Annotated in this window: 45 protein-coding genes and 4 tRNA genes (1 of these 49 running past the window's edge); 21 read left to right on the top strand and 28 right to left on the bottom strand. The window is 69.1% G+C overall.

Features of this window, described 5'->3' with window-relative positions:
* The 4 genes in view from ENSA7_RS03320 to ENSA7_RS03305 are tightly spaced (at most 55 nt apart) and all read right to left on the bottom strand, a layout consistent with a single transcriptional unit that may run on beyond the window.
* Nucleotides 1-545 carry the 5' end (the start) of a serine/threonine-protein kinase gene (locus ENSA7_RS03320; protein ID WP_106087732.1) on the bottom strand. Its footprint begins 1387 nt before the window's first position, so the window shows 545 of its 1932 coding nt (coding positions 1-545); its start codon is at nucleotides 543-545; its stop codon lies beyond the left edge, outside the window.
* A 38-nt stretch (nucleotides 546-583) separates the two neighbouring features.
* Nucleotides 584-2701 (bottom strand): S9 family peptidase, encoded by a 2118-nt coding sequence (locus tag ENSA7_RS03315; protein ID WP_106087731.1) that lies wholly within the window; start codon nucleotides 2699-2701, stop codon nucleotides 584-586.
* Nucleotides 2702-2756: 55 nt separating this feature from the next.
* Complete coding sequence (locus ENSA7_RS03310; protein WP_106087730.1) at nucleotides 2757-3188, bottom strand: helix-turn-helix domain-containing protein; 432 nt, start codon at nucleotides 3186-3188, stop codon at nucleotides 2757-2759.
* Nucleotides 3189-4085 (bottom strand): hypothetical protein, encoded by an 897-nt coding sequence (locus ENSA7_RS03305; RefSeq protein ID WP_106087729.1) that lies wholly within the window; start codon nucleotides 4083-4085, stop codon nucleotides 3189-3191.
* A gap of 706 nt (nucleotides 4086-4791) precedes the next feature.
* Here ENSA7_RS03305 and ENSA7_RS03300 point away from each other — a divergent pair.
* From ENSA7_RS03300 to ENSA7_RS03290, 3 genes are all read left to right on the top strand, one after another.
* Nucleotides 4792-4864: transfer RNA gene (locus tag ENSA7_RS03300), tRNA-Phe, on the top strand.
* Nucleotides 4865-4953: 89 nt separating this feature from the next.
* On the top strand, nucleotides 4954-5898 hold the full coding sequence (locus ENSA7_RS03295) for a bestrophin family protein (RefSeq protein WP_106087728.1): 945 nt from the start codon (nucleotides 4954-4956) through the stop codon (nucleotides 5896-5898).
* A 92-nt stretch (nucleotides 5899-5990) separates the two neighbouring features.
* Nucleotides 5991-7928 (top strand): S8 family peptidase, encoded by a 1938-nt coding sequence (locus ENSA7_RS03290; protein ID WP_106087727.1) that lies wholly within the window; start codon nucleotides 5991-5993, stop codon nucleotides 7926-7928.
* Between the two features lie 338 nt (nucleotides 7929-8266).
* Here ENSA7_RS03290 and ENSA7_RS03285 read toward each other — a convergent pair whose 3' ends face one another.
* The 3 genes from ENSA7_RS03285 to ENSA7_RS03275 form a co-directional block, all read right to left on the bottom strand.
* Nucleotides 8267-11680 (bottom strand): serine/threonine-protein kinase, encoded by a 3414-nt coding sequence (locus ENSA7_RS03285; RefSeq protein ID WP_181233048.1) that lies wholly within the window; start codon nucleotides 11678-11680, stop codon nucleotides 8267-8269.
* Between the two features lie 542 nt (nucleotides 11681-12222).
* Complete coding sequence (locus tag ENSA7_RS03280; protein WP_106087725.1) at nucleotides 12223-13062, bottom strand: enoyl-CoA hydratase/isomerase family protein; 840 nt, start codon at nucleotides 13060-13062, stop codon at nucleotides 12223-12225.
* Between the two features lie 15 nt (nucleotides 13063-13077).
* A complete protein-coding gene (locus tag ENSA7_RS03275; RefSeq protein WP_106087724.1) occupies nucleotides 13078-19152 on the bottom strand; it encodes a protein kinase domain-containing protein in 6075 nt (2024 codons plus the stop codon).
* Nucleotides 19153-19336: 184 nt separating this feature from the next.
* On the opposite strand from ENSA7_RS03275, the gene ENSA7_RS03270 reads away from it, so the two are divergent.
* A complete protein-coding gene (locus ENSA7_RS03270) occupies nucleotides 19337-20386 on the top strand; it encodes an NAD-dependent epimerase/dehydratase family protein (RefSeq protein WP_181233046.1) in 1050 nt (349 codons plus the stop codon).
* Between the two features lie 139 nt (nucleotides 20387-20525).
* On the opposite strand, the gene ENSA7_RS03265 is transcribed toward ENSA7_RS03270, so the two are convergent.
* Complete coding sequence (locus ENSA7_RS03265; RefSeq protein WP_106087723.1) at nucleotides 20526-22034, bottom strand: hypothetical protein; 1509 nt, start codon at nucleotides 22032-22034, stop codon at nucleotides 20526-20528.
* Between the two features lie 176 nt (nucleotides 22035-22210).
* Between ENSA7_RS03265 and ENSA7_RS03260 the strand changes: the two genes are divergently transcribed.
* The gene (locus tag ENSA7_RS03260; RefSeq protein WP_106087722.1) at nucleotides 22211-22738 is read left to right on the top strand and encodes a hypothetical protein; all 528 of its coding nucleotides are present in this window, start codon (nucleotides 22211-22213) and stop codon (nucleotides 22736-22738) included.
* Here the strand turns inward: ENSA7_RS03260 and ENSA7_RS03255 are convergent.
* Entirely contained in the window at nucleotides 22735-23682 is a 948-nt protein-coding gene (locus ENSA7_RS03255; RefSeq protein WP_181233044.1) for an alpha/beta hydrolase family protein, read from the bottom strand. The two genes, ENSA7_RS03260 and ENSA7_RS03255, sit on opposite strands and share 4 nt — an antisense overlap.
* A 109-nt stretch (nucleotides 23683-23791) precedes the next feature.
* Here ENSA7_RS03255 and typA point away from each other — a divergent pair, with 109 nt between their 5' ends.
* The 3 genes from typA (at nucleotide 23792) to ENSA7_RS03240 (ending at nucleotide 27359) form a co-directional block, all read left to right on the top strand.
* Nucleotides 23792-25708 (top strand): translational GTPase TypA, encoded by a 1917-nt coding sequence (typA, locus tag ENSA7_RS03250; protein WP_106087720.1) that lies wholly within the window; start codon nucleotides 23792-23794, stop codon nucleotides 25706-25708.
* Nucleotides 25709-26102: 394 nt separating this feature from the next.
* A complete protein-coding gene (locus ENSA7_RS43100) occupies nucleotides 26103-26252 on the top strand; it encodes a hypothetical protein (RefSeq protein ID WP_181233043.1) in 150 nt (49 codons plus the stop codon).
* Nucleotides 26253-26393: 141 nt separating this feature from the next.
* Nucleotides 26394-27359: a YndJ family transporter gene (locus ENSA7_RS03240; protein WP_106087718.1), complete on the top strand. Its 966-nt coding sequence runs from the start codon at nucleotides 26394-26396 to the stop codon at nucleotides 27357-27359.
* A gap of 44 nt (nucleotides 27360-27403) precedes the next feature.
* On the opposite strand, the gene ENSA7_RS03235 is transcribed toward ENSA7_RS03240, so the two are convergent.
* Complete coding sequence (locus tag ENSA7_RS03235; RefSeq protein ID WP_106087717.1) at nucleotides 27404-28285, bottom strand: PHP domain-containing protein; 882 nt, start codon at nucleotides 28283-28285, stop codon at nucleotides 27404-27406.
* A gap of 149 nt (nucleotides 28286-28434) precedes the next feature.
* On the opposite strand from ENSA7_RS03235, the gene ENSA7_RS03230 reads away from it, so the two are divergent.
* Nucleotides 28435-29136 (top strand): hypothetical protein, encoded by a 702-nt coding sequence (locus tag ENSA7_RS03230; RefSeq protein WP_106087716.1) that lies wholly within the window; start codon nucleotides 28435-28437, stop codon nucleotides 29134-29136.
* A gap of 162 nt (nucleotides 29137-29298) precedes the next feature.
* On the opposite strand, the gene rimO is transcribed toward ENSA7_RS03230, so the two are convergent.
* From rimO to ENSA7_RS03210, 4 genes are read right to left on the bottom strand one after another with little or no spacing between them, the layout of a single operon-like run.
* Entirely contained in the window at nucleotides 29299-30747 is a 1449-nt protein-coding gene (gene rimO, locus ENSA7_RS03225; RefSeq protein ID WP_146157277.1) for a 30S ribosomal protein S12 methylthiotransferase RimO, read from the bottom strand.
* A 48-nt stretch (nucleotides 30748-30795) separates the two neighbouring features.
* Nucleotides 30796-31845, bottom strand: a complete 1050-nt coding sequence (locus ENSA7_RS03220) for a polyamine ABC transporter substrate-binding protein (RefSeq protein ID WP_106087714.1) — start codon at nucleotides 31843-31845, stop codon at nucleotides 30796-30798.
* Nucleotides 31842-32831 (bottom strand): ABC transporter ATP-binding protein, encoded by a 990-nt coding sequence (locus ENSA7_RS03215; RefSeq protein WP_106087713.1) that lies wholly within the window; start codon nucleotides 32829-32831, stop codon nucleotides 31842-31844. The genes ENSA7_RS03220 and ENSA7_RS03215 overlap by 4 nt, the downstream gene beginning before the upstream one ends.
* Nucleotides 32828-34285, bottom strand: a complete 1458-nt coding sequence (locus ENSA7_RS03210) for an ABC transporter permease subunit (RefSeq protein WP_146157276.1) — start codon at nucleotides 34283-34285, stop codon at nucleotides 32828-32830. The genes ENSA7_RS03215 and ENSA7_RS03210 overlap by 4 nt, the downstream gene beginning before the upstream one ends.
* Before the next feature lie 64 nt (nucleotides 34286-34349).
* On the opposite strand from ENSA7_RS03210, the gene ENSA7_RS03205 reads away from it, so the two are divergent.
* Genes ENSA7_RS03205 through ENSA7_RS03195 form a run of 3 tightly spaced genes read left to right on the top strand, consistent with a single transcriptional unit; the run spans nucleotide 34350 to nucleotide 36152 of the window.
* Nucleotides 34350-34850 (top strand): hypothetical protein, encoded by a 501-nt coding sequence (locus tag ENSA7_RS03205; protein WP_106087711.1) that lies wholly within the window; start codon nucleotides 34350-34352, stop codon nucleotides 34848-34850.
* A gap of 39 nt (nucleotides 34851-34889) precedes the next feature.
* Nucleotides 34890-35063, top strand: coding sequence for a hypothetical protein (locus ENSA7_RS43095; RefSeq protein ID WP_181233041.1), 174 nt, complete (start codon nucleotides 34890-34892; stop codon nucleotides 35061-35063).
* A gap of 21 nt (nucleotides 35064-35084) precedes the next feature.
* Entirely contained in the window at nucleotides 35085-36152 is a 1068-nt protein-coding gene (locus tag ENSA7_RS03195; protein WP_106087709.1) for a potassium channel family protein, read from the top strand.
* Here ENSA7_RS03195 and ENSA7_RS03190 read toward each other — a convergent pair.
* Complete coding sequence (locus ENSA7_RS03190; RefSeq protein WP_181233039.1) at nucleotides 36131-37399, bottom strand: 2-hydroxychromene-2-carboxylate isomerase; 1269 nt, start codon at nucleotides 37397-37399, stop codon at nucleotides 36131-36133. The genes ENSA7_RS03195 and ENSA7_RS03190 overlap by 22 nt on opposite strands.
* Before the next feature lie 370 nt (nucleotides 37400-37769).
* On the opposite strand from ENSA7_RS03190, the gene ENSA7_RS03185 reads away from it, so the two are divergent.
* Nucleotides 37770-38765, top strand: coding sequence for a hypothetical protein (locus ENSA7_RS03185; protein WP_106087707.1), 996 nt, complete (start codon nucleotides 37770-37772; stop codon nucleotides 38763-38765).
* A 116-nt stretch (nucleotides 38766-38881) separates the two neighbouring features.
* Here the strand turns inward: ENSA7_RS03185 and ENSA7_RS03180 are convergent, their stop codons facing one another.
* From ENSA7_RS03180 to ENSA7_RS03165, 4 genes are all read right to left on the bottom strand, one after another.
* The gene (locus ENSA7_RS03180) at nucleotides 38882-39865 is read right to left on the bottom strand and encodes a hypothetical protein (RefSeq protein ID WP_106087706.1); all 984 of its coding nucleotides are present in this window, start codon (nucleotides 39863-39865) and stop codon (nucleotides 38882-38884) included.
* Nucleotides 39862-40392 carry a tRNA adenosine(34) deaminase TadA gene (gene tadA, locus ENSA7_RS03175; protein WP_342352808.1) on the bottom strand — a complete coding sequence of 177 codons (531 nt, stop codon included), beginning with the start codon at nucleotides 40390-40392 and terminating at the stop codon, nucleotides 39862-39864. The genes ENSA7_RS03180 and tadA overlap by 4 nt, the downstream gene beginning before the upstream one ends.
* Before the next feature lie 90 nt (nucleotides 40393-40482).
* Nucleotides 40483-40556, bottom strand: a tRNA-Arg gene (locus ENSA7_RS03170).
* A gap of 75 nt (nucleotides 40557-40631) precedes the next feature.
* Nucleotides 40632-41444, bottom strand: a complete 813-nt coding sequence (locus ENSA7_RS03165; protein ID WP_106087705.1) for a CPBP family intramembrane glutamic endopeptidase — start codon at nucleotides 41442-41444, stop codon at nucleotides 40632-40634.
* A 99-nt stretch (nucleotides 41445-41543) separates the two neighbouring features.
* On the opposite strand from ENSA7_RS03165, the gene ENSA7_RS03160 reads away from it, so the two are divergent.
* Nucleotides 41544-41630, top strand: a tRNA-Ser gene (locus ENSA7_RS03160).
* Between the two features lie 273 nt (nucleotides 41631-41903).
* Here ENSA7_RS03160 and ENSA7_RS43090 read toward each other — a convergent pair.
* Nucleotides 41904-43025, bottom strand: coding sequence for a hypothetical protein (locus ENSA7_RS43090; protein ID WP_181233037.1), 1122 nt, complete (start codon nucleotides 43023-43025; stop codon nucleotides 41904-41906).
* Nucleotides 43026-43145: 120 nt separating this feature from the next.
* On the opposite strand from ENSA7_RS43090, the gene ENSA7_RS03150 reads away from it, so the two are divergent.
* The gene (locus ENSA7_RS03150) at nucleotides 43146-43622 is read left to right on the top strand and encodes a hypothetical protein (RefSeq protein ID WP_106087704.1); all 477 of its coding nucleotides are present in this window, start codon (nucleotides 43146-43148) and stop codon (nucleotides 43620-43622) included.
* Here ENSA7_RS03150 and ENSA7_RS03145 read toward each other — a convergent pair.
* Nucleotides 43616-44758 (bottom strand): PstS family phosphate ABC transporter substrate-binding protein, encoded by a 1143-nt coding sequence (locus tag ENSA7_RS03145; protein ID WP_181233035.1) that lies wholly within the window; start codon nucleotides 44756-44758, stop codon nucleotides 43616-43618. The genes ENSA7_RS03150 and ENSA7_RS03145 overlap by 7 nt on opposite strands.
* A 491-nt stretch (nucleotides 44759-45249) precedes the next feature.
* Nucleotides 45250-46770, bottom strand: a complete 1521-nt coding sequence (locus ENSA7_RS03140) for an Rne/Rng family ribonuclease (RefSeq protein WP_106087702.1) — start codon at nucleotides 46768-46770, stop codon at nucleotides 45250-45252.
* Between the two features lie 254 nt (nucleotides 46771-47024).
* Between ENSA7_RS03140 and ENSA7_RS03135 the strand changes: the two genes are divergently transcribed.
* Nucleotides 47025-48212, top strand: coding sequence for a UTP--glucose-1-phosphate uridylyltransferase (locus ENSA7_RS03135; RefSeq protein WP_106087701.1), 1188 nt, complete (start codon nucleotides 47025-47027; stop codon nucleotides 48210-48212).
* Between the two features lie 29 nt (nucleotides 48213-48241).
* Here the strand turns inward: ENSA7_RS03135 and ENSA7_RS03130 are convergent, their stop codons facing one another.
* Together ENSA7_RS03130 and pntA are read right to left on the bottom strand one after the other, a co-directional pair.
* A complete protein-coding gene (locus ENSA7_RS03130; protein WP_219907898.1) occupies nucleotides 48242-49693 on the bottom strand; it encodes an NAD(P)(+) transhydrogenase (Re/Si-specific) subunit beta in 1452 nt (483 codons plus the stop codon).
* A gap of 12 nt (nucleotides 49694-49705) precedes the next feature.
* The gene (pntA, locus tag ENSA7_RS03125; RefSeq protein WP_106087700.1) at nucleotides 49706-51316 is read right to left on the bottom strand and encodes a Re/Si-specific NAD(P)(+) transhydrogenase subunit alpha; all 1611 of its coding nucleotides are present in this window, start codon (nucleotides 51314-51316) and stop codon (nucleotides 49706-49708) included.
* Between the two features lie 305 nt (nucleotides 51317-51621).
* On the opposite strand from pntA, the gene moaC reads away from it, so the two are divergent.
* The 3 genes from moaC (at nucleotide 51622) to ENSA7_RS03110 (ending at nucleotide 52986) form a co-directional block, all read left to right on the top strand.
* On the top strand, nucleotides 51622-52122 hold the full coding sequence (moaC, locus tag ENSA7_RS03120) for a cyclic pyranopterin monophosphate synthase MoaC (protein ID WP_106087699.1): 501 nt from the start codon (nucleotides 51622-51624) through the stop codon (nucleotides 52120-52122).
* A gap of 192 nt (nucleotides 52123-52314) precedes the next feature.
* Nucleotides 52315-52719 (top strand): hypothetical protein, encoded by a 405-nt coding sequence (locus ENSA7_RS03115; RefSeq protein ID WP_146157275.1) that lies wholly within the window; start codon nucleotides 52315-52317, stop codon nucleotides 52717-52719.
* A gap of 15 nt (nucleotides 52720-52734) precedes the next feature.
* On the top strand, nucleotides 52735-52986 hold the full coding sequence (locus ENSA7_RS03110) for a BolA family protein (protein WP_106087697.1): 252 nt from the start codon (nucleotides 52735-52737) through the stop codon (nucleotides 52984-52986).
* A gap of 14 nt (nucleotides 52987-53000) precedes the next feature.
* On the opposite strand, the gene ENSA7_RS03105 is transcribed toward ENSA7_RS03110, so the two are convergent.
* From ENSA7_RS03105 to ENSA7_RS03095, 3 genes are all read right to left on the bottom strand, one after another.
* Nucleotides 53001-53073: transfer RNA gene (locus ENSA7_RS03105), tRNA-Val, on the bottom strand.
* A gap of 30 nt (nucleotides 53074-53103) precedes the next feature.
* Nucleotides 53104-54612: a beta-Ala-His dipeptidase gene (gene pepD / locus ENSA7_RS03100; protein ID WP_106087696.1), complete on the bottom strand. Its 1509-nt coding sequence runs from the start codon at nucleotides 54610-54612 to the stop codon at nucleotides 53104-53106.
* Between the two features lie 132 nt (nucleotides 54613-54744).
* Nucleotides 54745-54996 carry a hypothetical protein gene (locus ENSA7_RS03095; RefSeq protein ID WP_146157274.1) on the bottom strand — a complete coding sequence of 84 codons (252 nt, stop codon included), beginning with the start codon at nucleotides 54994-54996 and terminating at the stop codon, nucleotides 54745-54747.
* Between the two features lie 106 nt (nucleotides 54997-55102).
* Between ENSA7_RS03095 and ENSA7_RS03090 the strand changes: the two genes are divergently transcribed.
* Nucleotides 55103-56023, top strand: a complete 921-nt coding sequence (locus tag ENSA7_RS03090) for a serine O-acetyltransferase (protein ID WP_244923696.1) — start codon at nucleotides 55103-55105, stop codon at nucleotides 56021-56023.
* The gene (locus ENSA7_RS03085; RefSeq protein ID WP_106087694.1) at nucleotides 56020-56538 is read left to right on the top strand and encodes a hypothetical protein; all 519 of its coding nucleotides are present in this window, start codon (nucleotides 56020-56022) and stop codon (nucleotides 56536-56538) included. The genes ENSA7_RS03090 and ENSA7_RS03085 overlap by 4 nt, the downstream gene beginning before the upstream one ends.
* Nucleotides 56539-56542: 4 nt before the next feature.
* On the opposite strand, the gene ENSA7_RS03080 is transcribed toward ENSA7_RS03085, so the two are convergent.
* The coding region (locus tag ENSA7_RS03080; RefSeq protein WP_146157272.1) for a L,D-transpeptidase at nucleotides 56543-57671 on the bottom strand (1129 nt) is incomplete at its 5' end.

The raw sequence follows: 57671 nt of genomic DNA, 5'->3' as shown, positions 1-57671 counted from the left end.
TGGGTCAGCGCGGCGCAGACCTGGGTGGCGATCGCGACGACTCGCTCTGGATCCAGGGCCCCGTGCTCGCGGACCAGCTCGCCGAGCGTGGGTCCGCTCAGGAACTCCATCGCCATGAACAAGGTGCCGTCGTCGAGCTCGCCCCAGTTGAAGATCTGGACGATGTGCGGGCTCTCGAGACTGGCGGCCGCCTTGGCTTCGTTGCGGAACCGGGCGACGTGATCGTCGAGGTCGCGGCCGCGGGTCTGGGCGTGGACGATCTTGATCGCCACCTGGCGGCCGATCGCGGGCTGATCCGCGAGATAGACCTCGCCCATGCCACCCTCGCCGAGCTTGCGACGGATCACGTACTGGCCGATCACGTCGCGGCCGATCATCGACGGCCCGCGAAACTCGCGGGTGCCGCCGTCGACTTCACTGGCCGCGAGGGTGGGTGCCCCGCTCGCGGTGTCGGCCCCGACCGCTCGACTGATGCTGGCCCCACAGTGCCAGCACTCGACGGCGTCGCCGTCGATCATCGCGCTGCAGCTGGGGCAGGTCGGCACGGCCGAATCGTACTATTTTTACCCCCACAGGCATCCGCTCAGCGCGGAAGCTCGAGGTGGTCGATCAAGAACGCGTACTCCAGGGCGAGCTCGTGCAGGTACTCGAACCGGCCCGACGGCCCCGCGTGGCCCGCGTCCATGTTGGTCCACAGCAGGATCTGGTGGTCGTCGGTCTTGCGATCTCGCAGCCGCGCGACCCACTTGGCCGACTCCCAGTAGCCCACGCGTGGATCGTTCCAGCCGGCGAGCACGAACATCGCGGGGTAGGCCTGGGCGCGGACGTTCTCGTAGGGGGCGTAGGCGTGGATCCAGGCGAAGCCCTCGGGCGTGGTCGGGTCGCCCCACTCGTCGCGCTCGACCAGGCTCAGCGGCAAGCTTGGATCCAGCATCGTGTTGAGCACGTCGACGAAAGGCACGTCCGCGAGGATCGCCGTGAACAGCTCGGGTCGGGCGTTGGCGACCGCGCCAACGAGCAAGCCGCCCGCGCTGCCGCCGGTCGCGACCAGCTGCGCGGGCGTGGTCCAGGCTTGGTCGATCAAGTGCTCGGCGCAGGCGATGAAGTCGTCGAAGCTGTTGTGCTTGTCGGCGAGCTTGCCGGCGTCGTACCAGCGGCGGCCGAGCTCACCACCGCCGCGCACGTGCGCGATCGCCCAGATCACGCCGCGGTCCAGCAAGCTCAGGCGCGCGCTCGAGAAGCTGGGATCCATGGTCAGGCCGTAGGCACCGTAGCCCTCGAGCACCGTCGGTCGCGGAGATCGGGCCGCGTCGCCAGGCGCTGGTTCGGTCGGCGGCCGCCAGACCAGCGAGATCGGCACCCGCTCGCCGTCGCCCGTGTGCGCCCAGATTCGAGCGCTGCGATAACAATTTGGATCGTGGCCCCCGACCACCTGTTCGCGCTTGCGCAGGGCTCGGTCGCGGGTCAGCAAGTCGTAGTCGTAGATCGACGCCGGGGTGGTCAGCGAGGTGTAGCCAAACCGCAGCGTGGTCGCCTCGAACTCGGGGTTCGAGTCGCCCCACACGCAGTAGGTTGGATCCGGAAACTCGATCAGGTGCTCGCCGGGCGCGGGCGCGTCGTCGTCTCCGGCGCGCGCAGGCATGGGGTCGAGGGGCACCACGCGGATCCGCTGCAGGCCCTCGTGGCGCTCCCAGATCACCAGGTGGCCCGCGAACACGTCGATGTCCTCGAGCAACACCTGGTCGCGATGCGCGACGAGGACCCGTGACTCACCGTCGTGACCCGGCAGCGCGCGCAGCTCGATCGCAAAGTTGTGCGCGCCCTCGTTGCTGAGCACGAACAGCTGATCCCCGCGATGCGCGAGCCCGTACTCGACGCCCTCACGTCGCGCCGCGACCAGCTGCGCCGCCGCGGTCGGCGTCGACGTCGGGATCAGCCACATCTCGGAGGTCACCTGCGAGTCGAGGCTGATCGCCACGTAGGCGTCCGAGCGGGTTCGGTAGACCGACGCGAAGAACTTGGGGTCGAGCTCCTCGTGCACGCAGACGTCGTCCGCCTGAGAAGCGCCGAGCGCGTGACGCCACACCTGAAACGGCCGGTGCGCGGAGTCGAGGCGGGTGTAGAACAGCACGCCGTCGTCGCCCCAGGCGAGCGCGCGGCCGCAGCCGACCAGCGTGTCGGGCAGCGCAGCGCCAGCGTCTAGATCCTGGATCTGGACCGTGTAGATCTCATCGCCGTCGAGGTCGACGATATACGCACACAGCCGGTGTGAGGGGCTGATCGCGAGGGCCGCGAGATCGAAGTAGTCGTGATCCTCGGCCAGCGCGTTCTCGTCGAGGTAGACCTGCTCGTGCGGTTCTACCTGGTCGAGGCTGACGTTGGGCTCGTGCGGGCGTCGACAGTGACGCGGATACTCGTCGCCGAGCTCGGTCCGCGAGTAGTACAGCCACGGACCATCCTTGGCTGGGACCGAGCGCTCGTCTTCCTTGATGCGCCCGCGCAGCTCGCGATAGAGGCGCGCCCGCAGATCTCCCGTGCGGCGGTCGAGCACCGCCTCGGCGTGGTCGCGCTCGGCCTCGAGGTGGGCCCGCACCGCCGGATCGTCGCGGTCGCGCAGCCACGCGTAGTCATCGACGAGGGTCTGCCCGAACAGCTCGCGGGACGTGGGGCGGCAGGGCGGGACCGGAGGCGCGCTAACCATGAACCGGTGCTTGTAGCCGCGCCGGGCTCCCGGCGCGAGCCCAGCAGCCCGAGGCTCAGCGAGCGTCGTCGTCTTCGCTCGCGGGCGTCGGCTCCGCGTCGACCTTGCTCGGCGCGGGCTCCCGGCGGGCGACGCCGCCGAGCTGCAGCGCCTCGCGCAGCAGCGCCTCGCGGGTCTTGGCGCCGGTCTTGGTGAAGATGTTGTGCATGTGCCACTTGACGGTGGCCTTGCTGATCTCCAGCTCATCGCCGATCTCGGCGTTTCCGCAGCCTTGCAGCACGCGATCGAGGATCGAGACCTCGCGGTCGGTCAGCTGCGCCGAGCTGGCCAGGCGTGTCACCGCCCAGCGCAGGCGCGTCTGCGGCGAGTCCTGATCGATCTCGCGGATCGCTTCGTAGCCGAGCGCCTCGAGCAGCGCGGTGATCTTGTTGGCCTGCTCGTCACCCTCGACGAGGAACCGGACGCGAATTTTCTCTACCTTTGTCATCTATGTCACCGATCCTTGGTCGAGCTCACCGAGCGCGCCGGGCTCATCGATCTGGGCGCAGCGGTGGTGCCCGCGGCCATGCAGCTCGCGCTCGATCAGCCCGACCGCGGCCGGGCTGTAGACGTGGCTGATCACCGTGCGGTCGTGCCCGCGGGCCTTGTTGAGAAACGCCCGCGAGTGGGCGCGGCTGCCCTTGAGGCCGAGGTTGGCGATCAGCGTGCCGACCCGCATGGGCGTCATGCCGCACCAGCGCTCGGCGATCTGCGTGGGCGTCGACCACCCGTGGGCGAGCACCTCCTGGTAGTCCTCGAGCATCCCGCCCAGCGCGAGCTCGCTGGCCACGACCCGGTGAGCCGCGAGCAGCTCGGCGTCGACGAAGCTCGACTGCTCGAGGCCGTCGAGCAGCCGCTCGAGCACCGCGGCCTCGAAGCAGCGCCGCTCGAACTCGAGTCGGTTCGCGGCGATCGTGGCCGCGTCGACCGAGAGGATCGGCTGCTCGAGCGCGCGCGTGGCTCGGTCCCAGGCGTGAAACTCCGGGACGATCTGATCGCGCAGGTGAGCCCGCAGCCGCCGCGCGACCGCGCTGTCAAAGCACGCGCACAGCTCGTCGACCGCGACCGGGCCGAGCAGCGTGATCGGCTTGCGGAGGCTCGCGCTGGCCAGGACCACGTGGGCGCGGTCGAGCTTGTCGAGCAGATCCCGGCGGTCGCCCGCGTCGAGCGAGACCATCGCGTGCTCGGGGCACGACTCGTGCCAGCGCTCGGCCAAGGCGGCGAGCAGCCGGGCCGGCTGCTCGACGCCGAGCACGTTGGCGAGCTCGGTCAGCAGCCAGAACGGTCGGTGGTCGCAGGCGACGGTGATCAGGCTCCAGCCCTCGAACGCGCCGACGAACTGCACGGCGATCGCTCGCTCGGCCTCGGGCCGGTCGGCGGGACCGGCACAGCTGTCAGGATCAGGGGGTGGGAGCGCACGCGGGGAGCCGGCGGACCCCGGGATATCCGCCCCCCCGAGGCCGTCTGGGGTGGTGGCGGGCTCCGGGCAGCGGATGCCCGCGGCGATGAGCGCTCGACTTGCGGGGTCTGGTAATCGCAACAGCATGGGAACGTGACCTCGATGCCTGCTCAATATGGACCCTCGACCCCGTGACGGTCATTGACCCCACTGTCACGCGAGGATCACCGACGCGAACCGATGTCACCGTTCGTCACCGTTCGTCACCGTCAGTCACCGATTACCTGTAATTCGGCCGATTCCCGGCGCCTATGGCGATCGGTGCGGACCGACCCAGACCGACAGATGGGGGTCTGCTGGGCTTCACGCGACCGATCCGGGCAGCTTTGCGCGGCCAGTGAATATATCAATTGGGCGGATTCAGTGGCTGCAATTTGAGCACAGATTCGGGTCCAGGTTGGCTGGATTATGTTGACACCCTTGCCGGTCGGTGACGCGGTCGGTGACACCCGCCCGGATCCTGTCTGACGGGGGCCATCCTCGAGGCGAGACTGTGCGTGGTACCCGCGTGATCGGTCGATCACGAAGGCCGCGTCCCCGGTCCTTGACGGGTGTTCGCCAACAGGTTAACCCTACGCCCCCTCAGCCGAGCGCCCAGGTAGCTCAGTCGGTAGAGCAGGGGACTGAAAATCCCCGTGTCGGCGGTTCGATTCCGTCCCTGGGCACCCCCAAGACCCCGAGTTCACCGCTCGGGGTCTTTTCATTTTCGAGCTCGGCCCGACCGCGAGGCCAGGCTGTATAAAAGTCGGCGTCCATGTTCGTCGATTTTCGAGGGTCGATCTGGGGTCTGCTGCGCTGGCAGTGGAAGGCCTCGCTGGTGTTTGCGCTCGCGTCGTCGCTGATCGTCGGGTTCGAGCACGTCTTCGCGGACCACGCTCACCACATCTTCTTGCCGGTTGCCCCGGTCGCGGTGGTCGGCGGGGCGATCGGCATCTTCGTCAGCTTTCGGACCAACTCGGCCTACGCTCGGTGGTGGGAGGGTCGGCAGCTGTGGGGTCGAATGATCAACAGCTCACGCCACTTTTGCACGCAGGTCCTCAGCTACCTGCCCAACCCCGAGCACGGCGCGGATCAGCAGCCGCCGGTCCCCAGCGAGCTACAGCGCGCGCTGATCCGTCGGCACATCGCCTACGTGCACGCGCTGCGGGTGCTGCTGCGCAACGAGTCGCTCGTCGACGACACCGACTTCAACGCGTTCTTGCCGGGCAAGGAGGCCGAGCGCACGATCGCCGAGTCCAACCCGACCCACGCGCTGCTCCACACCCAGATGCGCCTGCTGGTCGCCGAGAGCGACGCTGGGCGACTCGATCCGCTCCGCCTGCAGTCCTTCGACGAGACGATCCGCGCGCTGCTCGACATCCAGGGCGGCTGCGAGCGGATCCAGAAGACTCCGTTCCCGCGCAGCTACGGGTTCATCGCGGATCGACTGATCATGGCCTACGGGATCCTGCTGCCGCTCGGCCTGGTCGGGCAGATCAGCAATGACTGGATCGCGATCCCGCTGACGCTGCTCGTGTGTCTGAGCTTCGCGCTGATCAACGAGGTGGGCCGGGTGCTCGAAGATCCGTTCACGACCTTCTGGCCGTCGCTGCCGCTGTCGGCGCTGGCGAAGACGATCGAGATCAACCTGCGTCAGCGGCTCGGCGACGCGAACCTGCCAGAGTCACCCAAGCAGGACGCCCGCGGGATCTTGATGTGAGCGGCGGCCAACCGCGAGCGGGGCTAAACTCGTGCACCAGCGGCTCGACGCCCCTATAATTCCGCGGCCCGTGCCAGGCGGGCAAAACGCTCATGCAACACAACAACTCCGTCCATGCCTCGCCTCGCCTCGCCCTCGCTGCATCCGCGCTGTTTGGGCTCAGCTGTCTGCTCGCCTGGCAGCACGCGGAGGTCGACGGCGGACTGAGCGCAGAGCAGGTCGAGCAAGCGACGATCGAGCAGGAGCTCGCCGAGGGTCAAGATGGCCGACAGCTGCTGCTCGACCTGGTCGAGCCCGAGGACGGCGAGGGCGGCTCCGAGGCCGAGCTCGACCAGCTGATCCGCTCGCTCGGACTGCACGCCGAGCCCGCCGGGTTCTACTCGGAGACCGAGCACCTGTGGCGGGTGTTTGGCACGCCCGAGCAGCTCGCCGCGCTGCAGCGTGACCGGGCCGGGGATCCGCTGATCGAGGGCATCGAGGCCGACGTCACCTACTCGCTGCCCAGCGCCGCGCTCGGCGGGTGGAGCACGCTCGACCGCGGCGACGACGATGACGACAGGCAAGACGGCGCCGAGATCACCAAGCCCGGCCGGCCTCGGTTCGCGCCCAACGATCCGATGTACCCGCTGCAGTGGCACCTCGACGCCGTCAACTCGCCCGAGGCGTGGATGCACACCCGCGGTCGCGCGGCGACGGTCGCGGTCATCGACACCGGGGTCGCCTACAAAGATCTGGATCACCGGGGCGTCCACGCCAAGGCCGTGCCGGATCTCGCTGGCGTCGAGATGGTCCACGGCAAGAGCTTCGCCAGCGGCCTGCCCGACGGCCTCGACGACCACGCCCACGGCACCCACGTGACCGGCACGATCGCCCAGGCCACGGACAACAACGTCGGCGTCGCGGGCATCGCCCACCGCGCCAAGATCATGCCGCTGAAGGTGCTGGCCGCGAACGGCGGCGGCTCGGTCGCCGATATCTCCAACGCGATCCGCTACGCCGCCGACAACGGGGCCGACGTGATCAACATGAGCCTGGGTGGCCCGCTGCCCTCGCGCGTGATGGCCAAGGCCGTCGAGTACGCCCACAACAAGGGCGTGACCGTGATCTGCGCCGCCGGCAACGAGCAGCGCTCGCGGGTCTCGTATCCGGCCGCCTACGAGGGCTCGGTCGCCGTCGCGGCCACGGACTTCGAGGGCAAGCGCAGCTTCTACTCCAACTGGGGCAAGCAGCTCGACATCTCCGCGCCCGGCGGTGACACCCGCAGCGACAAGAACCGCGACGGTCACCCCGACGGCGTCTTGCAGAACACCATCGCGATCGGGGATCCCTCGCGCAACGATTACATGTGGTTTCAGGGCACCTCGATGGCGGCCCCCCACGCAGCCGGTGTCGCCGGCCTGATCGTCTCGCAGGGCGTCAACAACCCGAAGGAGGTCGAGCGGATCCTCAAGCAGACGGCCGTGCACCCCAACGGCAAGGAGTGGGACCAGGAGTACGGCGCGGGGATCATCGACGCCGAGGCGGCCGCGATCGCGGCCCGCTCGAGCTACCGCGGCGAGCGGCTCGGGTTCGCCGGCCTGCTCGGCCTGCTCGGCCTCGGCGGCCTCGGCTTCGCGGGCCTCGGCGCCCAGGCGATGACCGGAAGCACCCGTCGGCGCCAGCTCACCGCGGGCGTCGGCGTGCTCGCGGGCGTCGGCCTGGCCGCCGGCGCGCTGACCATGCCCGCCGCGTACATGCTCGGCACCGTGACGACCGGCGCGATCGGGATCGGCTCCGGCCTGTTCCTGTCCGCGCTGCTGCCCGTGCTGCTGACCTTGTTGCTGATGCAGCGCAAGTCACTGCGAGGGTTCCTGACCGGCGTGAGCCTGGGCTGGTCCGCCCTGCTCCTGCACGGCGCCGTGGTGCTGCCCACCCTGCTCGACGGCATCCCCGGCGGCGCCGGCTGGGACCGCGCCTGGCTCGCTGCCAACGCCGTCCTCTGCCTCTGGCTCGCTCGCCGCGTCGGCCGGGCCGGCTCCCAGCCCGAGTAGGCCGCCGAGAAGTCCGAGAACCCCAGCCGCAGGTGCCACGGTGCCTGCTGGGATGACGCGAGCCGCAGTGCACCGTGGCCTGTGGCCGCAGTGCATCGTGCCTGTGGCCGCAGTGCACCGTGCCTGTGGCCGCAGTGCACCGTGCCTGTGGCCGCAGTACATCGTGCCTGTGGCCGCAGTACCGCAGTGCCCGCGGCACGCGACCGAGCCCCCTTCTAGGGGGCCACACATGCGCTAGCGAACAAACGTCCCCGAGGAGCGAAGCGACCAGACGCGCCAGCGGCTGCATTCGGCAAAGTGCGAAAATCTCTGTGGGGGTCAAAAACCCCCCGGGGTCTTTAACCAATCGGCCGGGTGCGGACGGTGTCTTCGTCGGGCGCGCTGGCGACCTCGGGGATGCTGGCGGACTCGATGAAGTTGGTGCCGATGTCCCGCTCGATCCGCGCGAGCGCGTCCTGGGCCCAGTGCACGAAGCTGATCTCGTTGGTCGAGTGAAAGTCGGCGAGCATCTCTTCGAGCTCACGACGGGCGCGCGGCGTCTGACCCATCATGTGGGCGACCTCGGCGTCGAGCAGGCGCAGCTGCTGCAAGGTGACCTGATCGCCGGAGCCCTGCTGCATGCTGCGGCGCGCGGCCGTGAGCTTCACGGCGCCCTCTTCGACCTTGCCCAGGCGCGCGAGGGTGTAGCCCAAGAACCCGCGGTTGAGGTGCACGGCCTGGTCCAGGCCGAACAGCGCGGCGATGTCGATCGCTTCGTTGAAGGCCAGCGCGGCCGGCTCGAGCTGGCCCGCGCGCAGGTACAGATCGCCCAGGTTGTGCAGCGGCGTGTGCAACAGGCGTGGGACCCGGGCGGCGCGGACCTGATCGATCGCCTGCAGAGTCTCGGGGATCGCCCGGTCTGGGTCGCCGCCGAGCACGGCCAAGAACGCGATGCCCGACAGGTAGCTCTGGCGCTGGACCACGGGCACCCGCGCGGCGATCGGCTTGCCCATCTCGTGGAGCCGGCGAGCCTCACCGAGCTGGCCCGAGAGCGACAGACACCGCAGGCGCACGCCGATGATGTGACACACGTCGACGTCGTTGGCGTCGTCGAGGTCGAGGATCTCCATGGCCTTGCGCGAGTACGAGCCGGCCTGCTCGATCTCGCCTGCCGAGAGCAAGACCTCGGCGCGGCGGTTGGAGATCCGCAGCTCGAGGACCCGATCGCGGGCCCGCTGGGCGGCCGCGGCAGCGCGCGAGAGCCGAAACAAGGTCAGCTCCATGTCGTCGTCGACCTCGGCCGTGGCCCGGTCGGCGAGGCCCAGCCAAAACAGCGACTGCGCCCGGAAGTCGCGCATCAGCTCGGCGAGCAAGATCCCAGCTTCGTAGTGGGCGATCTCGCGGCGTGGATCGTCGAGGGCGCCGCTGCCCTGGTTGAGCAGCAGCAGCTTGGCCTCGAGCAGACGCGGGATCGCGGCGGTGCCACCGTGCATGCGCAGCCGTCGGATCAAGCGCTCGAGCACGTTCGCGCCGAGCTGGGCCTGACCGACCGCGAACAACCCGGCCGCGGCTTCCTCGAGCGCGTCGACAGCCTCGAGCCCCTCGGCGGCGTCGTCGAGCAGCCGGACCTTGAGGAACACGAAGTTGCTGTCGATGACCTCGAGGTCGTCGATGCGGGTCGCGAGGTCGAGCCGGGTCTCGTCGAGCGAGTCGGCGTAGCGGCGCCGGACCGCCTCGCGCACCGACTCGTGCGCGAGCGTGATGTGGCTGGTCGCCGAGGTCGTGCTGCGAACGATCAGGCCCTCGCCCTCGAGCCGGTCGATCGCGCGGCGGAACCGACTCTTGCGCAGGTCACTCAGCTGCGCGAGCTGGGTCTCTTCGATCGGCGCCTCGATCAGATACAGGATGCTGGCGATCTCCCACGCGCTGACGCCCTGCGAGTCGAGCCGGGCCTCGGACCGCTGCGCGAGGGTCTGGTGCAGGTTCTGGGCGGCCGGCGAGTTCGAGCGGAACACCCAGTCGTCGGCGTCGCGGGCCAAGATGCCCTCTTCGATCAGCACCCGCAGGGTCTCGCGGAAGCTGAGTGGGTGACCACCGGTGAGGTTGTCGAGCGCCTTGACCAGCTCGCGGATCGCCGGGGTCTCGCCGAGCACACCCTGCAGCACGAAGTGCATCTCGCGGCGCGTGAACGGGCGCAGGCTCCAGTTCTCGGCGAGCTGGTCGCGCGCGAGCGTGGCCAGCAGGGGTCCGAGCTTGGTGTGGGGGATCGAGCTGCCGCACAGCAGCAGCGGCGCGGCGTTGTGATCGATCGCGCGGGCGAGCTGCTCGAACCGCACGAACTCGCTCAGGCCCTTCGAGAGCTCCGACAGATGCAGGCAGTAGGGCCGCTCGCGACACGCCGCGATCAGGAACTCCATCAGCCGGCCGGCGGCGCTCTCGTCGGTCCCGCGATCGCGGGCGAGCTGCAGCAGCTCGGCGTAGTCGGCGATCACCTTCGAGCGCTCACCGAGCGCCGTCGCGAGCTGCAGGACCACAGGCCCGAACGCCCCGAGCGCCGTGCGCTCGGTCGTCCAGCACGAGCTCTCGACGAACAGGCCGCCGCCGATCTGGATCTCGCGACGCAGCTCGCCGAGCAGCCGGCTCTTGCCCATGCCCTCGGGGGCTTCGATGATCACCGCGCGGATCAGCCGGTTGTTGCCGTGGCTGCGGCTGCTCTCGGCCGAGAGCTCGGGCAGCAGCACGTCGGTCGCCCGGGTCAACAGCAGGTCGAGGTAGCTCTGGCGATCCGCGAACGGCAGGTGCTCGACGAACACCCGGGCGAACTCGGCCCGATCTTCCTGGTTGTCCTGGCGATCCCGAATGTGCGAGGGCTCGCGGCGCAGCAGCTCGAGCACGATGCTGCGGGCGCTCTGCGGTCGGCGCTCGGGGTCGGGGTTGAGCATCCGCCCGATCAGCTCGGCGACGACGGGGCCCGCTTGCTTGAGCAGCGCGCCCGCGAGCTCGGGCCGCCAGTCTTTTTGGGCGCGCAGGGCCTCCTCGAAGTCGCGCGAGGGAAACGGCTTGCTGCCGCGGATCGCCGCGTACATGGTGGCCGCCAGCGAGTAGATGTCGGACCGGCTGTCGGTCTTCTCCCCGCGGATCTTTTCGGGCGCCGAGAACCCCGGCGTCCCGTGCACGATGTCGTTGTCTTCGTCTTCGCCGGTCTCGCCCTCGGGGCCGTTCCGCAGCACCCGCGCCAGGCCAAAGTCGATCAGCTTGGCCTGCGCCTGGCCGCTGTGGTTGGTGACCAACACGTTGGTCGGCTTGATGTCCTCGTGGACCATGCCGAGCGCGTGGATGTAGTCGAGCGCGCGCGCGAGCTGGACGAACACGTCGACGATGAGCTCGCGCGACTTCGCCTCCAGGAACTCGCTGAGGTACACGCCCTCGACCAGCTCCTGCGTGAAGTAGACCCCGTCAAACTCGTCGCAGCGCCCAAACTCGTAGACCGTGGCGAGGTTCGGGTGATGCAGCCGCGTGAGCAGCAGGAACTCGTCTTTGAACGCTTCGGTGACGTCGTCGGTCGGCGCCGGCGAGGGATTGGACGTGAAGTTCTTGCGGTTGGTCCGCGAGCCCGCGCGGCTGTACCGGCCAAATCGCGAGCGGGACGACGAGTGGCTCGAGGAGCCCTCGAGCGAGCGCGAGCGGGTTCCCCGCGGGTCCGTGGACGCATCAGTCCGAATGACCTTGAGCGCGACTTCACGATCTTCGAGTTCGTCCTCGGCGCGGTACACCGCACCGAAGCCCCCTTTCCCAAGGAGCTCCTTTATGTGGTAGCGCCCCGCGATTTTTTTCGGGATATCGGTCATCGACGCGAATCTGCGCTGGCCGCGGCTGAACTGTATCTACCGCGATTGCCTGGCACAACAGTGCGCGCAAACGGCAGATGATGAAAGGACTGTTCTGCGGTGTCTCGGTTTACCTTTATTACATCAATATATTTTCGTGGCTAGCAGAGCGGGCGTGCAGTGAGTGGGCGGAGCGCCCGCACTGGTCGAAAGAACGACTGGTGATCTCGAGCCTGAGAGAATTAGTAGCTTGGCAAATCCAGGCTCCGGGCCCGCAGCGATTCCGTGTGGCCATTCGTGATCAACATGACGCTTTGAACAACCACGCCCCACCATGGCAAATCGCGCCAGGCTCGACCATGACGCACGGCCCGTCGGCCTGACCACGGGGCGCGAAACCCGATCAGGCCCGAGGGTCGCGCAAGGTGTCGGTGCCCTAGCGGATCCAACTTGACCCTTGGATCGTGCGACTCGCGATAACGCGCCGTTCAGCGCAGCTGGTGTTTGCCCCACGCGGGCGTCTTGCCCTCGCGAATCGCAGCAAAGCTCCCACGACCGATCGCAGCTTCACCGAGATCGACGCAGCGCTCATACGCCGCCTCCTCGAGCTCGATGCGCTCGGGCTCACTGCGACCGAGGCCGTCGAGCAGCGCGGCCTTGAAGCTGGCGACCGCGAGCGGCGAGCGGCGACGCAGCTGCTCGGCGAGCGCGTGAACGCGGCCGAGCCCGGCGTCGACGTCGGCCGCGAGCTCCTGGACCAGGCCGATCCGCAGCGCCTCGCTCGCGTCGATCGACTCGCCGCTGCAGCCCAGCCGCAGCGCCTGCGCGGGACCGACAAGGCTCGCGAGCTCCGCGGTCCCGCGGGCGCCCGGAATGATCCCGAGCCCGGTCTCGGGCAGCGCAAAGCTGGCCGCCGCGGTCGCGATCGAATAGTCGGCGGTCAGCATGTACTCGGTGCCCCAGCCGAGCGTCACGCCGCTGCTCAAGGCGATGTTGAACAGCGGCAGCCGTCGCAGCCGCTGCATCAGCTTGCGCTGGCGGATCACGTGGGCCTTGACCCGGGCGTCGTCCCAGTCGACGCGCTCGGTGACGTTGGCGCCAGCGATGAAGATCGGCTTGCCGCTGCGGCTGACCCGGCGACTCGTCGTGCACAGGCAGGTGATCGGCTGGTCGCGATCGGGGGCCTCGATCAGCGCGCACAGCGACTCGAACGCGGCCAGCTGCTCGCTGCCGATCTCGTTGGCCTTGCCGTGCTCGAGCTCGAGGACCAGCAGCTGCCTGTCGGCGTCGAGGCGAGGGTGGAACGCGGAGATCGAGGACAGATCCATGCGCGTGGTTGTACTCTATGAGAGCTTTAAACTTCGGCGCAGCTCGAGGTAGGGCGTCGAGACCGAGAACGCGATCAAGCCCTTGATCAGCTCCCGGCCGTCCGCCGAGCCGCTGCCGCCCCCTTGCAGGATCACCCGCGCGGACACGTCGAGGCTGTCGCTGACCAAGAACCCAGCGCGGGCGCTGGCGTGCTCGCAGCCGCGCAGCCACGACTTGGTGTCGGCGCCGCCGCGCTCGATCACCTTGCTGACGGCCTTGCGCAGATCGTCGAGCCGCGACGGGGGCAGCATCTTTTTGATCGCCTCGGCCCAGCCGCGAGCCGGCTCGCGCAGCTCCTTGGGGATCGCAACCTGCGGGTGAGTGAGGCCGACGGCGCCGTAGATCGCGTTGCGCAGGCTCGACACCGAGGGCATGACCGAGGCGCCGATCAAGTGCGGGTGCGTGGACGCGACGGCGCGGCCGGCTCGGAACGCGAGCGCGGCGTCGGGCTGGCGACCGAGGGCGTCGTCGCCGGCGAGCAAGCTTGGGTACACGCCCTTGGGATCACCGAGCGCGGTGACCCGAAACCCGCCGAGCTCGCCCTTGCGCAGGTACAGATCCGGCGCCGGGATGTCGATGATCTGGGCCATGTAGGCGATCCAGCGGGTCACGCCGCTGGCCTGCATGGTCACGGTCTCACGCTGGCTGCGCTCGACGTTGGCCGAGGCGTGGGTCAACCCCTCGCGCGCAGCCATCACCGGCCACAGCAAACCGTAGAGGTCCGAGAGCCGCGAGCTCGGGTGGTTGGGCAGCACCACGTCACGCCACTGCTTGCGGGAGATCGTGCCCCGCGGTGGCTGGTAGTTGTCCCCGAGCTCGGCGGCGAGCTCGAGCTCGGCCTCGTCGGCCTGCTTGAGGAACCGAAGCGTGCGCGAGACGGCGATCGAGGCGTCGCGCTGCTTGGCGGCCAGGTACAGCTCGACGAGGCGATGGTAGCTGTCGTAGTCGAGCGGGTTGTCGCGGATCAGCGCCTGAACCTGCTCGATGCCCTTGTCGAGGGCGTCGTCGCCAAGCTGGACCGACAGCGAGATGACCTTGTTGCGGCGGTTGGTCTGGCGCTCGTCGTCGTCGCTGGCGCCGAGTGACTTGGTCAGGGTGATCGCCTGCTCATAGGCGATCATCGCGGTCCGCTTGTCGTCGAGGTGCTTGTCGTAGATCGCGGCGATGCTGTCGAGCAGCTCGATGCGGAGCTCGGGCTGATCCTCGGGGGTGATCTTGAGCCGCGAGCGCAGGACCTTGCTCAGCTCGCGCCACTCGCCGCTCGACTCGAGGTTGTCGCGGACCGCCTTGAACGCCTTGTCGTGGAGCGGGTCGGCCTCGAGCACGCCGAGCAGGCGCGCGCGCACGACCACCCCGGTGGTGTCGAGGTTGTGCGCGCGCATCAGCGACGCGGCGGCGTAGCGATACTTCGCGCGGATCGGCCCCTGATCCTGCAAGGTCGCGAGCCGATCGAGCACGCCGACGGCCTCGGCCCACTGCTCGGCGTTGCTGAACAGATCGAGCGAGCGGTGCAGCAGCGAGATGTCGTTGGGTCGGCGCGCGAGCACGGCCCGCAGCAGGACCACGGCCTCGTCGGGGCGGTTGAGCTGATCCGCGAGGGTGGTCGCGAGCTCGAGGCGCAGGTCGAGCAGCTCCTGGTCCTTGGCCTCGCGGCGATCGTCGTGCTCCTCGAAGCTGGCCAGCTCGGCCTCGAGCACGGTCAGCAACCGCTGGCTGGCCTCGACCTTGCGGACCGGGCTGTCGGCCAGCGAGACCAGGTAGCGCCCGGCGTCGACGTAGGCCGGGTCGAGGTCGAGCGCGCGCTCGATCATCTGCAGCGCCTTGCCGGGCTCGCCCATGCCCTGCCGGGCCTGACCCATGCGCAGGTACAGCTCCGCCTGGGCGCGCGGATCTTCGTTGTCGCCGGTCTGGATCGCGAGCCCCTGGTAGGCCCGCAGCGCCGCGTCCCAGCTCTCGGACTCGAGCTCGAGATCGGCCAGCGCGCGGCCGACGTCGCGGTTGCGCGGGTCGAATTGCTTGGCGTCGCGGAGCAGCTCGCGGGCCTCGTCGTTGTTGCCGACCGCGAGCGCGCAGCGGCCCGCGAGCGCGTGGACGCGGGCGTTGAGCTCGCGATCTTCGGGGCTGCCCGCGCGGGTCTGCGCGACCCAGCGCTCGGCGTGCGGCCAGGCTTCTTTGAGCTCGCCGCGCTCGACGAGCCGCTCGACCAGCATCCCGGTCGCGCCTGGGTGGTGCGGATCGAGCTGGACGATCTCGCGGATCAGCGGCAGCGCGCGCTCGGGCTTGTTGAGGGTCTCGGCCCAGGTCTTGGCGGCGGCGAACAGCTCGCGGACCTTGACGCGGGGATCGTCGCTGGTCTGCGCGGCCCGGATCTGGGCCTCGAGCGCCTCGAGCGGCCGGTCGCGCTGCTCGAGGATCTCGCGCAGCAGCGCCCACGCGCGAGTCGCCGAGTCGTCGAGCTCGAGCGCCTCCCGAACCCGGGTCTCGGCCTCCTCGAGCTCGCCCGCCCGCTCGCGCATGCGCGCGACGGTGACCAGCATCGAGGCTCGATCCGCGGGGCTGTCGGCGTCGGCGATGCGCTGACGCAGCAGCTGCTCGGCCAGCTCTTGCTCGCCCGCGTCGCGCAGGCGCTCGATCAAGAGATCGCGCCAGCGACCCTCGCCGGGATCGAGCTCGACGAGGCCCTCGAGCGCGACCCGCTCGCGCGCGGGATCGTCGAGCGGACCAGCCGCGAGCTCCTGCAATTGTTTATAGGCGCTGACCCGCAGCTCGAGCTCGAGCACGCTCAGCTTGGCGCGGCGCTCGAGCAGCTCGGCGAGCGGCTCGTGGGCGTCCTGGCTCTGGTAGAAGCGGATCAGCCCCTCGACGGCTTCGAGCACCAGCGCGTGGTCGACGGGCATGGTCTCGACGATCCGCTCGCGGCAGTCTGCCGCTCGCTCGCCGCCGTCGGGCTCACGATCGAGCAGCGTGGCCGCCTCGGCGAGCAGCTCGGCCCGGCGACCGGTGTCCTCGGTGATCTCGGTCAGCACGCTCAGCGCGTCGATCAAGCCCTCGCGGGCGCTGGCGGCCTCGCCCGAGTCGCCGCTGGTCTTGGGCCGCAGCAGGCCGAGCAGCGCCTCGGCGGTGGCCTTGTCGGTCCGGTCGCGCTCGATGATCTGCCGGTACATCTTGATCGCGCCAGCCTGGTCTTGCAGGTGCTCGAGCATGATCTCCGCGGCCTCCTTGCGCAGCGCGGTGGCGTCGGCGTCGTCGAGGTTGCCCGCGGCCTGGGCCGGCAGCACCTGGGCGAGCAGGTCCCAGCGGTCGAGCTCCCGCGCCCACCGCTCGCTGGCCTCGAGCGCGCGGTGGTTGTCTGGATCTTCGGCGCGCACGTGCTCGGCGGCCTCGAGCGCGCCGTCGTACTCGCCGAGATCACCGAGGATCTGCGCGGCTTCGATCAGCGCTTCATGACGGGCGGGGCCGGACTCGAGCTCGGCGATCGTGAGCAGCCCGGTCGCGAGCTCGGCCGGACGGTCGGCCTTGCGGTAGGCGACCAGCGCGGCGCGCTGCAGGTCGAGGTTCTCGGGCTCGAGGTCGAGCGCATCTTCATAGACCGCGATCGCGCGGCCGAGATCGCCGACTTGCTCGACGTAGATCAGCGCCGCGCGGCTCGAGATCCGCAGCTGATCCGCTGCCGCCGGGACCCGCCGTCCCACGGCGTGGAGCTTCTCGGCGACCGCGGCCCAGCGCCCGGTGATCTCGGCGAGCCGCAGCAGATCGTCGACGAGCGGGACCTGGGCGTTGACGGAGATCGTGTCGATCAGCTGCAGCAGGGCGTCGAGCGCCGAGCCGGGCGCGTCGAGCCGCTGCTCGCTGATCTCGGCGAGCTCGCGCAGCAGCACGATCTTCTCGCTCTCGGCCTGGCTCGAGCGCGCGCGGATGTCGAGCACCTCGGCCACGCGATCCCAGCGCTGGGCGGCCCGGGCCTCGCGCTCGATCCGACTGATCGCCTCGCGGGCGGGCAGGTGCGACGACTTTTGCTCGAGGATCCACTTCCAGGCGTCGAGGTCGTCGGGGTCCTCGGGCTCGACGAGCTTGACCGGACCCGTCGGCTTGGCGGGGGCCGCGGGCGTCGCCGGCTCGTCCGGCGCGGCGGCGACTTGGTCGAACTTGTGGGGGGTGGTCAGGATCGTCGCGACCTCGGTCCGCAGCGCCTTGGGATCGAGCCGCTGCTCGGGGTCGGGGTGCATGGCCTTGGCCAGCAGCGCGTCGACCCGCATGTCGATCCCGGTGACCAGACGCGAGGGCGCTGGGACCGAGCCGAGCGGCAGCTTGCCCGTGATGCAGCGATACAGCATCGCCGCGAGGGCGTAGGTGTCGCTGGCCGGGCTCGGGGCGGCGCCCGCGAACAGCTCGGGCGCGGCGTAGCCATGGTTCTCACGCACGATCGCCGGGCGCGACCACGAGACCAGCGGCAAGAACCCAAACCCGCGCAGCTTCGCGCCGTCCTGGGTGATCAGCACGTGGCGTGGGTGCAAGTTGCGGTGGACGAGCTCCTTGGCGTGGGCCAGGCCGACCACCTCCATGAGCGGGCCGATCAATTCAAAGGCTTTGTCGAGCGCGAGCGGCTCGGCGGTCTGCTCGAGCAAGCGCGCGAGCGGGACGCCCTGCTCGGGCTGCATGATCACACCAAACACGCGGCCTTCGGCCACGCCCTCGCGGACCCGGACCAGCGCGGGGTGATCGATCTCGGCGAGGATCTCGACCTGCTCGATGAACCGACGGCGCTCGTCGGGGCTGACCGGGCGCCCGAGCGTGCCCACCTCGATCGCGACCAGCTCGTTGTCCGACGCGCGGTCGTGACACTCGAGCCAGATCCGCGAGCCCACGCGCCCGCGCACGGTCACCAACGCGAACCGCGGTGAGACCAGCGCGAGGTTGCGATCTTGCTCGGCCGCGGCCTCGAGCCCGGTTCGCGCGGCCTCTTCGTCGCCCTCGACCAGGGCCAGCAGCGCGAGGTTGAAGCGAGCGACCCGCATGTCGCGGGCGTCGTCATCGAGCGCGATGACCTGCACAAACGCCTTGCGGGCCCGCTTGTGCCAGCGACTCTGGGTCTTGCCAGACACGCGCGCATGGGCCAGCCACACGCTGCCGAGCCGCAGCAGATCTTTGCCCGGCAGCGACTCGATGCCACCCGGCAGCGCCTCGACGAGCAGATCGACCTCGTGGGGATCGACGGCGAAGGCCGCGTCGACGCCGACGTCGACCCGCAGCGGCACCGGTCGCAGCACACGGCTGAGCTCGAGCGCGGCGAGTCGCTCACTCGCGCGCGACTCGGTGCGTTCATCGCCGACCGCCGAGGTGATCTGCTCGAGCAGGCCTGCGATCCCGCCGTCCGGCAGCGCGCAGACCGAGAGCCCGCTGCGCTCGCGCAGCTGCTCGGCCTCGATCACGCCAATCTCGGGCAAGAACAAGTAGTGGGGTCCGCCGGTCGCGGGGATCCTGCGCAAGATCGCGAGGATCTGACGCAGATCGGGATCGCCGAGCTCGAAGCCGAGCAGCACCAGGGTCGAGGTCCGCACGACCTCCTCGACGAGCTCGCGCAGATCGTGATCACGACGGAGATCCCGGCTCAGCGAGGTGTGCAGCACGTGGTCGCTGGGCATGCCCTTGCTGGCGTCACGGCTGACCCGCGGTCGGTCGTGACCCTCGACCTGGCGCGCGCGCGCGAGCAGATCCGGGTACACGGTCGCCAGGCAGCCCCGCCAGCGCAGCTGACCGAGCGCGGTCAGGCTCGGTGGCAGCTGGGTGTCATCCTCGATCTTGGCCCCGAGCGCGGCCTCGAGCGCGTCGCTTTGATGACGCCGCAACCAATCGAGCACCGTCAGGCGATCCCCGCGAGCCAGCAACCCCTCGAGCTCGACCTTTGGGTCTGGCTCGGCGCTCGCCGCCAGCTCGGCGAGCAACGCCGCCCAGCTCGGACGCTCGATGAGGGCCCCAATCCCCGCGCCAGTCCACAGCACACAGTCTCCGGCCTGGATCGCGGCCACTAGATCAATGGGAATCTCTTGCATGACGGTTCGGGAGCTCAGCACAGGAGCGGCCGAGCAATCCCTGGCAAATACTCGCACTGCGGTGGGCTTTGATCGTTCGGCCACATGTGAGAAGTCGCGCAAAGCGGTGATCCGCTGCACAGGCAGTCAGGATCGCGGCCCCGAGCACCCCGCTGGTGGCCTGGGCCTGGTAGATCGTGCCGCCATGGGCGACCCAGCGTACCGACCGTTTCGCGGCAAGACCCTCGTGACTGGCGGTAGCGGCCACTTCGGGGCCAATTTGGTGCGTCGCTTGCTCACCGAGGGGCACGAAGTTCGCGCGCTGGTTCAGGCCAGCGCGAACAACGGGGCGCTCGACGGGCTGGAGCTCGAGCGCTTCGCCGGCGATGTTCGGGATCCGGCGCAGATGCGCGAGGCCTGCCGCGGCGTGGGCCAGGTGTTCCACGCGGCGGCCAAGGTCTCGACCCGCGCGCCGACCCCCGCGCAAGAGCGAGAGATCTGGGAGATCAACGTGGTCGGGACCCGCAACATGGTCCGCGCGAGCCTCGAGGAGGGCGTCGATCGGCTGTGCCTGACTGGCTCGTTCTCGGGCATCGGCATCGACCCCGACGCGCCCTCGCGCCCGGTTCACGAGGGCATGCCGTTCTATCCCTTCATCGACTGGCTGCCCTACGCGCGCAGCAAGACCCTGGCCGAGCACGAGCTGCTCAAGGGCGTGGCCGACGGGCTCGACGCCGTGATCGCGGTCTCGACCGGGATCATCGGGCCGCACGACTTCTTGCCTTCGCGCACGGGCAAGGTGTTGGTCGACTTCGCAAACGGCGACCTGCGCGGCTACATGCCCGGCGGCTCGGAGTTCGTGCGCGCCGCGGACCTGGTCGAGGGTCACCTGTTGGCCATGGCCAAGGGCAAGCCGGGTCGTCGCTACCTGCTGTCGACCGAGTTCTTGACCCTCGATGATCTGCTGGATCTGTACGTCGAGCTGATCGGCCGGCCCAAGCCGCGCCTGCGCATGCCCGTGCCCGTGATGAAGATGATCTCGCGGGCGTACGCGGCGACGGTTCGGCGGATCGTCCCCGACGCGCCGCAGCGGCTGACGCCCGGGGCGATCGAGATCCTCGCGATGGAGCGCCACGCGGATCTCTCGCTGGCCCGCGAGGAGCTCGGATATCAGCCAACGACGATCCGCGAGGCCGTGCGCGAGGCGTATGCATGCTTCTGCGAGCGCGGCATGATCACGGGCCGCGCGGCCTGACCCCGCCTCGATGAAATCCGGCTCGCCGCCCAGGTCCACGGCAGCGTGTGGATCGCGGCTCAAAACGCGTCGATGAACGATCGACTGCTGAGCTTTGGCGCCCCGATGGCGCCGCCCTGAGCGAGCCGCGGCCGGGTGATCAGCGGCGTCGCTTCGGCTTTCGGCCGAGTCGCAGGCCTGTGCCCGTGCCTGTGCCTGTGCCTGGACCGCTGCCGCTGCGCTCGGGTGCGGAGCCGGTTCGGTAGCTGCCGGTCCCCGTCACGTCGCGGGGGCTCGAGTCGTCGGGCGGTCGCTTGGGCCGTCCCGCTTGGCGCAGGCTGCCGCGCTTGGTCGCTGAACCGGCCCCGCGCTGGCCGCTGGCCTGGCCCGCTCGATCGTCCCACGGGGACTCGTCGGCGCGCTCGCGCTGGGCTCGCTCGAGGTCGAGACGACCCGCCGCGGTCCGCTCGCGGCTGGCTTCGCGGCTGGCTTCGCGGCTGTCTTCGCGCTTGGGCTCGCGACCTGCGGGCGGGTCGTCCCACACGGCGTCCTCGGCCGGGGTGGTCTCGGCCCGGCGGGTGAACGGCTGGGTCGGCAGCTGATCTTGCCGACGCGGGATGTCCGGTGCGTCGAGATCCCCGCTGAGGTCGCGGCCGAGATCGTCGCCGTAGTCCCTGCGGAGGCCGCCGCCGTGGTCGCGGCTGGGTCGAGCTCGCGGCCGATCATCGCCGCGGGCGTCCTGGTAGCTGCTGCCGTACTCGGGCGGCGGCTGTCGGGCCCAGTCATGGCTGCCGGTGTCGCCTCGACGATCGTAGTCGTCGGCGTGCCGCGGTGCGTGCTCGCGGGGGTAGTCGTCGCGCGCGTAGTCGTCGCGCGCGTAGTCGTTGGCCCGGGCCTGTGGCTTTTGTCGGTCCTCCACGACGTACCCACGGCCTGGACGCTCGCGCGCCGCGTCGACCCGCTCGCGAGCTCCCTGCTCGAGCCCCTGCTCGAGCCCCTGCTCCAAGTAGTTCAGCTCGCGGTCACCAGTGTCCGGCACATAGGCCGGGGCGCGCTCGAAGGTGTCGCTGAATTGGCGCGGCGGCTCGTCGAGGAACAGATCATCTCGATCGTCCTCCCGGCGAGCCTCGTCCCGATGAACCTCGGCGAGCCACGGCGCGGCCGACAGGCTCGGGTCCCGGCTCGCGGCCACGGCGTCGATGATCTCGCTGGCCAGCCCGATCCCCGGCGGACGCCAGCCAGCCTCCATCCGCGTCTGCATCAGCTCTTGGATCTGCCGCAGCAGCGCGAAGTACTCCTTGCGCGTGCGCTTCTCGTTGAGCACGTAAAACTCGGCGCCAGTCAGCCCCACGCACGCCAGGCAGTGCACGCAGTCGGTGCAGGCCACACACAGCGTCAGGTAGCGCGAGCTCTTGCAGTCGCGCGAGTCGTCGCAGTAGCTGACCTTCTCGCAGTTGACGCAGCGCTTGCATTGCGTGCCGCTCGTGCAGTCCAGGCACTCGTCGCAGTAGGTGCAGTCTTCGCAGCTGTCACACCCGATACAGAACCGACAGTGGTTGCAGGCGCGACAGTCCTCGCAGCTGAAGTTCCCCACGCCAGGCTCATCGTCGCTGCTCTCCCGATCTTCGATCAGGTTCTCGAGCGCGCTCAGGAAGTCGTCGAGGGTCATCTTGAGTCAAACGAGGGTACGCGGCTCGGGGAGATAGATCCAAGCGATGTGCGAAACCCAGACGCCGGCAACGACGATCATGCCATCGCGCACAGACTGCCCAAGCCGAGGATACCCGGGGGTCATCGCAGGCGCTGGACTGAAGCTCGGCCGCGCGACTACACTCCGCCCGCAACATGTCCGTCCCACGACCCACGCATGCGCTAGCGCTGGTTGCGCTGGCCTTCGCAGCGCTCGGCTGTCAGCCACGGGTCGGCGACAAGTGCAGGCGCGCGACCGACTGCGGGCTCAACGTGATCCGCCAGTGCGACGTGTCGCAGCGCGACGCCAAGGGCCAGGGCGAGTGCATCGTCGAAAATTGCAGCTTTGGCGTGTGCCCCAAAGAGGCCGTGTGCGTGAAGGTATACGCGAGCGAGTTTCTGTCGATCACCTGTGATCCAGATCTCGAAGACATCCCGATGTCGAGCGACGGAGAGATCCTCCGCGACGACTGCCTGCCCAACGAGGTGTGCCTGCCAGAAGGTTTGTGCGCCGACGAGCTCCGCGCGCGCACGAGTTGCCGGCTCGAGTGCACGTCCGACAAGCAGTGCCGCGACGGCTACAAGTGCGTCGGGACTGGCGTCGGCGGGCTGTATGTCGCGCCCGACCCCGCGGATCCGATCGCGGAGAATTTCGCGAAGATCTGCGTGCCGATCGACGACTAGCGCGGCGGCTGGTCGCGCTGCGTCAACACCAAGAACGCCGCGAGCGCGGGCTGCAGCGACGCCATGTGATCGCCCGCGACGACGACCCGCTCGAACGGCTTGCCCAGCTCCCACGCCCTGCGCTCGAGCTCGGCCGCGTTGTCGACAAACCATGGATCGTCAGCGCCGACGTAGGCGATGTGGCGGTGGACCATCCACGCGAGGTTGGGCCCGAGCGTGCGCAGCTCGGTCTCCTCGGCGTCCTCGGCGTCGAAGCGCACGAGCTCGGCGTTGCGCCCGGATGCGGCCCAGCGCGCGAAGGTCTCGGGCATGTAGATCCCCCCGCAGCTAGCTGACATCCGCAGCGGCAAGCTCGGGTACAGGCTCAACATCGCGGCCACGCCGCCGCCGATGCTGTGGCCGAACGCGTAGATCCGGTGGCGATCCACCATGGGCTGGCTGGCGATCCACTCGATCGCCGCGCGGGCGTCGTCGACCTCACCCCACAGCAATTCGAAGTCGCCCGGGTTGCCGTTCTCGCCCCGGAGCATCGGCGTCATCACGACGTAGCCCGCGTCCACGAACGGACGCACGGACTCGAAGTCGTCGGGGCCGAACGCGAAGTCACCGTGAAAGTAGACGAGCGCGGGCGCGCGATTCGAGCCGCTCGCGCCCAGCGGGGTCGCGTACCAGGCCACCAGCGAGAGATCGCCCGAGGGATAGGTCACGGCCGAGACCCCACGGGCAGGTCGGTACTCCTCGTACTTGCCCGGCGACGGTCCACGGACCCGCAGCTCGGTGTCGTGAGCGTGACGGCGGGCCAGGTAGGGTTTGGTCGGAGCCCGCGTAGCGGTGGCCTCGGGCGGTTCTGGCGGGGTTTTGCGACATCCGGCGGGACCGACGCTCACCGCCAGCGCCAGCGCGGTGACGGTCGGGATCGCTTGAAAAAACCGCGGCCCAGGCATGGCGCGAGTGTGCGGTGTGTGGCGACCAAGGTCCATCCTGGCCGATCGAGCGCTTCACGCCGCGCGCGGCCACACATGCGCACGCTTGCACACGCTCGCACGCCCGTGCATGTTCCGCGGCCTAGTGACCACCGGCGAACATACCCGCGACGACATCCGCAACCTGGCGATCATCGCCCACGTCGATCACGGCAAGACCACGCTCGTCGATGCCCTGCTGACCGAGGCCGGGGCGTTCGAGCGCACCGAAGTCGGGACCGAGCGGGCCATGGACAGCGGCGATCTCGAGCGTGAGCGCGGGATCACGATCACGTCCAAGCCCACGGCCCTGTCGTGGAAAGACCATCGGATCAACCTGGTCGACACCCCCGGCCACGCCGACTTTGGCGGCGAGGTCGAGCGCGTGCTCAACATGGTCGACGCCGTGCTCCTGGTCGTCGACGCGTTCGAAGGCCCGATGCCCCAGACCCGCTTCGTGACCGAGAAGGCCGTCGAGATGGGCCTGAAGATCCTGCTGGTCGTCAACAAGATCGATCGGCCGGGCTGCAATCCGCACGCGGCCGTCGACGGGACCTTCGACCTGCTCGCCGGGCTCGACGCCAGCGATGAGCAGCTCGACTTCCCTGTCGTGTTCTGCTCGGCGCGCGAGCGCTACGTCGTGATCGAGCCCGACGACGAGGACGGCGCGCGGCTGCCGATCTCGGTGATCCTCGATCTAATTATTGATCGGGCCCCGGCGCCCAAGGTTCAGCTCGACGCCCCGCCCGCGATGTGGGTGTCGACGCTGCACCACGACAACTACCTGGGCTACCTGGCGATCGGCCGGATCGACAGCGGCACGATCGAGGCGGGCAAGCGGCTCGCCCAGATCCGCCCGACCCCCGGCACCACGCCCGACCCCGTGCGCGACTGCACGGAGGTGTTCCGCGTGGCCAAGCTGCTCGCGTTTCGCGGGCTCGGCCGGTTCGACGTCGCCTCGGCCAGCGCCGGTGACATCGTCGCGATCGCGGGCATGAGCTCGCTGCAGGTCGGCGACACGCTCAGCGACCCCGAGGTCGAGCGCCGCCGCATGTTCCCGGCCCTCTCGGTCGACCCGCCCACGCTCGCGGTTCGGTTTCGCGTCAACGACGGCCCGTTCGCCGGGACCGAGGGCAAGTGGGTGACCTCGCGCAAGCTGTCCGAGCGACTGTTTCGGGAGCTGCGCTCCAACGTCGCGCTGCACGTCGAGAACACCGAGTCCGCCGACGAGTTCGAGGTCTCGGGCCGCGGCGAGCTGCATCTGTCGGTGTTGATGGAGACCATGCGCCGCGAGGGCTACGAGTTCTGCGTCTCGCGCCCGCGCGTGATCCTGCGCGAGAACGCCGAGGGCAAGCTCGAGGAGCCCTACGAGAACCTGGTCGTGCAGTGCGACACCGAGTACGCGGGCGCCGTGATCGACAAGCTCGGCCGCCGCACGGGCGAGATGACCACCATGGAAGAGCTCGGCAACGGGCGGACCAAGATGGGCTTCAAGATCCCCGCGCGCGGCCTGATCGGCTACCGCTCGGAGTTCATGACCGACACCCGCGGGACCGGGATCATGGCCTCGATCTTCGCCGGCTACGGCCCGCACCTCGGGGTTACGCGCAACCGCCCGCGCGGGGTCCTGATCGTGCTCGAGGCGGGCGAGAGCATGACCTACTCGCTCGCGCGTCTGCAGGAGCGCGGGGTCCTGTTCGTGGGTCCGCAGGTCCGCACCTACGCGGGCATGATCGTCGGCGAGCACGCCCGCGAGAACGACCTGATCGTCAACCCCAACGTGAACAAGAAGTTCACCAACGTGCGCTCGAGCGGCGCCGACGAGAAGGTGTTCTTGACCCCGCCGCGCGAGCTGAGCCTCGAGGACGCGCTGTCGTTCATCGAAGAGGACGAGCTGATCGAGGTCACCCCCAGCAACCTGCGACTGCGCAAGCGCTGGCTCGACCACAACGTCCGCAAGCGGATGCTCAAGGCCTCGGCTGCCGTGGTCGCGGCCGCCACCGCCTGACGTCCGCGGTCGCACGCTCGAGAGAAGGGACCCTCGCGGTCCCTTCTTTTTTGGTTATTCCAGCAATGGCCACACGACTGGCCGGGTTCCCGCACGACCGCCGTCGTTGCGCCGCCGATCATCGTCACGAACAGTAGAGATCTTCGTTGTTCGAGGGGCGCGACGCCGTCACCTCAAACCTCGAAAAAAAGCCAGTCGAGACTGAAACCGACCACCCACCCCACGTTGTCTGATTGACACCACCGCCCCGGCTCTCATCGCCAGACTGCGAGCAGTCCCCAGGCAGATGGAGCGGCCGAATCGAGCGGAGGAGCACGCCTTCGCGCGCGCAGATTGCCAACGTATTGACCCGGGCCCCGCAATGAGGGCGCCCGCAACGAGAGAGTGCGCCGACATGACCAAGACCAAGACCACCTTCACCGCTCTACTTCTCCTCGCCGTCGCCACGCTGCTCCCGGCTTGCGAGCTCAATCGGGAGTGCAACCCCCAGGTCGAGCTGTGCGTGTACTCGGGCCACCCCGGCGGCCTCGCGCCCAGGTCCTGAGTTCGCAGCGTTCCCACAGTTCACAGATTTCAATTTCAAGGCACGGGCCAGGTTTGCGGCCCGCTCGCCGGCTCTGGCAGCGACCGGGCCAGCGGATCGGGGGATCCGCTGGCCCGGTTTTTTTTGTAGACTGCCCTCGAGTTGGAGCCGCGTCGGATCAACCGCCACAGCGCCGTCGCTGGGACCATCATCTGGATCGTCTGGCAGCTGCTGTCGAGCAACTTCGCGCCGTTGGTCCTGTTCGTGCTCTCGCCGCTGGTGCTGGTCCCGCTGCTGCTCGCGGCGGTCGTCGACGCCCACGAAGACGGCCCCGTGATGCGGGCGCTGAGCTGGGCCCAGCTGCCGTGCGCGCTGTTGCTGCCGCTGGGTCTGAGCCTCGAGCCAGGGGCGTTCGCGCTGCTCGCCTGCCTGCCGTGGGCGGGGTGGACGGCGCTGGCCGCGTTCGAGGGGCTGCGGCGGATGTGGGCGATGTGGCGTCATGGTGGGCGTCATGGTGGGGTCCGCGGGCTGTACGACGCCGAGCTCGCGATCGCGGCGGGCCTGAGCTTCCCGGTGATCGGCAGCGGCTGGTTGCTGTGCGATCGCCTGGCGATCGAGCCGCTCGGGTTCTCGCCGCTGATCGTGCTGCTGACAGCCGTCCACTTTCACCACGCCGGATTCACCCTGCCCGTGTCGGCGGGTCTGCTCGGTCGCGCGATGCCCCAGCGCGAGCCGTGGCGGGCGGCGGCGGTCGGGGTGGTCGTCGCGGTCCCGCTCGTCGCGATCGGGATCACCGTCTCGCCGCTGATCGAGGTCGGGGCGTCGCTGCTCACGGCGACCGCGGCGAGCATCGTCGGGATCGGGATGCTGCGGCGCGCCACGATCTTGCCGCGCGCGCCGATCTTGCCGGCCGTGCTCTCGGCGCTCGCGGGCGCGTGCCTGCTGGCGGCCATGGTGTTCGCCAGCAGCTACGCGATCGGCGAGTACACGGGCACGCCGTGGCCCGACATCGGCTCGATGATCCAGCTGCACGGGGCCGTCAACGCCCTCGGGTTTGGGTTGCTCGGTGCGTGGGCATGGCACCTATCGCCGCCAGCGAGCCCGGCCAAGCTGGTCGCGACTGACTGAGGGTCCGCGAAGCCCAAGCGACCACGGCTGGTCTCGCGCCTGAATCAGCTGCGCGCAGTCGGCTCGATCGACGCCACGTCGGCTAGCCACTCGCGCAGCCGCACCGCGTAGGCCAGCGGGATCTCGATGCCCGGGCGCTTGATGTCCGCGAGCGCGGCCCCGTGAAAGTCGCTGCCTGCGGTCGGGACCAGGTCGAGCTCACGAGCGAGGCGCAGCCACGGCTCGGCGCGGGTCGGGCTGACCTGCCCATAGAACGCCTCGATCCCCTCGAGACCTCGATCCCGGAATTCGATGAACAGCTCGCGGACGACGGCGTAGTGACGCAGCGTGTGCGGGTGGGCCAGGCTCATGCGGGCCCCCGCGGCGCGTCCGAGCGCGAGCGCTTCGCCGAGCTCGAGGCTCGCGATCGGGACGTCGGCCGGGCCGTTGTCGCGCAGGTACTTGTCGAACGCGGCGCGCATCGAGCTGCAGTGCCCCGCTTCGACGAGCGCCCTGGCGACGTCGGGCCGACCCGGGGTCCGACCGACCGCGGCCGCGAGGATCGGCTCGGGGTCGAGCGCGATCCCGAGCCCGGCGAAGCGATCGCAGATCGCCACGATCCGCTCGCGCCGTCGCTGAAGCTGGACCGCCAGCCGATGCTCGAGCCGATCGCGGCCCGGCCCGTCTGCGACGCCCCAGATCAGCAGGTGGATCGTGCGCCCGGCGTGCTTGCTGCTGAGCTCGAGCCCGCGCAGCACCCGAGGTGCTGGCCCCGTCCCCGTCGCGGTGCGAGTCAGTTCAGCCGCGAGTCGGTCGCAGCCGACCGTGGTGTCGTGATCGGTGAGGCACGCCAGCTCGACGCCAAACTCCGAGAGCGCCTGCGCGAGTTGCTCGGGTTCGAGGCTGCCATCGGAGCAGGTCGAGTGGCAGTGCAGTTCCAGACGCACGAGCGCGCAGTATAGCGCTCACTCGTCCGCTCGGTCATGCAGCACACCGAGATGACAGTTGTCAGCGCGGGACAGACAGCGCGCACACCTCAATGCTTGCGACGCGCGGGGCTGGCTCTTGTAAGCTGTGCAGAGGGATCGCTTCGCGCATGAGTGACGCACCGCAAGCCAAGCCCCACGATCCAGCGACGAGCGGGTTCTGGTGGATGCCTGGAGGACTGCTGGCGGCCGCGGGCGCGGCGATCGTGCTGTGGTGGGTGTGGCCACCCAATGACGAGGTCCGCGAGTTCGGTGCCGAGCTCGCGGCGGCGACCCCCACCGCGGACGCGGGCGCCGAGTCCACGCTCGACCTCGGCAGCGGCGACAGCGAGACCGGCGCCCCGCCCCCACCGAGCAACCCGCTGTCGAGCTACGTCCTGGAGACCGACGGCGGACTCGAGCTGGCCGGCGGTGACGCCACCAGCGGCTCCGAGACCAGCGACGCGGACCGTGCAGAGGCGGGCCGGCATCACTACCACCGCGACACCGCCTTCGAGTGGGTGCTGCGACCGAGCCACAGCTTGGGTCCGGTCGCCGACGTCGGCGTGCGTGCGTTCGCGTTCGTCGACGGCGGCAGCGCTGGGCTGCCGCTCGCCGTCGACCCGCTCGTGCAGATCTCCGAGTCCGGCACGATCGAGCTCAGCGGCGACATCGGCCAGCTGGGTCTCGAGCCGGGGCGCTACACGATCTCGCTGGCTGTCGGTCGCGTGGATGCGCTGCCCGTGCAGGCGGACGAGGTGTTTGCTCACCGAGCGGATGATCCTCCGCAGGCGTGGGTGGTCCGCCGCGTCGAGCTCGTGATCGCCGAGTGAGGGTCCTGCGACTCGGGGCAGCGCGTAGGACCCGAACTCAGCTCGCTGCCAACGACCGGTCCAGTACGCAGTGGCGCCCGCAAGCGGGCCAGAAGCCTGGCCCGAGCTGATAGAAGCCCCGCGAACGACGCCCGAACCCGGACGGACTTTGGAAGAATTAGCTCAGTCGTCGTCGTCGGGGTCGCGGTCGAGATCCAGCGTGGCGATGAGGTCGTGGGCGGTGGTCTGCATGACCCGGGCTTGGACGAAGTCGCCGGGCTCGGCGGTGCCGTCGAGCAGGATCACCTTGCCGTCGATCTCGGGGGCCTGGCCCTCGTGGCGGCCGTCGAGCAGTAGCTCGCTCTCGTCGGAGATCCCGTCGACGAGTACCTCGATCAGCTCGCCGCGCATGGCCGCGAACTTTTGCTCGCGGATGCCCGCTTGCAGCTCCATCAGCTCGCTCGCGCGGGCGTTGGCGAGGGCATCGTCGACGCGCTCGGGGTGCATCGCGGAGGTCGTGCCGTCTTCGCGTGACCAGGGGAACACGCCCAGGTGGTCGATCTCGCCTTCGGCGATGAACGCCCGCAGGCGCTGGTAGGCGGCCTCGTCCTCGCCGGGGTGACCGACGAGCATGGTCGTGCGCAGCCAGATCTTGGCTGATTGGGCCCGGATCCGCTCGACCAGCTCGCGCACGGTCCGCTCGGTGTAGCCGCGGCGCATCTTCTTGAGCACGCCCGTGTCGACGTGCTGGATCGGCACGTCGAGGTAGGTTGCAACCTTGGGGTGGGTGGCGATGCGCTCGATCAAGCCGTCGGTCACGGCGGTGGGGTAGGCGTAGTGCAGGCGGATCCAGCGAAGCTCGGAGATCTCGCCGAGCGCGTCGAGCAGACCCTCGAGGTTCGACGGCGCCAGCCCGCGCTCGCCGAGATCGGTTCCGTAGGTGGTCAGATCCTGGGCGACCAGGCAGATCTCGCGGGTGCCCTGGCCGACCAGATCGTGGACCTCCTGGACGATGTCGAACACCGGGCGGGAGCGCTGCGGGCCCCGTAGCTTGGGGATGATGCAGAACCCACACGGGCGATCGCAGCCCTCGCCGATCTTCACGTAGTTGGTGTGCCCGGCACCGTAGGTCTGGCGCGGCGTGCTGTGGTCGTACAGCCATGAGCGGCGATCCAGCGGGCTGACGCCCATCCGCTGGGCCGCGCCGCCGAGCACGTTTTGGAGGCCCAGCATGTCGGCGCTGCCCAGGAAGTGATCGACCTCGGGCATCTCGTTGGCGAGCTCGGTCGGGTAGCGCTGGCTCAGGCAGCCCGCGACGACCAGGCGCTTGGGATCGATCCCGGCCTCGGCGGCGCCAGCCTTGACCCGCGCGAGCTCGAGGATCGTCTCGATCGACTCTTCCTTGGCGGCGTCGATGAACCCGCAGGTGTTGACGACCAGCGTGTCTGCGAGCTCTGGGTCGTCGACCAGCGTGTGACCGCCCGCGCGCACGACCCCGAGCATGACCTCGGTGTCGACCTGGTTCTTCGGGCAGCCGAGGCTCACGAAGTAGACCTTCTGAGGCGTCTGCGGTGGGCGGACGTGAGGACCGGCCGGCTCGCGCTCACCGACGATAGGCAGGCTGATAGGCATCGTCCGCACGTGTAGCCCGGAGTCGCCGCGCCGCAAAGACCCGCGGCCTCAAGATGATCGCAGCTCGAGCCACAGCTCATCGACCAGGTCCTTGGTCCCGCCGTCCCAGTTCTCGCTGGTGAACAAGCGCTGACGCACATCGGCGGGGGGATACAGCTGGGGATCCCCGGCGTCGGTGATCGACCCCTGCGTGAGCGCGGTCGCGTTGGGCGTGGCGAAGCGCAGCGTGTTGGCGTTGAGCGCGGCGATCTCGGGATCGAGCAGGAACTCGATGAAGGCCAGCGCCAGCTCGGGGTTGGCGGCCTTGGCCGGGATCGCCAGGTAGTCGATCCACAGCGCCGCGCCCTCGTCGGGGATCACATAGCGCAGGCTGGGGCGCTGGCTCTGGGCGCGAAACAGGTCGCCGCTGTCGATCTGCGCGATCCAGGTGTCGCCCGTGATCAGCGCCGCCGCGGGGTTGCTGTCGTAGGCCCGCAGCAGCCGCTTTTGCTCACGCAGGCGCGGCCACACCTGCTCGCGGATCGCCGGCTTGTCGGTCGAGTTGATGCCGAGGCCGCTGGCGAGCAGGGCCTGATCCATGACGTCGCCCTTGCTGTCGATCACCGAGATCCGCCCGGCGTAGCGCGGATCAAACAGCGCGTTCCAGCTGGTCGGTGGGTCGACCCGGTCGGCGTCGTAGCCGATCCCCGTCGTGCCCCACAGGTACGGCACCGCGTACGCTCCGCCGCCTCGCTCGTCCCTGGCGTGCCAGACCGGAAACGCCGGGTCGAGGTGCTCGACGCCCCGCGGCGCTGCGCTCAGCTCCCGCAGCACACCGTCGCGCTGCAGCGACGAGAGCAGGTAGTCGATCGGGATGACCAGATCATAGCGAGCGCCAGCGCGGAGCTTCGCGTCCATCTCGGCCTCGGACAGGTAGAAGTCCTGAGTCACCCGCGTGCCCGCGTGGGCCTTGACGAACCGCTCGATCACCTCGGCGGCCAGGTAGTCGCCCCAGTTGTAGACGCTGAGCCCACGACTTCGCGAGCAGCTTGCAAGCCCGAGCCCCAGACAGGCCAAGCCCGCGAGCAAGCTTCGGCGAGACAGATCGGCGGAGGTCATTCTTTCAGCTCCAGTACGTCGTCGTCGTTCCAGTCGAGCGCGCAGGCTTCGGGGCCGTCCCACGCGAGCGGGCTCGCGACCAGGATCGGGGTCGCGTGGCCTTCGAGCGCGAGCTCATGTTCCCACAGCGGACCCACGCAACTGCGTGCCAACAGCCGCGCGCCGACCCGGCCCCCGTCGGCGGGCACGATCCGCAGCTGCTCGGGCCGCAAGAAGCCAGCGCGCGCGCGATCTGGCACCACGCTGAGCTCGCCGAGCAGGTGCGCGGTCTCGAGGTCTGGCGGGCGGCGGTAGAGTTGCTCGGGCGCGGCGCTGGCGAGCACGCGGCCGGAGCTCATGATCACCAGGGTGTCGGCGAGCGCGAGCGCGTCGGCGGCATCGTGGGTCACGTGCAGCATGCCGACACCCTGGTCGCGCCGAATCCTGGCCAGCGCCCGTCGCAGCGCGGCGCGGCGTGGTCGATCCAGAGCAGACAGCGGCTCGTCGAGCAGCAGCCACGGCGGCGCCCGATACAGCGCCCGCGCCAAGGCCACGCGCTGGCGCTCGCCACCCGACAGCGCGTCGATGTGGCGCGAACCAAACTCCGCGGGGTCGAGCCCGAGCCGGGCGAGCAAGTCCGGGGCGTCCGCGCTCGACTGCGACGGCGCAGCTCGGCCGCGCCGCAGCCTGTCGATGAAGGTCACGTTGTCGAGCACGCTCAGGTGCGGAAACAGAGCCGGCATCTGGAACACCGTGCGGGTCGGTCGTTGTTCAGCCGCGAGCGTGTCGACCCGCCGCTCACCGATCCACAGCTCGCCAGCATCGAGCGGCTCGAGCCCGGCGATCGCCCGCAGCAGCGTGGTCTTGCCCGAGCCGGAGTGGCCCATCACGCACACGTGGCGACCGGCGTCGAGCTCGAGCTCGACGCCCGCCAACGCTTCGACCGAGGCGCCGCCCGGGCCCAAGAACCGCTTGTGGAGGCCGCGTGCGATCAGGTTCGAGCTCACCGTGGCCTCCAGCGCGCGAGCTGTCGAGCGGCCAGCGCGGCGAGCACTGGCACCAGGACGAGCAGCAACGACCAGCGTCGGACCAGCGCGAGCGAGCCCGCGCGGGCGTGGATCGTGAGCGCGACCGCGAGCGTGTCGCCGCCCGGGCCCGAGGTGAACGCCGGGATCGCGGCCTGGCCCAGCGCCCACGCCAGCGTGAGCACGGCGGCCACGATCAGCGCCGGGCGAGCGAGCGGAAGCCACACCAGGCGCAGCCGCTCGCGGGCCGTCGCGCCGAGATCGATCGCGGCGTCGATCAGCGCGCGCGGGATCACGACCGTCATCAGCCGCGCCGTCACGAACCCCAGCGCCAGCGCCGGTCCGAGCAGCGCGAGCACGGTCAGCGTCGGGCCGGGCGACAGCCCCAGCCAGGTGCCCGCGCCGAGCGTCAGCAACCCGTGGATGCTCGGCGGGATCGCCAGCGGCGCGAGCACGGCCGCGCCCAGCCACGCCGGATTTGCCAGCCTGCGACTCGCGAGCGCGAGCCCAAAGCCCGCGCTGGTAGCCAGCGCGGCGACCACCCCAGCGATCCCCAGCGAACGCAGGAACAACCCGGCGAGCAGCCGATCCGACGGGCCCACGCCGACTGGATGATCGCCGAGCAGCAGGGCTGCAGGCGCGACCAGCAGCAGCGCCAGCACGGCCCACCCGGCCGCGCGCACCCACGCGGGCGGGACCGGCACCGGGCGCCAGTCGCTGCGCTGCGCGGCCGTGAGCTCGCGGGTGATCAACCACGCGCACGGCAGCGCCAGGCTGATCAGCACGACCACGCACACCAGCGCGCGCGCGGGTGCGTGCTCGCGGATCAGCGCGTCGCGGATCAGCAGCCCCGGCGTGTAGGCATGCCCGCCGCCCGCGACCTCGAACGCGAGCACGTCGCCCAGCCCCTGCAAGAACCCCCAGGTGCAGGCCACCAACATCGCGGGGCGCAGGTGCGGCCACTCGATCTCCCGGGCGCGGGCGAGCGCCCCGGCGCCGAGATCCCGCGCCGCCTCGATCAGCGCCAGCGGTCGCGTGCGCAGGCGCAGGCCCAGGACCAACGCCGCGAACGGGAGTACGTCGATGATCAGCGTGATCACGGCCGCGAGCGGACCCGGCGTGAAGCCGATCGCCAGCACGGCGTGGGCCACGACCGAGCGGCTGACCAACAACAGCGCGAGCAGGACCACGGGCGCGACCGTCTGCGCGAGCAGCAGACCCAGGCCACCGCTGACGATCGCCACGATCAGCGAGAGCCCCAGCCCGCGCACCAGCACGCGGCCGACGGCGACCCGCTCGATCTCGCGCAGCTCGAACGGCCAGGCGGCGTCGACGAGCAACCCGAGCGGCAGCAAGACCACGAGACCCAGCCACACGAACGCGATCGCGCCGGGGACCGATCCCCATTGAGCCGCGCCTCGTTTCCGCCCGCGCACCGAGCTTTCACATAGCAAGCGACGCTGCGATTGACGAGTCCAGACGGGTACACTCGGACCAACCATGACGACTGACAGCACGCGTCAGCTCGAGGCACCCAGGCTCGTGAAGGTCGCTGATGCGCTGCTCGTGATCGGATTCGTGGCGCAGCTGGTCCTCGGTCACGCGATCGCGTTTGGGTTCGACGGACCGCTGTTCGCGTGGCATCAAGATCGGGTCGCGCGCTCGCTGTGGGGCACGGCCGAGTACGGCTTGGAGGTCTCGGCCTACCGCGGGTGGATCCAGGCGGTGTTCGGCGGCACGCTGATCTCCTACGCGTGGGCGATGTTGTTCCTCGTTGCGATCCCGCTGCGTCGCCGCGAGCGGTGGGCGGCGTGGGCCATTGCGATCGCCACGCTCAACTGGGTCGTCGTCGATACGGCGATCTGCCTGGCCCACGGCGTGTGGATCAACGTGGCGTTCAACGCTGTCGCGCTGACTTCGATCGGCGCGCCGCTGGCCATGATGATCCCGTGGCTGCGGGCCGGCGGTCGCCCGTCCGCGCCATCTGCGGGCGCTCGCTAGTCGTGATCCCGGTTGATCTGCCCAGGCCAGTGCGCGATCGTGGCTGCCGATCATGCGAGCGATGGACACGAATTTGGTGCAGCGCCGATCGGTCGGCCGATCGGGCAGCCGCGCGCGGGCGTCGTGGTCATTCGAGAGGTCTTCGGCATCAACCACCACCGCAGCTCGTTCGACCCGCTGGCCTGCGCCCACGCGGAGCTGACCTCGGCCTGACGGTGGTACCCTCGTGAGGGATTGATCTTGCTGTTACTGCGCCTCGTTCGAATTGCACGCCGAATTCGTGATCGCCGCTCGATCGGCTTCGTCGCGATCGCGCTGCTGCTTGCGATCGCGATCATCGGCAACGCCGTCTGCTTCTACGTGTTCGATCGCGCCGTCGATCCCACGATCTCCTGGGGCGACGCGTTTTGGTATAGCGCGGTCTCGATCACCACGATCGGCTACGGTGACTTCAGCGCGACCACGCTCGGCGCTCGGCTTGGGACCTTCGTCTTCATCGTCATCGTTGGGCTGACCAGCTTCAGCCTGTTCTTCGGCATGGTCCTCGACGCGGTCGCGCTCGCGGTCTCCAACGCCCAAAAAGGACTCGGCCGCGCCATGGTCAAGGACCACATCCTCATCGTCCACTTCCCCAGCGAGCAGCGCGTGATGCAGCTGATCGACGAGATCCGCAGCGACCCCGAGCAGGGCGCCTGCGAGATCGTGATCGTCAGCGACGCGATCGACGAGCTGCCGTTCAAGCTCCACGACGTGATCTTCGTGCGCGGCTCCTCGCACGACATCGAGACCTACGCCCGCGCCCGCGCCCAGGCGTGCCGGATGGCCGTGGTGCTGTCACCCGACTACGGCAACCGCAACAGCGACGCGATCGTCGCGGCCGCCGTCAGCGTCATCGATCGGGTCCACGCGGAGATCTACATCGTCGCCGAGTGCCTCGACGAGAAGCACCGCCCGCTATTCGACTCGTGCAATTGCGACGCGATCGTGCTCGGCATGACGATCGCCGGAAACCTGATGATCCAGGAGGTCCACGATCCCGGGATCGCCCAGCTGATCGAGGTCATGAGCAGCAACCGGCGGGGCACCACGCTGTTCTCGATCGAGGTCCACGACTCGGGCGTCAGCTACCTCGAGCTCGCCCGCTCGCTGCTCGGCCGCTCGGTCCACGTCATGGCCGTCAACCGCGGGCTCGAGACCAAGACGATCCTCGACGGGCTCTCGTCTGTGGCGGGTGATCGCTTGGTCTACTCGGCGACCGAGCGGCTCGACTGGCGCGCGCTTCAGGTCAAGGCCACGTCATGATTGGTCTCGGCGGTCTCGACCGCGAGCTCGAGCCGATCCGCGCCCCAAAATAGCTCGGGCCCGGTCGGCGTGTGGACCACGAAGGTCGGCGCCCCGAACACGCCAGCCTCGACCGCGGCGTTGGTCGTTGCGAACAGGGCTTGCTTGGCGCTGGGCTCCCCCGCCGCCGCGACCAAGCCGGCGCCGTCCAAGCCCAGCTCATCAGCGATCCGGGTCAGCTCGGCGGGATCCGAGATGTCGCGATCGTCAGCCCAGTAGGCCCGAAACAATGCGTGCACCAGCCGCCGCCCCTCGCGGGTCTCGTGGGCCCGGGCCGCCAGCGTGACCCGCAGCGCCAGCACCGTGCGCATCGGAAATCGCGTGGGGAACCGATACGGCGCCCCGGACTCGGCCGCCTGTCGCTCGAGGTCGAGCTGGGTGTGCCGCCGCTTGGCGGCGCTCAGCGTGAACATCGGGACGTCGACCATGCCGACCTGCTTGAACACCGCGCCGAGCAACATCGGATGCCAGCGGGCGCTGTCGCCAAGCAGCTGCTCGGCCCGGTGACAACCCAGGTACGCGAACGGGCTCGCGTAGTCGAAGTAGACGTCGACCCGCGCGCGCGGTGGCTCGTGAGTGACGGCCGGCGAGGACCCGGCGCTGGCACCCGTCAGACAGCGCTCGACCATGCCCAGGCGGTCGACACCCCAAAACAGCTGTGGCTCTGGGTCGGACATCACGACGCAGGTCGGGACTCCAAACACGCCAGCCGTGATCGCCTCTTCAGTCCGCTCGCGCAGGTCCTGCTTGATCGCGGGATCGCTGATCTTGGCGAGCACCGCGTCGGCGTCGTGGCCGGCCTCGCTCAGCACTCGATGCAGGCCCGCGCGGCTCGACAGATCGATCCCATCGACCCAGTAGGCACGGAACAGCGCGTGGGCGAGCGGCATGAACGGCGGGCCGACCACCAACAGCGCGCGCAGGGCTTCGACCGTGCGGATCGGGTGCCCCTTCGGCATCGTGATCGGCACGCCCGCGCGCGCGGCCTGGCGGTGAATGTCAGTCAGGTTGTGACGCGCCTTCGCGGGCGACAGCGTCTCGGACAGATTTTGTGGAGTCGCCCGCGCACGAAACACTCCGCCGAGCAAGATCGGTCGCGGGTCGAGGGCTGCGCCGGTCCGTTGCGCCAGCGCCTCGATCCCGGTCGACGCGACGTAGGCGTAGGGACACGAAAAATCGAAGTAGAAGCGCAGCGCTGGAGTCGGCATCGCCGTGAGCATAGCGAGCCTGACTCACGCTCCCACACATCGCCAAATAGCCAGCCGCGAGGTGGCATTAGCGCATCATGGCCATCCCCCAACATGAAGATTTGGCCAGGGGTCCGCACCGTGAGTCGACACAAGCCCCCTGACTCCGAAATAGCCAGTTTGAGCCGCAGATTGGCTAGAGCTTGCGTTTTTCGTCAAGTTAGCTATGTTTGGCGGCGCGCTGACAGATGTGGTTTTGCGCTCGCTGTCGAAAGCTGTCGCCTTCAGCCAGCCATCGACGCGAAGCGCACCATCACCTCACGACCGCTCCGGAACCGCTCTTGGTCACCGAAGCACCGCGCCCCGACCAAACCAGCCAATGAGGAGCCCCATGGAAGCTGCCGTCAACATCGAAGAACCCCCGGACGAGGACGCGCTCTACCGTCACGCCAAGCGCGACAAGTGGGGAGTCGCCGTGTTCCTGTGGGAGCGCGATGGCAAGCGAGCGTTTCGCTTCACCGACGGCGAAGTCCGCGTGTTCAAGAAGGGCTTCTACGAGCTGATGGTCCCGGCGCCCACGCCCGACGACGGCTCCGCCGACGAGCTGCGCGCCAAGGTCCGCGCCAGCGCCTCCGGCAAGAAAGAGATCCTGCCCACGGTCGGCGATCAGCTGGTCTTGCTGCTCAAGGACTACCCCAAGGGCTTCGCCGGCGACGCCTGGCGCGAGAAGCATCGCGGCAGCGGTCGCAGGCTCAAGCGCCATCGGGATCCCGCGATCAAGCAAGCCCGTGAGCTGCTCGCCGCAGATCGCATCAACGAGATGCATGAGCACGGCGACTACGCGGGCGTGCTCGAGTCGCTGGTTCAGGTCGTCGCGGGGACCGACTTGGTGCCCAGCGCCCACGTCGGCAAGCTGCGCGAGACCAAGCCCACACAAGACTTCTCGGCGACCATTCGCGACATCGCAAACGCCCCCGCAGGCGTCACGCTCCGCCAGTTCCAGGCGGCGTTGGTCGGCGCTCAGGGCCCCGCCACCTCATGGCAGGTGCTGACCGCCCCGCTCGCGCTGCTGGCCCCGCACAAGCACCTGTGCATGCGCCCCAGCGTGTTCGCGGTCCAGGGCAAGATCGTGCTGCCGCGCTTCAACCCGCCCAAGCGCGCCAGCGAGACCGCGTACCAGCGCTACCTCGACGTCGCGCAGCACGTGGAGAACGAGCTCACCGAGCTCGGCCACCCGCCCACGGATCTGCTCGATCTTCACGACTTCGTGTGGATGACCCTGCGCCCGGCCGCCCGCGAGGAGCTCGACCGGATCCACCAGCAGCAGACCAAGGCCCCCGCCGGTCCGACCACGCTGGTTCAGCTCGCCGCCCAGCAAGACGCCTGAGCGGAAGCCACCTCTCGAACAAGCGAGCCCACGGCGACCGCCGGGGCTCGCTTTTTTGTTGATGAGTCGTTTCGTCAGATCCGCGGGCTTGGATCCGCGAGTGGTCGAAGGACCGCTCAGAACAGCCCTAGCTGCGTCGCCTCGGAGTGAGCCGCTACAGTTGCGCCGATCGACTCGAGCCACTGGCGACCCTCGGCCGCCCACTCTGGATCACCACGCAACAAGATCTTGGGCCGCCCACACGCGCGCCAGTAGGCCATCAACGCCTTGCGATTCATGCGGCTGGGACACGCCGCGTCGACGACCTCGACACCCGGACGCTGCGACGCCCAGCGCATCGCCTCTTGCCGCACGACCTCGGGAGCGGCCACCAACACCGCCGTCGAGAACGTCCTGCGCTGCAGTGACGTGGCCCCGATCGCGTCGTGCGGCCACAACAGCAGGGAGGCGTCGTCCTGAGCTTCGTGGCGCTGATCTTGCTCGGGCAAATATGGCGCGAAGCGAGGGTGGGCATCGAGGGTCAGCGTGCGACCGACCGAGTCCGCGACCTGCCGGGCCGCGACCGCGCTGGGCACCAACAACAGCACATTGCCGCCGAGCTGCGCGAGGGTCTCGAGCCCGCGGGCGCCGAGCAGACGCGCCGGGCTGTCACACGCCCACCCCGGCTGCGCCCGCAACAGCAACCAGTCGCATGGCATCGGGGTCGCGCGCGGACCCAGGGCCCAGGTGTAGAGCACGTGCGGCCGCCCGTCGCCGCCTGGGGTTCGCGGGCGCATGCTCAGCGACGAGCCCCCGAGCGGCAGCCCGGACGCGACCGCACCCAGCACCAGCCGCCCGACCCCAAACTCGCGACCCCACTCGACGATCACCGCGTGCGCGAGCGAGGCTCGCTGCTGCGGCGCGAGGTTGGACAGCGCCAGCGACATGACCAATTGGCGATGCGCGATCCAGGGCCCGGGGATCAGCCGCGCCGCGGCGCCGACGTGGGTCAAGAACGCGGTCCGGTTGCCGTCACACACATCCACCGCGAGCCGCTCGCGGGTGAGCATGGACTGGATCTGCAGGACCTCGTCGGCGACCGAGTCGAGCTGCTCGCTCATGTCTCGTCTCCCCGCCGCCAGCGTGGCTCCTCGATGCCGGCCGCTCGCGCTCGCCGGGCCCGAGCTCGGGCCGCGCGGAAGAAACCCTTGAGCAGCGCCGCGCACTCGACCCCCAAGACCCCGCCGATCACCTCGACGCGGTGGTTGAGGCGGGGGTCTTCACACAGCTGGTACAGGCTGCGCACGGCGCCGGCCTTGGGATCGTGGGCCCCGTAGACCAGCCGCGCGATCCGAGTATTGACCACGGTCCCCGCGCACATCGGGCAGGGCTCGAGGGTCACGTACAAGCTCGCGCCGTCCAGCCGCCAGCGCTGGGCCTGGCGACAGGCCTCGCGCATGGCCACGACCTCGGCGTGTCCGGTTGGATCGTGGTCCTGCTCGCGGGTGTTGAAGCCCACGCCCAGGATCCGACCGTCCCGCACCACCACCGCGCCGACGGGGACATCGCCGCGATCGCCAGCCTCGGCGGCCAGCTCGAGAGCCAGGCGCATGTACCCGAGATCCGCCGCGGTGGGCTCGTCCGCCACCGACTCAGGATCGCCCGGTGGCGCCCGCGGTGCAATGCGAGATCAAAAGGCGAGAGCCCCGCTCGTCTTGCGACGAACGGGGCTCTCTCGCGCACCCAGAAGGATTCGAACCTCCGACTTTCGGTTCCGTAGACCGACGCTCTATCCAGCTGAGCTATGGGTGCATGCTCGCTTGGTGCGGGGCCGGCTGCATAGCAGCCGCCCGTCACGGACGCAAGCGCTGGGCTTCCGCGCTCGGCTCAGCCGCCCAAGAACCCCTCTGGGGCGCTTGGGAGGGCGTTCGGGGCCCACAGCAGCACGCTCAGGGCGAACGCGTTGTGCCCGGCGTGAACGACCATCGCGACCCACAGCCGGCCGCTGAGCAAGTAGCTGTACGCGAACACCAACCCCAGCCAGACGTAGATCACGGCGCCGACCGGGTTCCAGTGCGCGAACGAGAACGCCACGGCGGGCAGGATCCACGCCAGCGTGGGGCCCGACCCGTGCAGCAGCCGACGAAAGAACATGTGACGAAACAGCAGCTCCTCGGTCAGCGGCGCCAGGACCACGGCCGAGACCGCCAGCAGGACCAGCTCGAAGGTCTCCCGACGGCCGACGAGCTCGAGGATCGCCTGCTGCTCCTGGACCTCGGTGGCGAACAATTGCTGCTGGATCACGCCCAGCAGCCCGCTCCCCACCAGCGCGACCACGATCCCGCCGAGCGCAATCAGCACGCACGCGACGGCGCCCTTGCGCTCGCGGGCTGGGACCAGCGGCTGGCTCGACTCGCCCTTGTGCGCCAGCACCCCGAGCGTTGGGGCTACCTGGTTGCGGAGCATGAGCCGCTCGATGCCCAGGTACGCGAGCGCAGCGGTACCGATCAGCACCGGACCCGCGACGATCCCCGACCACCCCGCCGCCTCGGCATCCGGGAGCAGCCCGACCGCCATCAGCACCATCAGCACCGCGATCCCAACCACAAACGACAGCGCCAACAGCACCACCTCCGTGCTTGCGTGGACAAACACCTCGAGGGTGGCGTGCTCGGGCGGACGTTGCGCGGGGTTGCTCACGATTCGTTCCAGTGTGCCGGCCGACTCGGGCTCCGGCAACCTGTCGCCCGTCGCATCTTGCAACCGGCGGGCAATGCCGTTAGCTTCGGCGGCCCGCAGGGAGCCATGACCGAGCGGCCGAAGGTGCAGGATTGCTAATCCTGTGTAGGGGCAACCTTACCGAGGGTTCGAATCCCTCTGGCTCCGACAGAAGGGTCAAAACGCCGCCTCACTCGAGGCGGCGTTTTGTTGTTTCTACCCCAGTCGCCCGGACGCGTACCGTGCTCGGCTTCGCCTCCGCGCGCTACGCCACCTTCGCTTCGCTCAGGCTCGAGGTCCGGACGACTGGGGAACGCTTCGCTTTTCTTCTACCCCAATCGCCCGGACGCGTACCGTGCTCGGCTTCGCCTCCGCGCGCTACGCCACCTTCGCTTCGCTCAGGCTCGAGGTCCGGACGACTGGGGAACGCTTCGCTTTTCTCTACATCGCCAGGGGGACGCAGGTGGAGACGCCGGCGCCGACGATGCGGATGGGCGCTTGCATCACCACGTTGGTGAGCATCTTGGTGTCGTCGAAGTCGTAGTGGGTGACCTTCGAGAAGTTGGTGTTCTGCGCCTCGGTGAACATGTAGAAGTCGCCGCCGTAGAAGGCGAAGGCGAAGGCGTTGGTCAGGCTCATGTTGAGCTGCTCGGTCAAGACCACGCTGGCGTCGGACTTGTCGTACTCGACGAGCTTGGCGGGGCTGCCGGCGAACGCGAACAGGCGACCGTCGCCGGTGCCGGTGAGCTCGCCGCCGTCGTAGTTGATGTTGCCGATCGTCTCCATCATCAGGTCTTCGCTGTCCATGCGCCCGAGGCGGCCGGCGTTGGGGCCCTCGCCGAACCCGCCCATGCCGCTCCAGCTGTGGGCGTAGAGCTTGTCGCACGGGTCGAACTGGCTGTTGGACACGAAGCCCATGCCGAACTTGTCGAAGTTCATCTGCCCGGGCGCGTAGCCGGGGTCGGAGCACATGTTCGGGTTGTTGACGTCGATCGTGTAGATGTCGTCGTTCTGGAACATCACGAACGCGTTGCCGTTGCGGTCGACCGACATCGAGAACGCGTTGTTGTTGGGGCAGCCGAGCGCGTTGGTGATCAGCTCGAACTGCAGGTTCTCGGGGTTGAAGCTCCACAGCTCGGCGTCATCGGACAGCACGTAGATCAGGTCCGTGTTGTCGGCACACTGGCAGATCGGGTCACCGTCGCCGTCGCCGTCTCCGTCGCCGTCGCCATCTCCGTCGCCGTCGCCGTCGCCATCTCCGGTTGGATCGCCGTCGCCATCGCCGGTTGGGTCGCCGTCGCCGTCGCCGGTTGGATCGCCGTCGCCGTCGCCGGTCGGATCGCCGTCGCCGTCGCCGGGGTCGCCATCGCCGTCGCCGGTTGGATCTCCGTCTCCGTCGCCCTGCTCGGCGGTGCCACTCTCGTCTTCGGTGGTGGTGTCACCGGTGTCGGCGGTGCCGGCCGTGGCGTCGGCTTGGCTCTCACCTTCTTTCGTATCATCGCCGCAACCAAGCAGCACGAGCGGAACGCAAAAACCCAGGGGACACAGCCATTGGAGTCGCATGGGCGCAGTCTATTCTGGACGGCCGCGATCACCCAGCCCGGGGGCTCCAATCCAACGCTTGGGCCCTGCGGCGGCCCTCTGCGATTGCTGGCGAGTTCGCAGATGTACTAGCGTCGCCGCGTGAGCGCGGAGATCGAGCCCCACGTCACCCCGAGCCGCCGTGTTGCCTCGCACTGGGGCTGGCTCGGCGCCGTGCTCTTCACGATCGCGGCATGCGGGCCGAGCCCACAGCCAACGCCGACCCGCACCGACAACGCCGGCCCACGCGCCAGCTCACCCGACGCGGGCACGCGTGCGTCCAAGCCTGGCTTCGCGCCCCCAGATCTCGACCTGCTCCGGTTTGCCTGCGCGGGCTTCGATCGGGCGGTCGCCGACGCAGCCCCGCCCGATCGCCTGCTCTCGCACGCGGCTGCCCGCGCCGTCGAGCTCGGCGGCGCGCCGGTCGAGGCCGCCACACGACGCTGGGCACTGCTGCCGCCACAAGCGCTGCTCGAGGAGATCCAGCAGTACACCGCCGGGTCCGAGGCCGGGCCCGACGAGTGCGCTGGCTTGCGCGCGCACCTCGAGCGCATGGCGATCCAGTCGGGCAGTCACTGAGCTTCGTCGTCGCTGCCACTCTCGGCGTCGGTCTCCCCCGCGACGCCGCCCGGCGGCTCGCGTGCGTCGGTCTCCCCCGCGACGCCGCCCGGCTGCTCGCGTGCGTCGAGCTGCCCGGGCCCCGGGCCGACCGCGCGCAGGTGAGCGAAGCTCGAGTGCGCCGGGGGCTCGAGCGGGACGTAGCCGCTCTCGCGGATCACCCGTTGCCCCTCGGCCGAGAACACGAACGAGATGAACTCGAGGGCCAGCGGATCGGACTCCTCGGTTGGGATCACGAACGCCAGATCTTTGTAGATCGGATAGCTGCCGGACCGCACCGCGTCTTCGTTGGGACGGTGGCCCTCGAATTCCAGGACCACGATCGGCAGGCTCTGGATCGTCGCCAGGCCCTGATCGAACAGCCCCACCGCGCCCGGCGTGGAGATCAGCGCCTCTTGCATCGCGCGGTCGTGAAACAGCCTGCGCCCGCGATCGGCGGTCCAGCTGTCCGCGTCGACCGCCTCGAACTCCGGCACCGCCGCATACACGGCGAGGTGGCTCGAGTCGCCGGGCTCGCGCTTGAGCAACACCACGGGCGAGCCATCGGCCCAGTGCTCGCGCCGCCCGGCGTAGAGGTCGAGCAGATCTTCGCGCGTGACCCCGCGGACCGGGACCGAAGGATTCGCGGCGAGCACCACGGCCACCCGCGCGTAGGGGATCGACAGCAGCGCTTGCGCTTGCTCGTCAGGCTGCAGCGCACGCGAGATCAACCCGACCTCGATCGCCCGCTCGACCGTCGCGCGAACACCCCCGCTCGAGCCAATGCTCTCGTGAACCCGAACCCGCAGCCACGGCCGCCTCGCCACATACGCCGCCGCCAGCTCGCGGGTCAGCGGCAAGTTGCTGCCCGACCCCGCCAGCCGCAGCAGGTTGCTCGGCTTGGGTGCCGCTCGGGCCACCGCAGGCGGGGGCACACCTTCATCGAGAAACGGCGGCAGCGGCCCACTCTCGACCACCCGGATCAGCAGCCAGCCCGTCAGCAGCAACAGCGCCGACCCAGTCAGCGCCAACCCCCACCCAACGATCCTCGCCCGCCCCGACCCATCGGCACGATCGCCCGACTCGGCAGGCCCGCGACCGCTGGCGGCGTCCGTCATCACCACCAGTGTAACGGGGACCCGACCTCGAGCCCGAGCGCAGCGAGGGTGGCGACCCGCGCGGAGGCGCAGCCGAGCACGGGTCGCGTCGGGGCCGGCTGGGGGCCAAAAAACCGAAGCGTTCCCACAGACGGATCCGACCTCGAGCCCGAGCGCAGCGAGGGTGGCGACCCGCGCGGAGGCGCAGCCGAGCACGGGTCGCGTCGGGGCCGGCTGGGGGCCAAAAAACCGAAGCGTTCCCACAGACGGACCCGACCTCGAGCCCGAGCGCAGCGAGGGTGGCGACCCGCGCGGAGGCGCAGCCGAGCACGGGTCGCGTCGGGGCCGGCTGGGGGCCAAAAAAGCGAAGCGTTCCCACAGACGGACCCGACCTCGAGCCCGAGCGCAGCGAGGGTGGCGACCCGCGCGGAGGCGCAGCCGAGCACGGGTCGCGTCGGGGCTGGCTGGGGGCATAACAGAGTCGGCACGGGCTACTTAGCCCTCTCCGAGGGCTAAGTAGCCCGTGCCGACGGCTTCTTGCCGCGGATCTCGTACTTCTCGGGGTGGAATCCCTTGCGCCCCTGGACCTCGATCGCCTTTTGAACCCGCTTGACCGTGTGGTCCACCGCGGGCAGCTCCGGCCCGTTCATCAGATCGGCGACCTCGGGGTTGACGGTGACGGAGATGATGTCGCCCGCCATGTGCTCGGCCTCGCGGCGGATCTGCCGAAGGATCTCGTAGCAGATCGTCGACGGGCTCTTGTGGTAGCCCTTGCCGCCGCACACGTCGCAGGCGATGCCGAGCCGACGCTCGAGGCTCTCGCGCGTGCGCTTGCGGCTCATCTCGACCAGGCCCATCTCCGAGATCTTGGTGATGTGGGCCTTGGCGCGATCGCGTCGCAGGGCGTCTTGCAGCCTGCGGTAGACCTTGCGCCGGTTGGACTCGCGGTCCATGTCGATGAAGTCGATGATGATCAGCCCGCCCACGTTGCGCAGGCGCAGCTGCTCGGCGATCTCGTCGGCGGCCTCGAGGTTGGTCTGGGTGATCGTCTGCTCGAGGGTCTTGCCCTTCGAGCCGACGAACTTGCCGGTGTTGACGTCGATCGCCGTGAGCGCCTCGCCCTGATCGAACACCAGCGAGCCGCCGCTCTTGAGGTCGACCTTGCGCTCGAGCGCGCGATCGATCTCGGACTCGATCCCGTAGCTGTCGAACACGCCGTCGCGGCCGGTGAACAGCTCGACGCGGCCGGAGTACTCGGGCAGGAACGCGTTGCAGAACCGCAGCAGGCGATCGTGGGCGACCCGGTCGTCGACGATCACGCGGTTGAACTCCGGCGACAGGTTGTCGCGGACGGTGCGGAGCATGAGATCGAGGTCGCGGTACAACAGCACCGGGGCCCGGTGGAGTCGCTCGTTGGCCTTGATGTTGGCCCACAGCCGGATCAGGTAGTCCATGCCAGCGCGGACCTGCGCGCTCGAGGCATGACGGGCGACGGTGCGGACGATGAAGCCGGCCCCCTTGGGCCGCATCTCGTCGACGATCCGGCGCAGCCGTCGACGCTGCCGCTCGCTGCTGATCCGCCGCGAGATCCCGATGTGGCTGACCGTCGGCATGAACACGACGTTGCGCCCGGGCAACGAGATGTACGTGGTGATCCGGGCGCCCTTGCTGGAGATCGGATCTTTGACGACCTGGACCAGGATCTCCTGGCCGGGGTGGACGAGGTCGGTGATGTTGGCGACCTTGGCCGAGCCGCGACGGGGCACGCCGCCGTCGCCAATGACCTTGTCGACGGTCGCGCCTGGGCTCGCGATGTCGCCGGCGTACAAGAACGCGGCCTTGTCCTCGCCGATGTCGACGAACGCGGCTTGCATGCCCGGCAGCACCCGCAGGACCTTGCCCTTGTAGACGTTGCCAACGATCCCGCGCTCGCGTTCGCGCTCGATGAAGAGCTCCGTGAGGATGCCGTTTTCGATCAGCGCGACCCGGGTCTCGGGGCCGTCGGCGTTGATGACAATTACCGATTCTGACATTGGAGAACGTCGCCCGATGGGCTTTCGCGCCAGCCGCACGAGAGGGGGCGCGCTCACTGCGTTGGTAGCATGGACCGTCAGGATGCGAAATACAGGGTCCGAGCCATCCCGAGGGCGTGGGGCCCATGCCCGGGGGGTCACGCCGCGTGAGGGATGACACCGCGCGGATCCGGCTGGGCTCCGGGTCCCGAGGGTGTCGACTTTGCGCTACGGGTCGCTGGTCAAGGCCCGCGGGCCGGTGATATGTCAACTCGGTGGAGCTCCGTCCGTCGGTCGCTGGCTACGCCTTCGACGCCGCAGCGTTCGCTGCCCTGCGGGTGCGGCTCTCCAACGGCGCGCTCTCGCAGGCGACGGCACGCTTGCCGCTGGCGCCCGCCCCACTCGAGACCCTGGTCCCGCCACCGCTGCGTGACTTTCGAACGTTCGCGGGCCGGGCCGGGGCGCGAGTCGCAGAGAGCAGTCGCAACCTCGGGTCGGCCGCCCAGCGCGGGCGGCTCGCGCTCCGCCACGGTCGGGCCGCGGTGCTGATCCTCAATGGTGGGATGGCGACGCGGTTCGGCGGCAAGCCCAAGGGCGTCGTGCCCGTGGTCCACGGCGAGCCGGAGTCGTTCCTGTGGGTCAAGCTGGCGCAGATCGCCAAGCTGATCCGCGAGTACGACGCGACGATCCCGGTGGTGCTGATGCACAGCTTCGCCACGCAAGCGGCGAGCCGGCTGCACCTGCATGACATCGACTGGGCCGGGATCCCTCGCGACATGCGCTTCGAGTTCTCGCAGTCGATCATGCCGCGGGTCGGCGTCGACGCGGTCCCGCTGCAGGATCTCCCCGGCGCCGCGTCGCTGCCCGACAGCCTGCTGTACTGCGCGCCCGGCCACGGCGACACGCTGCTGCGCCTGCGCGCCAGCGGGATCTTGCGAGAGCTTCGCCAGGCGGGCGTCGAGCACCTGCTGGTCTCCAACGTCGACAACCTCGGCGCCGAGCTCGATCCGATGCTGCTCGGCGGCCACATTCAAGCGGTCGACGCGGGCGCGCACATGAGCGTGGAGGTCGTGCGGCGAGCCGGCGACAAGGGCGGGTGCGTGGCGGTCGTCGCGGGTCGGCCGGTGATCGTCGAGGGCTTCCGGATGCCGGAGGACGTCAGCCTCGACGCCTACCCGCAGTTCAACACCAACACCTTGTGGTTTTGGCTGTCCGCGATCGACCGCGACTTCGACCTGGATTGGTTCCCGGTCGAGCGGGTCGTCGCCGGGCCTCAGGGCAAGGCGATGCCGGTCGTGCAGTTCGAGCAGCTGATCGGGCAGGTCACCGAGCACCTCGAGGCGCACTACTTCGAGGTCGATCGCGAGCGCCGGTTCTTGCCGATCAAGACCCGCGAAGACCTGGTCGAGGCGGCCCCGCGCATGCGCGCCATGGTCAAGCGCTTGCGCTCGGACACGGTTTGAGCGCCCGGCCTACCCGCGGAGCCCTACCCCTACCCGCGGAGCCCAACTAGGATGGCGTCGACGTTGGTCTTGGCGTCGCCGAACAGCATCCGCGAGTTCTCGTTGAAGAACAGGGGGTTCTGAACGCCAGCGTAGCCGCTGGCCATGCCCCGCTTCATCACGACCACGGTCGCGCTGTGCCAGACCTCGAGCACGGGCATGCCCGCGATCGGGCTGGTTGGATCGGTCTGCGCGCTGGGGTTGACGATGTCGTTGGCGCCGATCACCAGGACCGCGTCGGTCTCCGGGAAGTCGTCGTTGAGCTCGTCCATCTCGAGCACGATGTCGTAGGGGACGTTGGCTTCCGCGAGCAGCACGTTCATGTGCCCCGGCAGGCGCCCGGCGACCGGGTGGATCCCGAACCGGACCTCGACGCCAGCCTTGCGCAGGACCTTGACCACCTCGGACAGCGAGTGCTGGGCCTGGGCCACGGCCATGCCGTAGCCCGGCACGATGATCACGCTGCTCGCGCCACGCAGCAGCGCGATCGTGTCGCTCACGTCGAACTCGATCACGTCGTCGCGGCCCTTGCCCTCACCGGGCTTGGGCTCGCCGTTCGCCGCGGGCGCGTCGCCGCCACCGAAGCCGCCGAGGATCACCGAGATGAACGAGCGGTTCATCGCGGCGCACATGATGTACGAGAGGATTGCGCCAGAGCTGCCGACCAGCGCGCCGGTCACCAGCAGCAGATCGTTTTGCAGCATGAACCCGGCCGCGGCCGCCGCCCAGCCGGAGTAGCTGTTGAGCATCGAGACCACGACCGGCATGTCGGCGCCGCCGATCGCCATGACCAGGTGGATCCCGATCAGCCCGGAGATCCCGGTCACGATCAGCAGCGGCGTCAGCCCGCCGTGGTCGGCCTGGCCGACGAAGTCGTAGCCCAGGTACACGCAGCCAAGCAGCATCCCGAGGTTGAGCAGGTGCCGGCCCGGCAGGGTCAGCGGCCGGCCCGAGAGCGACCCCCGCAGCTTCAAGAACGCGATGACCGAGCCCGTGAAGGTGATCGAACCAATGAACACCGCCAGGAAGATCTCGATCTCGTGGACCAGCTGCTCCGTGCCGCTCAGTTGTTGCAGCGGCGCCATGTAGCTGGACAGCCCGACCAACACGGCCGCGAGCCCGACGAAGCTGTGCAGGACCGCGACCAGCTCGGGCATGGAAGTCATCGCGACCCGCGCGGCCATGAACCCGCCGATCAGCGTGCCGATCAACACGGCCCCCGCGAGCACGCCCAGGCCCTGGGCCCCGAGGGTGAAGGGCGCGGTCCCCTCGAACCAGCCCAGGGTGTAGGCGGCGGTCGCCGCGATCGCGATCAGCATCCCGATGATGCCGTTGATGTTGCCCCGCCGCGCGGTCTCCTGGTTGGACAGGCCCGCGAGCGAGAGGATGAACAGAATGCTCGCGGCGATGTACGCGACGTTGAGTAGTCCAGCTGGCAGCATGTTCGTGCCCCTCTACCTTTGGAACATCTTGAGCATGCGCTGGGTGACCAAGAAGCCCCCAGCGACGTTGATCGTCGCGACCAAGATCGCGATGGCGCCAAGGATGACCGCGGGATCGCTGAGATCACCCCCGATCTGCAGCATGCCGCCGATGATGATGATCCCGCTGATCGCGTTGGTGACCGACATCAGCGGGGTATGCAGCGCTGGGCTCACGTTCCAGATCACCTGCCAGCCAATGAAGCAGGCCAGGATGAACACCGTGAAGTGGTCCAGGAAGTCGTCGTTGCCGCCCCAGCCGACGGCGATCAGGGCGAGCCCACCGAGCGCCAACCACAATGGGTTGGCCGGCTTGCTGGCGCCGCCGCCGTGCCCGTGGCTCTTCTTGCTCGAGCTCTTGGGCTTGGGCTTGGGGGCGCTCGCGGCCGCCGGCTTGGGTGCAGCCGCGGCCTCTGGCTTGGGTGCCGGCTTGGCCTGCGGGGACGGCTCGATCTTGGGGGGCGGCCAGCGCAGCTCGCCCTCGTTCAGGATCAAGGTGCCGCGCACGACCTCGTCGTCCTCGTCGACCTTGAACCCCTCGGCCCCGCCCATGTCGTCGAGCAGGTGATAGAGGTTGTTACCGTAGAGGTTGGACGCGACGTTGGCCATCCGGCTCGGCAGGTCCGTGTAGCCGATCAGCGAGACGCCGTGCTTGATCGTGACCTGGTCGGCGACGACCAGCGGACAGTTGCCGCCGCGCTCGGCCGCGAGATCGACCACGACCGAGCCCTCGCGCATGTTCTTCAGCGCCTGCTCGGTGATCAGGTACGGGGCGGGCTTGCCGGGGATCAGCGCCGTCGTGACGATGATGTCGACCTCTTTGGCCTGGTCCTCGAACAGCGCCCGCTCGGCGTCCATGAACGCGTCGGTCATGACCTTCGCGTAGCCGCCGGCTCCGTCCCCGTCCTCTTCGAACTCGAGGGTCAGGTACTCGGCGCCCATCGACTCGACCTGCTCCTTGACGGCGGGTCGAGTGTCGAACGCCCGGACGATCGCGCCGAGGCCCTTGGCCGCGCCGATCGCCGCGAGCCCAGCCACGCCCGCGCCGATCACCAGCACCCGGGCCGGCGGGACCTTGCCCGCGGCCGTGAACTGCCCGGTGAAGAAGCTGCCGAAGTGCTGCGCGGCCTCGATCACCGCGCGGTAGCCCGCGATGTTGGCCATCGACGACAGCGCGTCGCACTTTTGCGCGCGAGAGATCCGCGGCACCGCGTCCATCGCCAACACCGTGCCCTTGCGGGCGGCGAGCAGCTCGACCAGCTCCTGGTTCTGCGCCGGCCAGATGAACGAGATCAACACCTGCCCCGCGCGCAGCAGCTCGGCCTCGTGCTTGCCGAGGTCGGGGTGCTGCATCGGCTCGCGAACCTTCAGCACGATGTCGGCCTCGGCCCACAGCGCCTCTGCGCCCGCGACGATCTTGCAGTCGGCCGCCGTATAGAGATCGTCGGAGAAGTCGGCGTTGGCGCCTGCACCACTCTCGATCAGGACCTCGAAGCCAAGCTTCTGCAGGCGCTTGGCGGTCTCGGGCGTGGTCGCCACGCGACGCTCGCCAGCGAGGACCTCCTTTGGGATACCTACCTTCATCCCTACCTTCATCGAAGTACCGCCTTCACGTTTGCCCGGGTCTGAAGTGCCTCAATTCGCATCCACTCGAACATCGATTCCACCGGTACGGTGGCCGAGGCGAGGCGCGAATGGAGGGCAACGACCGTGGACATGGGGGTATGGCCGCCCAACAGGGGCCGCCGAGCGTTGCATCAGTATCACGAACGCCCGCGTGTTTTAAGCCAGGCCGCGGCCGGGTCGGGACGCGAGAGCGCCGCGCATCTCACGCTGCGGCGGCGCGCGGGACCGCTGCCAGCCCAGGCACCTGGGCCGTATAAGGGGCCATGGCCAACCCCGCGGACCCCAGCGAGCTCACCCACTTCGATGCCACCGGCGCCGCACACATGGTCGACATCGCGGCCAAGCCCGAGAGCCCGAGGATGGCCCGCGCGCGGGCGCGCGTGCGCATGGCTCCGCCGACCCTGGCCAAGATCGAGGCCGGCCGGCTCGGCAAGGGCGACGTGCTCGGCGTCGCGCGGCTCGGGGGCATCGCCGCGGCCAAGCAGACCGCGATCCAGATCCCCCTGTGTCACCCGGTGAGGATCACCGCGATCGCGGTCGAGTTCGAGCTCGACGCTGAGCTGCCCGGCGTGATCGTCGAGGCCAGCGTCGAGGTCGTCGATCGGACCGGGCCCGAGATGGAAGCGATGATGGCGGCCTCCGGCGCGGCGCTGACGATCTATGACATGTGCAAGGCGATCGATCGCGGGATGCAGATCCTCGCGGTCGAGCTGGTCGAGAAGCGCGGCGGGAAGTCCGGGCACTGGACGCGAGACGAGACGTGACCAGCACGAACGATGGGTGACGAGCGCGCAGATGTTCCCTCGACGAACCCACCAAGGTTCTTCACGTTTCGGTGGTGGACGTTTCGCATGTCAGGGATCGGCTACACTCCAACCTCGGACGTGTACAGAGCCTCGTGGGCCTCTACGATCAGGTCCAGTCCAGGGGTGGCCCCACCAAGACAGACATCTGTCGTGTTCTTGCACGCGACGCTCGAAGACGTCGTCCGCACGACGTTGGAGCTCAGGCTTCCGATCGCTAGCGCCGATCAACTCGCGGTGCTGGGGTTCGCTGTGGGCAAGAACATCAAGGATCGCATCTCGATGAGCGAGCTTGCCCAACATCGTGGCAAATCGGTCGACCAGCTCATCATCGACCGCATCGAAGCCTTTCTGGAGAGGTCCAACTTCAACAACATCTACGACCTGACCCGTGCGCTCGAACAGTGCGCGCTGGAGAAGTCACTCTTGTCCCCCCACAAGAACAACCTCGCAGCCATGATGAGTCGACGCCACTGGATTGTGCATCGCGCCGACCGCCATGAACACCGTCAAGACCTGGACGAACGCAGTCGAGCAGTTCTGTACTGCGATCCTTGATAAGCTGGAGGCACCATGAACGAAGAGACATTGCGGACGGCGCTGGAAACGCTCCCTGTCGGGCCCCCGTCCTCAGTCACCATCAGCCAAGATGGCCGCAAATTCGTCGCCGTGGTCGTGTCGGCGTCTTTTGAGCACATGGACGAGGCTCAGCGCCAAGGGTTGGTCTGGGAACACCTCCAGCGCCAGTTTGAAGACCACGACCTCGTGCGACTCGAGTTTGTGTTCACAAACACACCAGCTGAGAACGAGGAACTCGCCAGCTGAACCAACCACTCGACTGGGCGGGACAGGACTCGAACCTGCGACCCTCGCGGTGTAAGCACGACGCTCTACCAACTGAGCTACCCGCCCGGTGGCGGGAAGCTAGCAGAGTCCGCCGTCTCAAACCAGGCTTGCCACCAGCCGCACGACGAACCGCCAAAACGGCTCGACGGTATCCAGCGCGAGGCTCTCGCTGGGGGTGTGGGCGTCAAAGATGTCGGGGCCAAACGCAATCATCTCGATCCCGGGGATCCGATTGTTGAGCACCCCACACTCGAGCCCGGCGTGGATCGCTTCGCGCACGGGCGGGCGACCGAACAGCTGCTCGTACGCGGTCTCGGCCACACGCAATAACTGCGTGTCGACGCGGGCCTCCCAACCCGGAAACCCATAGCGATACTCGATCGTCGCGTTCGAGGCCTCGAGGGACCGCTCGCAGCGGTCTTGAAACGCCTCGAGCGCGCCGGTCTTGGACGAGCGCGAGAGCATGACCAGGCGCATCTGATCCGCCTCGGTCGTGATGCTGCCGAGGTTGTTGCTGGTCTCGACCAGGCCGGGGATCACCCGCGACCAGCTGAGCACGCCGTCGGTCTGGTTGCGCAGCGCCTCGAGCATCGCGCGGCTGGTCATCGCGGAGACCGGGCCGGCGACGCTGTCGTGCTGGTCGACCGGGAGCTCGGTGAAGCTGACCGTCAGCTCGGGATCGACCTCGGCGAACGACGCGGCCAGGCGCGCCCCCACCCGATCGATCGCCTCGGCCAGCCTGGTCACCCGGGATCGGGGACACCACAGGATCGTCTCGGCCGCGCGGGCGATCGCGTTGGGCCGCCCGCCGCCATCGCAGCTGCCGACCCGCACGCCCTCGAGGTCGACCTCTTTGTCGATCAACACCGCGATCAACACCGCGATCGCGTTGGCCCGACCCTCATGAATGTCGACGCCGCTGTGGCCCCCTCGCAGACCCTGGACCGCCAGCCGGACCGGGACGTCGTCGTGGTGACGATCGTCGCGATCGAGCTCCCACACCGCGTGGAGCTCACGGCCCCCCGCGCAGGACAAGTAAATGCGTCCGTCGGACTCGGCGTCGAGGTTGATCAGTCGGCGAGCCGTGACCAGCGAGGGATCGAGGGCGAACGCGCCGGTCATGCCCTGCTCTTCGTCGGCCGTGAACAATAATTCGAGTGGCGGGTGATCCAGGCCGGGGATCAGCGCCAGCGCGAGGCCGGTCGCGACCCCGATCCCGTTGTCGGCCCCCAGCGTCGTGCCTTCGGCGTGGAGGACCTCGCGATCGCGACCTTGGATCGTTCGCACGGATCGCCGCAGCTGGATCGGATCGCTATAGAAGTCGTGGGCGCTGTCGCTGCGCTTCTCGCAGACCATGTCCATGTGGCCCTGGATCGCCAGGGGCGCACTGCCAACGCCAGCGCCGCGGCCGGGCACCCGCAGCACCAGGTTGCCGCCGGCGTCCCCGCTGTGATCCCAGCCCTCGCGCTCGGCCAGCGCCTGGAGGTGCGCACGGACGCCGGCTTCGTGCAGCGATGGCCGGGGGATCCGGCGCAAGGCGTCGAACTGGCGCCAAAGCTCCGCTGGCTCGAGACCCACGAGGGTCGGATCGAGATCATCGCGCATGTCTGGGGAATGCTACCGAGACACAAAACGCTCGAACAGCCGCGTCACCCTCGCATGACCGCTCTGGACTGCGCGGAATATGCGCGGAATCCACCGGACGCGTGCCGCCGGACGAGTCTCGCTCGGGGAGCCTCAGTCGTCGTCATCGAGGACCCGCGCCTGCGACTCGCGGATCCGGCGGACGACCGCCCGCAAGGCCTGGATCAGCGGCTCGGGAGCGCCTGGCAGCAGCAAGTTGGTGCGATCGAGCAGGCGCATGAGGCTGCCCCACCCATCGATGAACGCCGCGAGCCGCTGCGCGTCGAGATCGGCGGTGCGCTCGAGCAACAGCTCGCGCACGATGTCGTCGAGCGGATCGAACGAGTCGGGAGGATCGTCGTGCACGGTCGCCCAACATTGTAGATCCGCGGCGGCCCGCCGCCTAAAACCGGCACGAAATGCCCGGGTCGCTCGGGTCAGTGGATCCGCGCACCAGTGCTACATTCCGCCCGTGACCGACAGCGAACGCCAGCTCGCCGCGCTCGTGGAGGACATCCTCGAGTCGTACGCCAAGCAGGGCAACATCAACCACCTCGATGGCAGCAACTTGCCATCGCGGGCCGCGGTCGATCGCGTGGTCACGGACCTGATCTCGGTCGTGTTCCCCGGCTTCATCGGCGAAGATCAGGTCGACGAGCTCAGCTCCCGCTACTTCGTGGGTGAGCGGTGCGCTCGCAGCCTGCGCTCGCTCGAGCGGATGATCGGCCAGGCGCTGGGCATTCAGTGCGGCACGGGTCAGCGCGCCAAGCCGCGCCCCGCCGCCGAGGTCCAGGCCGAGGCCCACGCCCACGCGATCGATCTGCTCGCGCACATCCCCAAGATCCGCGAGGTCATCTCGACTGACGTCCGCGCGGTGCTCGACGGTGACCCGGCGGCCTTCAGCGCGCCCGAGGTCATCACCTCATACCCCGGGGTCACGGCGATCACGGTCCACCGCATCGCCCACCACCTGCACATGCGCTGCGTCCCGCTGATCCCCCGCATGATGTCGGAGCTGGTCCACGGCCGCACTGGCATCGACATTCACCCGGGCGCGTCGATCGGCCCCTCGTTCTTCATCGATCATGGCACTGGCGTGGTGATCGGGGAGACCTCCGTGATCGGCGAGCACGTCAAGCTCTACCAGGGCGTGACCCTGGGCGCGCTGTCGGTCGAGATCAGCGATCGCGGCCGCGGTCGCAAGCGCCACCCGACCCTCGAGGATCACGTCACGGTCTACGCCGGGGCAACCATCCTCGGCGGCGACACGACCATTGGGCGCGGCTCGACGATCGGCGGCAACGTGTGGCTCACCCACGGTGTCCCGCCCGAGACCACGGTCATGCTCGACAAGCCCTCGCTGCGGATCTTCACCCACACGGACGAGTCATGACCGAGCATCGGCTACAACCCAGCGCCCGCGCGAGCTCGCTGCACGCGGTCGATCCGGCGTCGCTGTCACGCATGCCGATCGCTGCGCTCGACGAGCTGTTCGCCGAGCTCGAGCCCGCCTCGCTCGCGCAGCTGCAGGGCCACAAGCGCGGGCGGGTGTTGGCCGTCACGGGGTTCGACTGGGTGCCGGGCGTGGCCCGCAGCGCGCTGCTCGGGTTCATCAATCAGCTGCCGATCTGGCGCGGCGAGGTGTTCGAAGGCGAGTTCGGCACCAACGCGTGGCTGCTCCCGGGTCACCGCCTCGAGTTTGCGCGCTACCTCGTGCGCGAGGCCCCGGCGCTCGACGGCAGCGGCCCGGTGATCCGCCTCGACTACGACGTGGCCGCCAACCCCAAGCCGCTGCGCCGGATCGTCGGTGAGCTGCGGATCCTCGCGCCGGGCCTGTTCTTGGTCCGCATGCAGCTGATGTGGGGCACCCGCGTGGTCCGGGCTTCGTACTTCACGCTGTCGAGCTGACTGCTCAGCTCGGCTCGGAGCGCCGGATCACGATCGTGGTGCCGGGGTTGTCGTCGCTGGCGGTCACGCCATGCCAGTGATCGGGCACGAACGGCGTGGACCACAAGAACAACCACCGCGCGTCGCTGGGTCCCAAGTTCACGCAGCCGTGGCTGCGCACGCTGCCGAAGCTCTGGTGCCAGAACGCCCCGTGCAACGCGTAGCTGCCCTCGAAGTACATGACCCACGGGACGTCCTGGATCGCGTAGTTTCCGTCGGTCGCGGTCGTGCCGTCCATGTTGGAGGTGATCTGCTTGCTGCGGATCCGATAGCGACCGACCGGGGTCTCGAACGGCTCCTCGTCGGTGCCCCGCTTACCGGTCGACACCAAGGTCACGTACACCGGCCGCGAGCCCTCGTAGGCGACCAACATCTGCTTGGTGATGTCGACGTCGATCCAGCGATCCCACGGGTCGAGCCCCTTGGGGATCGGCTGCAGCTCCGCCAGGCGCATCACGTCGGCCTTGACGAACAAGCTGTCGGCTTCGGCCTCGGGCGTGGGCGCGACTGCTGGCTCGCCGCCGTCCGTCTCCGCGTCCGCCCCCTCGGCCGCCCCCTCGGCCGGCGGCACATAGGGGATCACCGAGAAGTAGGTCTGCCCGCCGATCTGAACCTCTTCGCCGAGATCCAGAAAGGTCCGCTTCTCGAGGTTCTTGCCGGTCGCGTGCAGCTTGTCGTCGTCGCCCAGTCGCAGCAGCTTGGTCCCGTTCTTGACCATGACAAAGCCGACCGGGAAGCTCATCGAGCGGGTCAGCTCCGCGCCCTGGTAGTCCTTGGGATCGACGCCGTGGGCGCTGCCCTTCTCGACGACGCCCCCGCGAGCCGTCCGCCAGTAGCTGCGGCTCCCGTCGCGGATCGTCTCGCCGAGCGACAGGTAGTAGCCCTTCTCCAGCCAGGGCGTGGGCGACAAGGGGATGCTGACCGGCTCCTTCTCCTCGGCCGGCTCCGGCTCCGGGGCGGTCGGGTTGCCGCCGTCGTCGCTGCCGCTCGGGGGGCCGTCCTCGATCTCGGGGGTCGGCCCGCCGTCACCGCCACCGGTGTCGTCATCGTCGAGAGTCGGGAGCGCGCCGCCTCCGTCCCCGTCCCCGTCTCCG

This window comes from Enhygromyxa salina (assembly GCF_002994635.1).
GTDB lineage: Bacteria > Myxococcota_A > Polyangia > Nannocystales > Nannocystaceae > Plesiocystis > Plesiocystis salina_B.
This window is presented reverse-complemented; position numbering and strand designations above follow the sequence as displayed.

Coding starts and splice junctions, on each gene's coding strand:
- typA (WP_106087720.1), top strand. CDS start 23,792: ATGTTCCGCGGCCTAGTGACCACCGGCGAACATACCCGCGACGACATC.
- ENSA7_RS03110 (WP_106087697.1), top strand. CDS start 52,735: ATGAACGAAGAGACATTGCGGACGGCGCTGGAAACGCTCCCTGTCGGG.
- ENSA7_RS03190 (WP_181233039.1), bottom strand. CDS start 37,399: ATGCCGACTCCAGCGCTGCGCTTCTACTTCGATTTTTCGTGTCCCTAC.
- ENSA7_RS03290 (WP_106087727.1), top strand. CDS start 5,991: ATGCAACACAACAACTCCGTCCATGCCTCGCCTCGCCTCGCCCTCGCT.
- pntA (WP_106087700.1), bottom strand. CDS start 51,316: ATGAAGGTAGGTATCCCAAAGGAGGTCCTCGCTGGCGAGCGTCGCGTG.
- ENSA7_RS43100 (WP_181233043.1), top strand. CDS start 26,103: ATGACCAAGACCAAGACCACCTTCACCGCTCTACTTCTCCTCGCCGTC.
- ENSA7_RS03270 (WP_181233046.1), top strand. CDS start 19,337: ATGGGCGACCCAGCGTACCGACCGTTTCGCGGCAAGACCCTCGTGACT.
- ENSA7_RS03255 (WP_181233044.1), bottom strand. CDS start 23,682: ATGCCTGGGCCGCGGTTTTTTCAAGCGATCCCGACCGTCACCGCGCTG.
- ENSA7_RS03315 (WP_106087731.1), bottom strand. CDS start 2,701: ATGGTTAGCGCGCCTCCGGTCCCGCCCTGCCGCCCCACGTCCCGCGAG.
- ENSA7_RS03180 (WP_106087706.1), bottom strand. CDS start 39,865: ATGAGCGAGCAGCTCGACTCGGTCGCCGACGAGGTCCTGCAGATCCAG.
- ENSA7_RS03140 (WP_106087702.1), bottom strand. CDS start 46,770: ATGTCAGAATCGGTAATTGTCATCAACGCCGACGGCCCCGAGACCCGG.
- ENSA7_RS43090 (WP_181233037.1), bottom strand. CDS start 43,025: ATGCGACTCCAATGGCTGTGTCCCCTGGGTTTTTGCGTTCCGCTCGTG.
- ENSA7_RS03260 (WP_106087722.1), top strand. CDS start 22,211: ATGTCCGTCCCACGACCCACGCATGCGCTAGCGCTGGTTGCGCTGGCC.
- ENSA7_RS03275 (WP_106087724.1), bottom strand. CDS start 19,152: ATGCAAGAGATTCCCATTGATCTAGTGGCCGCGATCCAGGCCGGAGAC.
- ENSA7_RS03310 (WP_106087730.1), bottom strand. CDS start 3,188: ATGACAAAGGTAGAGAAAATTCGCGTCCGGTTCCTCGTCGAGGGTGAC.
- ENSA7_RS03085 (WP_106087694.1), top strand. CDS start 56,020: ATGACCGAGCATCGGCTACAACCCAGCGCCCGCGCGAGCTCGCTGCAC.
- ENSA7_RS03145 (WP_181233035.1), bottom strand. CDS start 44,758: ATGACGGACGCCGCCAGCGGTCGCGGGCCTGCCGAGTCGGGCGATCGT.
- ENSA7_RS03220 (WP_106087714.1), bottom strand. CDS start 31,845: ATGACCTCCGCCGATCTGTCTCGCCGAAGCTTGCTCGCGGGCTTGGCC.
- pepD (WP_106087696.1), bottom strand. CDS start 54,612: ATGCGCGATGATCTCGATCCGACCCTCGTGGGTCTCGAGCCAGCGGAG.
- ENSA7_RS03130 (WP_219907898.1), bottom strand. CDS start 49,693: ATGCTGCCAGCTGGACTACTCAACGTCGCGTACATCGCCGCGAGCATT.
- ENSA7_RS03295 (WP_106087728.1), top strand. CDS start 4,954: ATGTTCGTCGATTTTCGAGGGTCGATCTGGGGTCTGCTGCGCTGGCAG.
- ENSA7_RS03280 (WP_106087725.1), bottom strand. CDS start 13,062: ATGGATCTGTCCTCGATCTCCGCGTTCCACCCTCGCCTCGACGCCGAC.
- rimO (WP_146157277.1), bottom strand. CDS start 30,747: ATGCCTATCAGCCTGCCTATCGTCGGTGAGCGCGAGCCGGCCGGTCCT.
- moaC (WP_106087699.1), top strand. CDS start 51,622: ATGGCCAACCCCGCGGACCCCAGCGAGCTCACCCACTTCGATGCCACC.
- ENSA7_RS03230 (WP_106087716.1), top strand. CDS start 28,435: ATGAGTGACGCACCGCAAGCCAAGCCCCACGATCCAGCGACGAGCGGG.
- ENSA7_RS03265 (WP_106087723.1), bottom strand. CDS start 22,034: ATGACCCTCGACGACTTCCTGAGCGCGCTCGAGAACCTGATCGAAGAT.
- ENSA7_RS03205 (WP_106087711.1), top strand. CDS start 34,350: ATGACGACTGACAGCACGCGTCAGCTCGAGGCACCCAGGCTCGTGAAG.
- ENSA7_RS03185 (WP_106087707.1), top strand. CDS start 37,770: ATGGAAGCTGCCGTCAACATCGAAGAACCCCCGGACGAGGACGCGCTC.